The sequence below is a fragment of the Vibrio sp. S11_S32 genome (assembly GCF_014694465.1).
Lineage (GTDB): Bacteria > Pseudomonadota > Gammaproteobacteria > Enterobacterales > Vibrionaceae > Vibrio > Vibrio algicola.
This window is the reverse complement of record NZ_JAAUWS010000007.1, coordinates 1-57,671: the sequence shown is the minus strand read 5'-3', so window position 1 is coordinate 57,671 and position 57,671 is coordinate 1. Positions and strand designations below refer to the sequence as shown.

Annotated in this window: 59 protein-coding genes (1 of these 59 running past the window's edge); 38 read left to right on the top strand and 21 right to left on the bottom strand. The window is 43.2% G+C overall.

Annotated elements, in window-relative coordinates; all coding sequences use genetic code 11:
- The 11 genes from gspF to cysQ all read left to right on the top strand — a co-directional run.
- Positions 1–1,127, top strand: partial view of a type II secretion system inner membrane protein GspF gene (gene gspF, locus HC723_RS06025; RefSeq protein WP_190338518.1) — the 3' portion only. The gene continues 97 nt to the left of window position 1, outside the view; only the last 1,127 of its 1,224 coding nucleotides appear in the window; its start codon lies beyond the left edge, outside the window; its stop codon occupies positions 1,125–1,127.
- Between the two features lie 52 nt (positions 1,128–1,179).
- Positions 1,180–1,647: a type II secretion system major pseudopilin GspG gene (gene gspG / locus HC723_RS06020; protein WP_153447977.1), complete on the top strand. Its 468-nt coding sequence runs from the start codon at positions 1,180–1,182 to the stop codon at positions 1,645–1,647.
- Positions 1,648–1,873: 226 nt separating this feature from the next.
- Positions 1,874–2,488, top strand: coding sequence for a type II secretion system minor pseudopilin GspH (gene gspH / locus HC723_RS06015; protein WP_153447976.1), 615 nt, complete (start codon positions 1,874–1,876; stop codon positions 2,486–2,488).
- Positions 2,481–2,861 carry a type II secretion system minor pseudopilin GspI gene (gspI, locus tag HC723_RS06010; RefSeq protein WP_190338517.1) on the top strand — a complete coding sequence of 127 codons (381 nt, stop codon included), beginning with the start codon at positions 2,481–2,483 and terminating at the stop codon, positions 2,859–2,861. Before gspH ends, gspI begins: the two co-directional genes overlap by 8 nt.
- Complete coding sequence (gene gspJ, locus HC723_RS06005; protein ID WP_190338516.1) at positions 2,848–3,528, top strand: type II secretion system minor pseudopilin GspJ; 681 nt, start codon at positions 2,848–2,850, stop codon at positions 3,526–3,528. The genes gspI and gspJ overlap by 14 nt, the downstream gene beginning before the upstream one ends.
- Positions 3,512–4,618: a type II secretion system minor pseudopilin GspK gene (gene gspK, locus HC723_RS06000; protein WP_190338515.1), complete on the top strand. Its 1,107-nt coding sequence runs from the start codon at positions 3,512–3,514 to the stop codon at positions 4,616–4,618. Before gspJ ends, gspK begins: the two co-directional genes overlap by 17 nt.
- On the top strand, positions 4,584–6,008 hold the full coding sequence (gene gspL, locus HC723_RS05995; RefSeq protein WP_190338514.1) for a type II secretion system protein GspL: 1,425 nt from the start codon (positions 4,584–4,586) through the stop codon (positions 6,006–6,008). The genes gspK and gspL overlap by 35 nt, the downstream gene beginning before the upstream one ends.
- Positions 6,009–6,020: 12 nt before the next feature.
- Positions 6,021–6,533, top strand: coding sequence for a type II secretion system protein M (locus HC723_RS05990; RefSeq protein WP_194704498.1), 513 nt, complete (start codon positions 6,021–6,023; stop codon positions 6,531–6,533).
- Between the two features lie 2 nt (positions 6,534–6,535).
- The gene (locus HC723_RS05985; protein WP_190338513.1) at positions 6,536–7,309 is read left to right on the top strand and encodes a type II secretion system protein N; all 774 of its coding nucleotides are present in this window, start codon (positions 6,536–6,538) and stop codon (positions 7,307–7,309) included.
- A 119-nt stretch (positions 7,310–7,428) separates the two neighbouring features.
- Positions 7,429–7,983 (top strand): ADP compounds hydrolase NudE, encoded by a 555-nt coding sequence (gene nudE / locus HC723_RS05980; RefSeq protein ID WP_190338512.1) that lies wholly within the window; start codon positions 7,429–7,431, stop codon positions 7,981–7,983.
- 1 nt (position 7,984) lies between these two features.
- Complete coding sequence (gene cysQ, locus HC723_RS05975) at positions 7,985–8,812, top strand: 3'(2'),5'-bisphosphate nucleotidase CysQ (protein WP_190338511.1); 828 nt, start codon at positions 7,985–7,987, stop codon at positions 8,810–8,812.
- Between the two features lie 149 nt (positions 8,813–8,961).
- Here cysQ and cybB read toward each other — a convergent pair whose 3' ends face one another.
- The 3 genes from cybB to HC723_RS05960 all read right to left on the bottom strand — a co-directional run bounded on the left by cybB (position 8,962) and on the right by HC723_RS05960 (position 11,574).
- Complete coding sequence (gene cybB / locus HC723_RS05970; protein ID WP_190338510.1) at positions 8,962–9,486, bottom strand: cytochrome b561; 525 nt, start codon at positions 9,484–9,486, stop codon at positions 8,962–8,964.
- Between the two features lie 522 nt (positions 9,487–10,008).
- Positions 10,009–10,602 carry a Fe-S biogenesis protein NfuA gene (gene nfuA, locus HC723_RS05965; protein WP_153447967.1) on the bottom strand — a complete coding sequence of 198 codons (594 nt, stop codon included), beginning with the start codon at positions 10,600–10,602 and terminating at the stop codon, positions 10,009–10,011.
- A 189-nt stretch (positions 10,603–10,791) separates the two neighbouring features.
- Positions 10,792–11,574 carry a ComF family protein gene (locus tag HC723_RS05960; protein ID WP_190338509.1) on the bottom strand — a complete coding sequence of 261 codons (783 nt, stop codon included), beginning with the start codon at positions 11,572–11,574 and terminating at the stop codon, positions 10,792–10,794.
- A gap of 86 nt (positions 11,575–11,660) precedes the next feature.
- Between HC723_RS05960 and bioH the strand changes: the two genes are divergently transcribed.
- Positions 11,661–12,425, top strand: a complete 765-nt coding sequence (bioH, locus tag HC723_RS05955) for a pimeloyl-ACP methyl ester esterase BioH (RefSeq protein WP_190338508.1) — start codon at positions 11,661–11,663, stop codon at positions 12,423–12,425.
- Between the two features lie 113 nt (positions 12,426–12,538).
- On the opposite strand, the gene HC723_RS05950 is transcribed toward bioH, so the two are convergent.
- On the bottom strand, positions 12,539–13,303 hold the full coding sequence (locus tag HC723_RS05950; protein ID WP_190338507.1) for a DeoR/GlpR family transcriptional regulator: 765 nt from the start codon (positions 13,301–13,303) through the stop codon (positions 12,539–12,541).
- 169 nt (positions 13,304–13,472) lie between these two features.
- Positions 13,473–15,077 carry a glycerol-3-phosphate dehydrogenase gene (glpD, locus tag HC723_RS05945; RefSeq protein WP_190338506.1) on the bottom strand — a complete coding sequence of 535 codons (1,605 nt, stop codon included), beginning with the start codon at positions 15,075–15,077 and terminating at the stop codon, positions 13,473–13,475.
- Between the two features lie 369 nt (positions 15,078–15,446).
- Here glpD and HC723_RS05940 point away from each other — a divergent pair, with 369 nt between their 5' ends.
- Together HC723_RS05940 and glpK are read left to right on the top strand one after the other, a co-directional pair.
- Positions 15,447–16,304 carry an MIP family channel protein gene (locus tag HC723_RS05940; protein ID WP_190338505.1) on the top strand — a complete coding sequence of 286 codons (858 nt, stop codon included), beginning with the start codon at positions 15,447–15,449 and terminating at the stop codon, positions 16,302–16,304.
- 39 nt (positions 16,305–16,343) lie between these two features.
- Complete coding sequence (glpK, locus tag HC723_RS05935) at positions 16,344–17,846, top strand: glycerol kinase GlpK (protein WP_190338545.1); 1,503 nt, start codon at positions 16,344–16,346, stop codon at positions 17,844–17,846.
- A gap of 313 nt (positions 17,847–18,159) precedes the next feature.
- Here the strand turns inward: glpK and glpC are convergent, their stop codons facing one another.
- From glpC to HC723_RS05910, 5 genes are all read right to left on the bottom strand, one after another.
- Entirely contained in the window at positions 18,160–19,416 is a 1,257-nt protein-coding gene (gene glpC / locus HC723_RS05930; protein WP_190338504.1) for an anaerobic glycerol-3-phosphate dehydrogenase subunit GlpC, read from the bottom strand.
- Positions 19,413–20,783, bottom strand: a complete 1,371-nt coding sequence (gene glpB / locus HC723_RS05925) for a glycerol-3-phosphate dehydrogenase subunit GlpB (protein WP_190338503.1) — start codon at positions 20,781–20,783, stop codon at positions 19,413–19,415. Before glpB ends, glpC begins: the two co-directional genes overlap by 4 nt.
- The gene (gene glpA / locus HC723_RS05920; RefSeq protein WP_190338502.1) at positions 20,780–22,480 is read right to left on the bottom strand and encodes an anaerobic glycerol-3-phosphate dehydrogenase subunit A; all 1,701 of its coding nucleotides are present in this window, start codon (positions 22,478–22,480) and stop codon (positions 20,780–20,782) included. The genes glpB and glpA overlap by 4 nt, the downstream gene beginning before the upstream one ends.
- Positions 22,481–22,703: 223 nt before the next feature.
- Positions 22,704–24,002 (bottom strand): MFS transporter, encoded by a 1,299-nt coding sequence (locus tag HC723_RS05915; protein WP_190338501.1) that lies wholly within the window; start codon positions 24,000–24,002, stop codon positions 22,704–22,706.
- A gap of 25 nt (positions 24,003–24,027) precedes the next feature.
- Positions 24,028–24,765 (bottom strand): glycerophosphodiester phosphodiesterase family protein, encoded by a 738-nt coding sequence (locus HC723_RS05910; protein WP_190338500.1) that lies wholly within the window; start codon positions 24,763–24,765, stop codon positions 24,028–24,030.
- 276 nt (positions 24,766–25,041) lie between these two features.
- Between HC723_RS05910 and rpe the strand changes: the two genes are divergently transcribed.
- The 6 genes from rpe to HC723_RS05880 all read left to right on the top strand — a co-directional run bounded on the left by rpe (position 25,042) and on the right by HC723_RS05880 (position 30,980).
- Positions 25,042–25,713: a ribulose-phosphate 3-epimerase gene (gene rpe, locus HC723_RS05905; protein ID WP_153447962.1), complete on the top strand. Its 672-nt coding sequence runs from the start codon at positions 25,042–25,044 to the stop codon at positions 25,711–25,713.
- Positions 25,714–25,967: 254 nt separating this feature from the next.
- Positions 25,968–26,654, top strand: a complete 687-nt coding sequence (locus tag HC723_RS05900; RefSeq protein WP_190338499.1) for a phosphoglycolate phosphatase — start codon at positions 25,968–25,970, stop codon at positions 26,652–26,654.
- A gap of 199 nt (positions 26,655–26,853) precedes the next feature.
- The gene (gene trpS, locus HC723_RS05895) at positions 26,854–27,876 is read left to right on the top strand and encodes a tryptophan--tRNA ligase (protein ID WP_190338498.1); all 1,023 of its coding nucleotides are present in this window, start codon (positions 26,854–26,856) and stop codon (positions 27,874–27,876) included.
- Between the two features lie 97 nt (positions 27,877–27,973).
- Positions 27,974–28,552, top strand: coding sequence for an aminodeoxychorismate/anthranilate synthase component II (locus HC723_RS05890; protein ID WP_190338497.1), 579 nt, complete (start codon positions 27,974–27,976; stop codon positions 28,550–28,552).
- Between the two features lie 200 nt (positions 28,553–28,752).
- Entirely contained in the window at positions 28,753–29,970 is a 1,218-nt protein-coding gene (locus HC723_RS05885) for an aspartate aminotransferase family protein (protein WP_190338496.1), read from the top strand.
- A gap of 188 nt (positions 29,971–30,158) precedes the next feature.
- On the top strand, positions 30,159–30,980 hold the full coding sequence (locus tag HC723_RS05880) for a DUF1338 domain-containing protein (RefSeq protein ID WP_190338495.1): 822 nt from the start codon (positions 30,159–30,161) through the stop codon (positions 30,978–30,980).
- Between the two features lie 183 nt (positions 30,981–31,163).
- On the opposite strand, the gene spoT is transcribed toward HC723_RS05880, so the two are convergent.
- The 3 genes from spoT to gmk all read right to left on the bottom strand — a co-directional run bounded on the left by spoT (position 31,164) and on the right by gmk (position 34,340).
- Positions 31,164–33,296 (bottom strand): bifunctional GTP diphosphokinase/guanosine-3',5'-bis pyrophosphate 3'-pyrophosphohydrolase, encoded by a 2,133-nt coding sequence (gene spoT, locus HC723_RS05875; RefSeq protein ID WP_190338494.1) that lies wholly within the window; start codon positions 33,294–33,296, stop codon positions 31,164–31,166.
- Between the two features lie 26 nt (positions 33,297–33,322).
- On the bottom strand, positions 33,323–33,595 hold the full coding sequence (gene rpoZ, locus HC723_RS05870; protein ID WP_190338493.1) for a DNA-directed RNA polymerase subunit omega: 273 nt from the start codon (positions 33,593–33,595) through the stop codon (positions 33,323–33,325).
- Positions 33,596–33,716: 121 nt separating this feature from the next.
- The gene (gmk, locus tag HC723_RS05865; protein WP_190338544.1) at positions 33,717–34,340 is read right to left on the bottom strand and encodes a guanylate kinase; all 624 of its coding nucleotides are present in this window, start codon (positions 34,338–34,340) and stop codon (positions 33,717–33,719) included.
- Positions 34,341–34,533: 193 nt separating this feature from the next.
- On the opposite strand from gmk, the gene HC723_RS05860 reads away from it, so the two are divergent.
- Positions 34,534–35,067 carry a methylated-DNA--[protein]-cysteine S-methyltransferase gene (locus HC723_RS05860; protein ID WP_238925418.1) on the top strand — a complete coding sequence of 178 codons (534 nt, stop codon included), beginning with the start codon at positions 34,534–34,536 and terminating at the stop codon, positions 35,065–35,067.
- A 231-nt stretch (positions 35,068–35,298) separates the two neighbouring features.
- Here the strand turns inward: HC723_RS05860 and HC723_RS05855 are convergent, their stop codons facing one another.
- Complete coding sequence (locus tag HC723_RS05855; protein ID WP_203218755.1) at positions 35,299–36,684, bottom strand: Na+/H+ antiporter NhaC family protein; 1,386 nt, start codon at positions 36,682–36,684, stop codon at positions 35,299–35,301.
- 261 nt (positions 36,685–36,945) lie between these two features.
- Between HC723_RS05855 and HC723_RS05850 the strand changes: the two genes are divergently transcribed.
- Positions 36,946–38,064, top strand: coding sequence for an NADH:flavin oxidoreductase (locus HC723_RS05850; RefSeq protein WP_190338492.1), 1,119 nt, complete (start codon positions 36,946–36,948; stop codon positions 38,062–38,064).
- 93 nt (positions 38,065–38,157) lie between these two features.
- On the opposite strand, the gene HC723_RS05845 is transcribed toward HC723_RS05850, so the two are convergent.
- Complete coding sequence (locus HC723_RS05845; protein WP_190338491.1) at positions 38,158–39,024, bottom strand: YicC/YloC family endoribonuclease; 867 nt, start codon at positions 39,022–39,024, stop codon at positions 38,158–38,160.
- 159 nt (positions 39,025–39,183) lie between these two features.
- Between HC723_RS05845 and rph the strand changes: the two genes are divergently transcribed.
- The 3 genes from rph to HC723_RS05830 all read left to right on the top strand — a co-directional run bounded on the left by rph (position 39,184) and on the right by HC723_RS05830 (position 42,195).
- Positions 39,184–39,912: a ribonuclease PH gene (gene rph, locus HC723_RS05840; RefSeq protein WP_153447945.1), complete on the top strand. Its 729-nt coding sequence runs from the start codon at positions 39,184–39,186 to the stop codon at positions 39,910–39,912.
- 93 nt (positions 39,913–40,005) lie between these two features.
- Positions 40,006–40,647 (top strand): orotate phosphoribosyltransferase, encoded by a 642-nt coding sequence (gene pyrE / locus HC723_RS05835; protein WP_153447944.1) that lies wholly within the window; start codon positions 40,006–40,008, stop codon positions 40,645–40,647.
- A 342-nt stretch (positions 40,648–40,989) separates the two neighbouring features.
- On the top strand, positions 40,990–42,195 hold the full coding sequence (locus HC723_RS05830; protein WP_153447943.1) for an aromatic amino acid transport family protein: 1,206 nt from the start codon (positions 40,990–40,992) through the stop codon (positions 42,193–42,195).
- 95 nt (positions 42,196–42,290) lie between these two features.
- Here the strand turns inward: HC723_RS05830 and crp are convergent, their stop codons facing one another.
- The 5 genes from crp to HC723_RS05805 all read right to left on the bottom strand — a co-directional run bounded on the left by crp (position 42,291) and on the right by HC723_RS05805 (position 46,815).
- Positions 42,291–42,923 carry a cAMP-activated global transcriptional regulator CRP gene (crp, locus tag HC723_RS05825; protein WP_153447942.1) on the bottom strand — a complete coding sequence of 211 codons (633 nt, stop codon included), beginning with the start codon at positions 42,921–42,923 and terminating at the stop codon, positions 42,291–42,293.
- Positions 42,924–43,166: 243 nt separating this feature from the next.
- The gene (locus tag HC723_RS05820; RefSeq protein WP_190338490.1) at positions 43,167–44,036 is read right to left on the bottom strand and encodes a phosphoribulokinase; all 870 of its coding nucleotides are present in this window, start codon (positions 44,034–44,036) and stop codon (positions 43,167–43,169) included.
- Positions 44,037–44,172: 136 nt separating this feature from the next.
- Entirely contained in the window at positions 44,173–44,388 is a 216-nt protein-coding gene (locus tag HC723_RS05815) for a YheU family protein (RefSeq protein WP_153447940.1), read from the bottom strand.
- Positions 44,389–44,431: 43 nt separating this feature from the next.
- Positions 44,432–44,905 carry a TIGR02444 family protein gene (locus HC723_RS05810; protein WP_190338489.1) on the bottom strand — a complete coding sequence of 158 codons (474 nt, stop codon included), beginning with the start codon at positions 44,903–44,905 and terminating at the stop codon, positions 44,432–44,434.
- A complete protein-coding gene (locus HC723_RS05805) occupies positions 44,905–46,815 on the bottom strand; it encodes an ABC transporter ATP-binding protein (protein WP_190338488.1) in 1,911 nt (636 codons plus the stop codon). Before HC723_RS05805 ends, HC723_RS05810 begins: the two co-directional genes overlap by 1 nt.
- 179 nt (positions 46,816–46,994) lie before the next feature.
- Here HC723_RS05805 and kefG point away from each other — a divergent pair, with 179 nt between their 5' ends.
- From kefG to slyD, 4 genes are all read left to right on the top strand, one after another.
- Complete coding sequence (gene kefG / locus HC723_RS05800) at positions 46,995–47,600, top strand: glutathione-regulated potassium-efflux system ancillary protein KefG (protein ID WP_190338487.1); 606 nt, start codon at positions 46,995–46,997, stop codon at positions 47,598–47,600.
- A 28-nt stretch (positions 47,601–47,628) separates the two neighbouring features.
- Positions 47,629–49,422 (top strand): glutathione-regulated potassium-efflux system protein KefB, encoded by a 1,794-nt coding sequence (gene kefB / locus HC723_RS05795; RefSeq protein WP_153447936.1) that lies wholly within the window; start codon positions 47,629–47,631, stop codon positions 49,420–49,422.
- Between the two features lie 10 nt (positions 49,423–49,432).
- Positions 49,433–49,696 (top strand): YheV family putative zinc ribbon protein, encoded by a 264-nt coding sequence (locus tag HC723_RS05790; protein WP_190338486.1) that lies wholly within the window; start codon positions 49,433–49,435, stop codon positions 49,694–49,696.
- A 90-nt stretch (positions 49,697–49,786) separates the two neighbouring features.
- Complete coding sequence (gene slyD, locus HC723_RS05785; protein ID WP_153447934.1) at positions 49,787–50,353, top strand: peptidylprolyl isomerase; 567 nt, start codon at positions 49,787–49,789, stop codon at positions 50,351–50,353.
- A 93-nt stretch (positions 50,354–50,446) separates the two neighbouring features.
- On the opposite strand, the gene HC723_RS05780 is transcribed toward slyD, so the two are convergent.
- Entirely contained in the window at positions 50,447–50,677 is a 231-nt protein-coding gene (locus HC723_RS05780; protein ID WP_190338485.1) for a SlyX family protein, read from the bottom strand.
- A gap of 376 nt (positions 50,678–51,053) precedes the next feature.
- Here HC723_RS05780 and fkpA point away from each other — a divergent pair, with 376 nt between their 5' ends.
- From fkpA to HC723_RS05735, 9 genes are all read left to right on the top strand, one after another.
- Entirely contained in the window at positions 51,054–51,860 is an 807-nt protein-coding gene (fkpA, locus tag HC723_RS05775; protein ID WP_190338484.1) for an FKBP-type peptidyl-prolyl cis-trans isomerase, read from the top strand.
- Positions 51,861–52,095: 235 nt separating this feature from the next.
- Complete coding sequence (locus HC723_RS05770; protein ID WP_153447931.1) at positions 52,096–52,818, top strand: helix-turn-helix transcriptional regulator; 723 nt, start codon at positions 52,096–52,098, stop codon at positions 52,816–52,818.
- Positions 52,815–53,216 carry a sulfurtransferase complex subunit TusD gene (tusD, locus tag HC723_RS05765; RefSeq protein WP_153447930.1) on the top strand — a complete coding sequence of 134 codons (402 nt, stop codon included), beginning with the start codon at positions 52,815–52,817 and terminating at the stop codon, positions 53,214–53,216. Before HC723_RS05770 ends, tusD begins: the two co-directional genes overlap by 4 nt.
- Positions 53,216–53,569, top strand: coding sequence for a sulfurtransferase complex subunit TusC (gene tusC / locus HC723_RS05760; protein WP_153447929.1), 354 nt, complete (start codon positions 53,216–53,218; stop codon positions 53,567–53,569). Before tusD ends, tusC begins: the two co-directional genes overlap by 1 nt.
- A 31-nt stretch (positions 53,570–53,600) precedes the next feature.
- The gene (gene tusB, locus HC723_RS05755) at positions 53,601–53,882 is read left to right on the top strand and encodes a sulfurtransferase complex subunit TusB (protein ID WP_190338483.1); all 282 of its coding nucleotides are present in this window, start codon (positions 53,601–53,603) and stop codon (positions 53,880–53,882) included.
- Between the two features lie 186 nt (positions 53,883–54,068).
- Complete coding sequence (rpsL, locus tag HC723_RS05750) at positions 54,069–54,443, top strand: 30S ribosomal protein S12 (protein WP_153447927.1); 375 nt, start codon at positions 54,069–54,071, stop codon at positions 54,441–54,443.
- 114 nt (positions 54,444–54,557) lie between these two features.
- Positions 54,558–55,028 carry a 30S ribosomal protein S7 gene (rpsG, locus tag HC723_RS05745; protein WP_153447926.1) on the top strand — a complete coding sequence of 157 codons (471 nt, stop codon included), beginning with the start codon at positions 54,558–54,560 and terminating at the stop codon, positions 55,026–55,028.
- A 223-nt stretch (positions 55,029–55,251) separates the two neighbouring features.
- Positions 55,252–57,348, top strand: a complete 2,097-nt coding sequence (gene fusA / locus HC723_RS05740; protein WP_190338482.1) for an elongation factor G — start codon at positions 55,252–55,254, stop codon at positions 57,346–57,348.
- A gap of 184 nt (positions 57,349–57,532) precedes the next feature.
- Positions 57,533–57,671 (top strand): GTP-binding protein (locus HC723_RS05735; RefSeq protein ID WP_238925529.1); only part of this gene is annotated, 139 nt, incomplete at its 3' end.

Below are 57,671 nucleotides of genomic sequence, written 5' to 3'. Positions count from 1 at the left end.
AAGAAAAAGGCTTAATGCCAACCGAAGTGATTGAAACCCGAGCTAAAAACCAGCGAGCTAACGCTAAAGGTTTGAGCTTTCAGCGTGGCATTAGTACCAATGAATTAGCATTAGTGACTCGTCAACTTTCAACTTTAGTGCAATCGGGTATGCCATTAGAAGAGTGTATTCGTGCGGTTGCAGATCAGGCCGAAAAGCCACATATTCGTAATATTCTCGTCAGTATTCGATCGCGAGTGGTCGAGGGTTATACTCTTTCTGACAGCATGGCAGAGTTCCCTGCGGTGTTTGATGATCTATTTTGCGCCATGGTGGCTGCCGGTGAAAAATCGGGACATTTAGACGCTATCTTAGATCGCTTAGCCGATTACGCTGAAAATCGTCAAAAAATGCGTGCCAAGCTGCAACAGGCGATGATTTATCCGGTGATGCTAACCTTAATTGCGATCAGTGTGGTGGCATTTTTATTGGCTGCGGTAGTACCAAAAATTGTCGATCAGTTCGTTCAGATGGGGCAAGGATTGCCAACCTCAACTCAAGTATTATTGGATGCCAGTAATTTTGTGCAAAACTGGGGATTAGAATTATTAGTTCTGATCATATTCGGCATTATTGGTTTAAAAATGGCGCTTAATAAGCCCAAGTTTCGTATGGCATGGGATAAAAAAATGCTCAAGTTGCCTGTGATTGGTAAAGTGGCAAAAGGGTTAAATACCTCGCGTTTTGCCCGCACCTTGGCGATTTGTTCTTCCAGTGCGATCCCGTTATTGGATGGTATGAAAGTCGCGGCGGATGTCATGAGTAATCAATACTTTAAAGCGCAAGTGATGGAAGCCTCCGAGCGAGTGCGTGAAGGGACCAGTTTGCGGAAGTCACTGGAACAAACTCGTTTATTTCCCCCTATGATGCTACACATGATCGCCAGTGGTGAGCAAAGTGGCGAGTTAGAACCGATGCTAATCCGTTCTGCCGATAACCAAGACCGCGATTTTGAAGCTTTGGTCAATATGGCACTAGGGGTGTTTGAGCCGTTATTGATCGTCTTTATGGCGGGCATTGTGTTGTTTATCGTGACCGCCACTTTAATGCCGATATTAGAACTGAATAATCTTGTGACTCAAAAGTAGATTGATAATCAAAAAACGAATACCAAACAGAATTTTTACAGGAGAAATATTAATGACATTCAAATCAACAAACAGCCCCGTTACGGCGAAGCAAAAAGGTTTTACCTTGCTTGAAGTTATGGTGGTGGTGGTAATTTTGGGGATCTTAGCCAGTTTCGTGGTGCCTAACCTTTTAGGTAACAAAGAAAAAGCCGATCAACAAAAAGCGGTGACCGATATTGTGGCGCTAGAGAACGCCTTGGATATGTACAAACTTGATAACAGTGTGTACCCAACCACTGATCAAGGTTTAGAGGCGTTAGTGAGTAAACCAACCGGTACACCAGAGCCACGTAACTACCGCAATGACGGTTATATCAAACGTTTACCAAAAGACCCTTGGGGTGGTGACTACCAATACCTAAGCCCTGGTGATAAAGGCAATATTGATATCTTTACTTTAGGTTCCGACGGCCAAGAAGGCGGCGATGACGGTTCTAAGAAAGACATTGGTAACTGGAATATTCAAGACTTCCAATAATAGTTAGGAGCCTAGGTTCGGGCTCGCTGCGCTCAAGAAGTACGCCAATTTTAGATAAGTATGCTTCTATCCATATTGTTGATGGAAAAAAGTGTCAAAGAACAAGGATGTTCTTTTTCAAGTGCCCACGGACGGTTTAAACGTCTTTTTGTAATGAGCCATATTGGTTAGAAGCCTAATCGAATAGGTATGATTTGTGGCTGAGTCGGTGGTGTTAAGGAAAAATATGAAGCGTCAGCGCGGGTTCACATTGCTTGAGATTTTATTGGTGGTGGTGTTGATGTCGTTATCGGCATTAGCGGTAATCCAAACCATGCCAGAGAGAAAAGATGATCAACTCAAAGACAACGCGTTACGTTTTTTTCAGAGACTGCAACTGCTCAGTGATGATGCCATTTTAAATGGTCAAGATTATGGCATTCGGATTGATGATAAAAAGTTTAGTTTCACCTATATGACTTTAACCGATGATGGTTGGAAAGTGGTAAAAGGCGATAAACATTTTACCGCCACACATCTACCAGATGAGCTTGGTTTCCATTTTCAATTAGGCTCAGATGCTTGGGGGAATGACGATCGTTTGTTCAAGCAAGAAGACTTCTATGAAGATAAATTTGAGCAGCAAGATAAAGATAAAAAAGAAAAACCACCACAAATATTTGTTCTGTCGAGCGGTGAAAATACACCGTTTGAGCTGAGTTTTATCGCTACCGACGATGGTGGAAGGCAAAATAAAAACGATAAAGAAAATCAACAATATTGGCGAGTGAAAGTACTTGAAACCGGCGTAGTAAAATTATTTTCACCTGGTGAGAGCGATACTGGTAAAAGCCATGATTAAGCAGACAAAACAGATAAGGCAGCCATCGCGCGGAATGACTTTGCTTGAGGTTTTGATCGCGTTAGCTATTTTTGCTACCGCTGCTATCAGTGTTATTCGAGCGGTGACACAACATATTAATACCCTAACTTATTTAGAAGAGAAAACCTTTGCCAGCATGGTAGTGGACAATCAATTGGCGCTACTGCATTTAGGTAAACCGTTAAGCTCGACTAAAAAAGGTAAAGAAGAGTTTGCAGGGAAGACGTGGTATTGGACCGCTAAACCAGTCAAAACCGGAATGGATTTAATTAAAGCGGTGGATGTGAGTGTCTCGACTGACAGCCAACGAAAGAACAGTATTTTAACGGTGCGCACTTATGTTAAACCGTAATCGTATCAACAAGTTTAGACATAACTTAAGCGGTGGTTTTACCTTAATAGAAGTGATGGTCGCCATCATGGTCTTTGCCAGTTTAAGTTTGGGTGCCTATCAGGTGGTCAATCAAGTTCAACGTAGCAACCAAGTGTCACTGGATAAAACCCAGCGACTGCAAGAGTTACAACGGGCGATGATTGTAATGGACAGTGATTTTCGTCAGATGGCACTGCGTAAATTTAGCTTTGGCGACAAAAGCGGTACAGAAAAAACTAAGCCACTTTATACCGGCCAGTATGTACTGGATTCCGATAGTGACGGCATCGTATTTACTCGTTTAGGTTGGCTTAACCCACAACAGGCTTTCCCGCGTGGTGAGATTGTTAAAGTGGGCTATCGAATTATACAAGGTAAACTTGAACGAGTTTGGTGGCGCTATCCAGACACCCCAACCGGGCAAGAACCACTGCACAAAGTGGTGTTATCGCAAGTTGAGAAACTGGATTTCGGCTTTTATGATGGCTCAAATTGGCAAAAAGAATGGACCAAAGACAGTGCGCTGCCGCAAGCGATTGAAGTGAAATTACAGCTTAAAGATTATGGCGATATTCGTCGGGTATATTTGATTGCTCAAAGCAACGTAAACAGTAGTGATGGAGGAGATAATGACAGTTCGTTATAAGCCTCATCAAACATATTTTAAGAATCATAAGCATATCGCTAAGCAACAATACGTCACTAAGAAGCAATATGCCAGCCAGCATAAACAACAAGGTGTGGCGCTGATTTTTGTATTATTGATTGTGGCGGTACTGGTGGCATTGGCGGCCACCATGACGGAACGAATGTCGACTCAGTTTTATCGTGCCAGTAATTTACTCAATCACCAACAAGCTTACTGGTATAGCATGGGGGTCGAAGCACTGGCTCAAGTGGCGATAGAGGAAACCTATAAAGAGAATAGTAAGGTTATTAACCTCAATCAAGCATGGGCGATGAAAGATGCCCGTTACCCGCTCGATAATGGTGATGCGATTGGAAGTATTCGAGATATGCAAGCTTGTTTTAATCTCAATGCCTTAAATGGATTACCGGTTGCAACCAACCCAAGTGTACGACCATATTTATTAAAAGTACTGGCTTATATGTTAGAAGATGCTGGTATTGAGAGTTACCAAGCCGAAGTGATTGCTGATTCCGCCAAAGAATTTGTTGATAGTGATGATACGGTGAACACGCAATCTGGGGTTGAAAATAACACCTATGAAGGCTTTAAACCGGCCTATAGTGCGCCAAACGGAATGATCGCAGATGGCACAGAGTTGCGGGCGGTTAATCAGGTGAGTGCGCAAGCGATGCGATCATTAAGAGGGGTGGTGTGCGCGATTCCAGCGTCAAAATTAATGGTGAACGTCAACACCATTCAGCCGCATCAAGCCTTGCTATTATCAGGATTATTCCAACCAGGATTAAGCTTAAGTGATGCGCAAAAAGTAATTGAAGACCGACCTTATGATGGTTGGTCAAGTGTACAAGATTTTTTAGCAGAACCGGAAATTAGTCGGGTAGCGAGTAATATTCAATCACAAGCGACCCCATTTTTAGGCGTGACTAGCCAATATTTTGAATTAGATGCCCAAATAACTGTGGATGAATCGAGAGTGAGGTTAAGAAGCCTGCTGTATAGTTCAGATAATAAAACCACACAAATTATTCGTCGTCGTTTCGGAGGGATCAGTGAACGAGTTTCTGACAATAAGACTGAGCAGTAACCCTAGCGATCCTATCGCTTGGTTAGTGTGGTCAACTCAATTAAAGGATGTGATTGCATCGGGCGAAATAGCCGACCGCCAACATCTTGCTCAATTGTTTGAATACAGCCAGCAACGCACCACAATTGCCTTGTTGCCAAGTAGTCATGTACTGCTTACCCAAATTACCGTGCCTTCTGGTGCGGCGCGTCAGCTCAATAGTATGCTGCCATTTTTGATGGAAGACACGCTAACTCAAGACATCGAATCGATGCACTTTAGTGTCTTACACAAGCATAATGATCAAGCCACCGTTGCCACGGTTGAGCGTGATTTATTGGCGCGATGGGTCGATGATTTTAAAGCGGTAGGGATTGAACTCAAACGTATTTTACCCGATTGTTTAGCGCTGCCAAAAAATGAAAGTGGCATTAGTGCGCTGAATTTAGATGGGCAATGGTTGTTTCATCAAGGTGATGCGAAAGGCGCAGCGGTCGATGAGGCTTGGCTAGAAATGTTCTTACATTCAGGTTGGCTTGATCCGGATGCAGACGCATTGCACTTTGAAGATCTGCTGCAAGAGAATGAAGATACATTACAAGACAAAGAAGAAAGCGCTACTGATGACACAGAAAGCACTACGGTAGACGGTACTGATGCGGTTGATGAAGCAACCCAGCAAGCGGCCGATATCGCCAGTGAAGCCTTAATTAGTAATCAAGGTGACAGCGACAACTTGCCGTTAAAACCGGAAGAAAATACCACTATTTATAGCTATAGCCCATTACCGCAAGGGAGCGAAAACTTACCTGGCCAATGGCAAACTTTGCCAGATGACTTGATCATGTCGGTTCTAGCTCAAGGGGCCATTGCCAATAAATTTAACTTACTCACCGGCGAGTTTAAATCGCAATCGTCATGGTTAAAGCAATGGCGAGTATGGCAAAAAGTGGCGATCGTTGCGTGTGTGCTAATCGTGGTGTTGTTGGTGAATAAAACGCTGCAAGTGCAACAACTTGAAGCGCAAACTCGAGCTTATCATACTGAGAGTGAGCGTATTTTCCGTACCATTTTCCCTAATAAAAAGCGTATTCCAACCGTGAGCTATTTAAAACGTTCGATGCAAGATGAAGAGCGCGTCTTATCGGGTGGGAGCAGCGGTGGTGCTTCTGCGTTAGGTTGGTTGGCCAAATTGCCCAAAGCGTTGCAACAAGCCAAATCCATTTCGGTCCAAAGTGTGCAATTTGATGGCGCACGACAAGAAATTCGCCTGCAAGCTCAAAGTAATGATTTCCAACCATTTGAGCGTCTGCGTACTGAACTGGCAAAAGAATTTGCGGTTGAGCAAGGGCAATTAAATAAAAATGGCTCTGTGGTGCAGGGCAGTTTTGTTATTAAAGCCAAATCATAAGGAGCAATGAGCATGAATGAAAAAATAACCGCTTATATTGCGCCGCTTTCCGCTTGGTGGAATGGTATTTCTTTGCGTGAACGCCGTTTGGTGTTGGCGTGCAGTGGGTTGTTAATATTAGGCTTTTTGTATTGGGGAATATTCCAGCCGTTATCGCAACGAGCAGAAGAAGCTCAATTGCGTTTAAATGGCGAGAAGCAACTACTGTCTTGGGTGACCAAATCAGCCAATAGTATCGTCGAATTACGGGCCACCAAAGGCGGTGGTCAAAGCAGCCAACGCAGCTTACCGATCAATCAAGTGATCGCCACCACCGCACCGCGCTTTAATATCGAGTTGATCAGAATGCAGCCGCGTGATGAGATGTTGCAAGTGTGGATCCAACCTTTAGCGTTTAATCAATTGATTAACTGGGTTGCCGAGCTGCGAGATAATTATGGTTTGCAAGTTCAGTTTTTAGACGTTAATCGTGGCGATAAGTCTGGCATGGTAGAAGTGAATCGACTGCAATTTACCCGGGGATAAGCATGAAACATAAGAAGTGGTATTTCATCGTTTTCTTGGTGGTCTTTATTTGGAGTGTGATTGCTCATATTCCGGCTAGTTGGGTGTATAACCAACTAGCTATTCCCGCCAACGTTATTCCCAGGAACGTTAAGTTGCAAGGTGTCAGTGGTACCATTTGGGAAGGCTCGGTGCAACAACTGGAAGTGGAACGCCAGCAATTTGGTTCGCTCTATTGGGATTTCGAGCCAAGCCACCTGTTGATGGCAAAAGTACAATTCAAAGTTCGATTTGGTCAAAACAGTGAATTAAAACTGGCCGGTAAAGGCGATGTTGGCGTCGGTTTTTCTGGCGCTTATGCCAATAATTTTGTCGCCTCAGTACCCATTGATAAGCTGGTGCAACAGTTAAAGCTGCAAGTGCCGGTTGATCTGTCTGGCCGCTTGGAATTATCGCTGCGTCACTTTAACTATGCACAGCCTTGGTGTGAGTCTGGCGATGGTAATTTAGTATGGACGCAAGGGCAAATTGACTCACCCATTGGCTCAATTACTCCAGGCCCAGTCATTGCCAATTTAAGTTGCAAACAACAAGTGGTTGATGCCAAGGGCAAACAAAATAGTGAACAAGTCAGCAGTCAGTTTAGTATCAATCTCAATAAAAAATCGCAATATAAACTGACCGCTTGGTTTAAACCGGGCGCAAAATTCCCTGAATCAATGGGCAAGCAGTTACGCTGGTTAGGTAAGCCAAACGGCGAAGGGCAGTACCCGTTCACCTTTTCGGGCAAATTATAGTAATTATATGAACAGTACTCAAAGTAATTGAAGCCGATGATTTTAGCTTACCTAAATGATTGGGGACGTAGCCAACCAAGCTGCAATTTCAAGTATGAAGAGTAAAGGAGAATACTGAGATGGCAAAACATAAAGCCCCTGAAATTTTAGCCACATCTGTGGTGGCTCAGTCTCGGCTATTTACCATTGAAGCGATGGATTTGCGCTTTTCTAATGGTGAAGAACGTACCTATGAGCGTATGAAACCGAGCAATCGTGGTGGCGTAATGGTGGTGCCGGTGACCGCTCAAGGCGACTTATTGTTGATCCGCGAATACTGCGCAGGCACTGAGCGATATGAGTTAGGTTTTCCTAAAGGCTTAATTGATCCAGGTGAAAATCCCCAGCAAGCAGGCGATCGTGAATTAAAAGAAGAGATCGGCATGGGCGCACATGCTTGGACGCCATTGAAGAAAATCGTTTTAGCACCATCGTATTTCTCTAGCACTATGACGTTATTTCTAGCGCAAGACCTTTACCCAGAGCGCTTAGTCGGGGATGAACCTGAAGAGCTAGAAGTGGTTCGTTGGCCATTGCAACAAGCAGAAGAGTTACTGACCCATTTGGATTTTTGTGAAGCCAGAAGTATCACCGCTTTAATGCTGGCGCTGCGAGTGTTGGCCAAGGAGGCATAATATGACCGCATCTTCACCTCAAGATTTATCACACTTATTGCCAGAGGTGATGAGCATTGCCCGTGAGGCAGGGCAGCGTATTTTAGATATTTATCACAGCAAAGATTACCAAGAATTCACCAAACAAGACGATACCCCTGTAACTACGGCCGATCTTGCGGCGCATGACATTATTACTCAAAAACTGCCTCTGCTCACGCCCGATATACCAGTGCTATCAGAAGAAGCGGCGGATATTCCTTTAGCCGAACGCGCCCAATGGGATCGGTATTGGCTGGTGGACCCACTGGATGGCACCCAAGAATTTATTGCTCGCAGTGGCGACTTTGCTACTGTTATTGCATTAATCGAAAATAATCGTCCGATCATGGGAGTGGTGTACGCGCCGGTTTCTGGCGTCACTTATTTTGCTTATCATGGGCAAGGGGCATGGAAGATCTCCGCTGCGGATGAGCAGATTGCACTTACAACGCATAAACATCAAAGTGCGGAACAGTCGATTTCGATTGCGATTAGTCGCCGTCAAAATATCAAAAACCTGACCAACCAACTATCACCAGCGCGTAACTATGACTTGGTCCCGTTAGGGTCTGCGGCGTTAAAAGCGTGTTTAGTCGCAGAAGGTAGCGTGGATTGTTATGTTCGTCTAGGGCCAACTGGCGAGTGGGATACTGCCGCCACACAATGCATTGTTGAAGAGGCCGGTGGGCGTATTTTATCGACCAAACTTGGACCGTTATCTTATAACTTGCGAGCAACCCTCGAGAATCCAAACTTTATCGTGTTAGGCGATCAAAGCATCGATTGGCACACCATATTGAAAATGTAACTGCTATCATCTTTATTGTTGTGAAAGTTGTTGTGAAATAAAAAAGCCCACGTTATTTGATGTGGGCTTTCACTTTTCTCAAGCGACCAAGGACGGGTCAGCGTTTTTTCGGCGTATTCACATTGATCAAATATTAAATGGAATTGGTATTATTTGTTCGGCATCATCCGCACTAAGGTGTCATCTTTTACCACATAATGATGATACAAAGCCGCAATAGCATGAATACCAATCACGAAGTAACCTGCATTGGCAATCCACTCATGAAAATCTTTAATCGTGCCTGCGGTTGCTTTATCGGCAATGGAGGCGGCTGGCATCGAGATCCCCAATAACGGCCAAGATTTTCCTGCTACAAACAGCAAACTGATGCCTAAAATTGGCAAGGCAATAAACCCAAGATACAGCAAACTATGTGCCAGATGTGATAGACCCGTCTGCCACGCTGGTGGTTTTGGTGAAATGGCCGGAGAGGTGTATTTCTTTTTTAGATACACCCGCAGCAACATCAATACCAACACCAATATGCCAGCATTAAAGTGAATGATTTTGATGTAATTATGCCAAGGATTTGGTTTTGGAATAAAGCCTTTGAGTTCAATCGCCGCATAAGTTACAGCGATCAATAACAATATAAGCCAGTGCAGTGCGATTTGAGGTTTAGAATAACGCATTAAGTAATCTCCCTATTTTTGTGAGGGGAATTATGAACGATTTTATGTGAAGAATGTGTGATTTTTACGCAAGTTTACGTTTGTTATTTGTAGTAGACGTTTTGTTTATGGGCGACCCGTGCCTGAGGGGAAATATAATTTGAATGATCTTCAGTGTATTTGGGACCGGAATCTGCCTAAATTTTGCTTGGTCTCAGAAGGCTGTGTGATGAACTCGCGATTAAATCCAGATTCAAATAAATCCCGCAGCCAAAAGAGACTTATTGCTTTAGTTATACCAATTCCATAAATTTAATGATGGTTCAAAATTGAGTACAAAGAAAAGTGTCAAAGGCCATGGATGGCCTTTTCTCAAGCGACCAAGGATGGATCAGCGTCTTTTCGGCGTATTCAAATTGATCAAATATTAAATGGAATTAGTATTATATAAGGTGAAGAGCATAAAAAACCGAGCGGTTAGGCTCGGCTTCATTTGATGACAATCTGCTTTTCTCGTTATTCGAGGTTAGCATCTCTCCATGCTTACATGTAAGAGTGATCACCAGCTTCGTGTTCAGTTGAATCTCGTACCGCAGTAAGCTCACCAGGGAACTGTTCGATAAGTTGTTTTTCAACACCATCTTTTAGCGTGACATCGACCATAGAGCAACCATTACAACCGCCGCCAAATTGCACTAAAGCCACACCTGAATCAGAGATGCTGATCAAGCTAATATGGCCGCCGTGGCTGGCAAGTTGTGGGTTTACTTGGGTTTGAATCGCATAGTCAACGCGCGCCATTAACGGTGCGTCGTCGTCCAATTTACGCATTTTAGCGTTTGGCGCTTTTAGCGTTAATTGAGAACCCATTTTATCGGTAACGAAATCAATCTCTGCATCTTCTAGGAAAGGCAGGCTGATCTCATCAATATAAGCATTAAAACCACTGAAATTCAGTACTAAATCAGACGCTTCAACGGCTTCTGGTGGGCAATAAGACACGCCACATTCTGCATTCGGTGTTCCTGGGTTGACCACGAAGACACGAATATGCGTTTCATTTGGTTGCTGCTCAAGTAATTTACCAAAGTGTGCTTCGGCATTCTCTGTAATTGTAATAGTATTTGTATCTGACACGGCTAATACCTGACTATTTTAGTGGGATTTTGCGGTTATTTTACTCTTCTGATTATTATGATCCAGCCTCTTTTACCACTATTTAATAGAAATTTGATTTCAATTCTCTTTTCATGCCAATTTGATAAAGCAAATGATTACGATAAATGGCTATTTTTGATTGATTTTCAATGTGATTTAATTGGTAACTTACTTAGGTTCCGGTGTGCGACATAAGCAATAGATATCAATTCTTTCCACTCCCGCCTTGCGCAATGCTTGGCATAAAGGCGTCAGAGTACTGCCGGTGGTGACCACATCATCAATAATGGCAACATGCTTATACTTAGGAATTTGACGCAATACAAAAGCGCCGCGTAAATTTTTACGCCGTTGTTTCTTATTCAGCCCTTTTTGTTGAATGGTGGCATAGCGACGGCGAAAAACCTGATTATTAAGGCTGACATTTTCCCCTTGCTGCTGCCATTGACTCACTAATTGAAACGCCAATGATCGGCTTTGATTGAAACCTCGTGATAATAATCGTCGCCAATGTAAAGGCACCGCAATGCATTCTGGCGCGGGCTGGGGGATTTGCGCTTTTAACAGAGTCGCTAAATCGTAAGCCAACCAAAACTGACCGTGATATTTAAAATCTTGTACACTTTTGCTGAGTGGGAATTGATAGTTATTGACACAATATAAGCGATCCCAGGCGGGAGGATCCACTAGGCATTGACCGCACAGTTTAGTCGGTTTCAGTGTCTCTAACCCACAGCGTTGACAACGAGGCTCATGACTAAAAAATTGCTCACAACAAGTGGCGCACCATAACGGTAAATCAGTATTTGGCCTACTATGATCCTTTTGCTTATTAAGATCTACATCATCCGATTTTAAATCACTGTTATCATCAATGGTGAGGCGGCATAACTGACACTGCCTTGGCAGGCATCGGGTGATAAAGCGAGAAAGTGAGCGGTTAAGATCCATAAGATAGAGTATTTTGATTGTTCGGATAAAGGTATAATGGTGCCATAATTGTCACGCATCAATGTATGAATTTAGTAGGAGCAAGGATGAGTAAATTACACTGGCAAAGCCAAGGTGAGGGATTGGATATTGTCTTGATCCACGGCTGGGGCATGAATGGCGCAGTCTGGCAGCCGACCATTGATGCGCTATCGGTCAAGTTTCGCGTGCACAGTGTTGATTTGCCTGGCTATGGTTTAAGTCACGCTCAATCGGCGCAAGACCTTGATGATATGTGCCAGCAAGTGTTAGCTCAAGCGCCACAAAAAGCGGTGTATTTAGGCTGGTCTTTGGGCGGTTTAGTGGCGACGAATATTGCGCTTAACCACCCCGATCGGGTTAGCAAGCTCATTACGGTGGCAAGTTCGCCTAAGTTTGCTGCCGAAAAAGGCTGGCGTGGTATTTTACCTAAAGTGCTAACCGATTTTACCTCGCAATTAACCAGTAATTTTAAGCTGACGATTGAAGGTTTTATGCTGCTGCAAGCCCTTGGCAGTCCTTCGGCGCGGCATGATGTTAAAGCGATTAAGAAACAAGTGTTCTCTCGTCCAATGCCCGATCCCGAGGCATTACGAATCGGATTAGATATTTTATCTGAGGTAGACCTTCGCCCAGGATTGTCCGATATCAGTATGCCTTTTTTGCGTTTATATGGTCGTTTGGATGGCTTAGTACCGAATAAAGTGGCGACATTGGTATCCGAACTGGCACCTAGCAGTGAGTGCTGTATTTTTCAATCGTCATCTCACGCGCCCTTTATGAGCGAGCCTGAATTGTTTTGCGAAACGGTGGAAGGGTTTTTGGTGCAATAAAAAAGACGCCTAGCTTGATAATTACCGCTTCAGGTTGCAGAGCTTAAAATCTTTGCAGCTAAAATCTAGGAGCCTTAAGTTGATCGGTGCATAAGTTCATCGATGATGGGGGGTTACGCTTGTATTTGTAGGGTAATGCCAAGCTCTTTAATTAAACTTCCAATTTCTTCCGGTGGGGTTTGGTTAGTCACGATTAAATCAACATCTTTTATCGTGCCTAAATTGACCATCGCATTACGACCAAATTTTGAATAGTCGATAGGCAAAAATACCGCGCGGCTATTTTCGATGATCGCGCGTTTTACACGGACTTCATGGTAATCGAAATCCAATAATGAGCCATCAAAATCAACACCACTAATGCCCAAAATACCAAAATCTAAACGAAATTGAGAAATGAAATCGAGGGTAGCTTCACCGGTTACGCCACCATCTTTATTGCGAACTTCTCCACCTGCTAAAATCACTTTGAAATCAGGTTTGGTCATTAAAATAATCGCGGCATTGATATTGTTGGTAACGATGCGTAACTGATTATGGTTTTGCAATAACGCTTTGGCGACCGCTTCTGGTGTGGTGCCAATATCGATAAATAGAGTAGAACCATCGGGAATATGTTTTACCAGAGCTTGTGCAATACGATCTTTTTCATTTTGATGCATCACTTTTCGCACGCTATAAGATGAATTTTCAGAACTATTGGTCAAGGTTGCACCGCCATGATTACGGCGAATTTTATTGGCATCAGCCAGTTCATTAAGATCTCGGCGAATGGTTTGAGGGCTCACATCAAACATGGTGACTAAGTCATCCGTACTGACATAACCTTGAGATTTTACCAGTTCAATAATTTGTTGATGCCTTTCGCTCGCTTTCACTCTGCTTTCCTCTTGGTCACTTTGGTGTTTTTGGGGCGTGATCTTGTTAACACCAAAGTTATATCAATAATGTTTATCGAAAAGCAGTGTACGTGATAAGCGCAATAAAAGGAAATTCATCCAATGTGAATACACTCAAAACTGACACAGAAAATGATCTCGGCCCCAATTATTGAGCGAGTTCGAGCGTGCTATTCTCGTTTGTTGGGATATTTTGAGCTTTACCTTCAATATAAAGGTTCACTTGAGCTTGAGATGCTGCGGATAAAACAATCCCCAACTTGGTTCTGCGCCATAGAATATCTTGCGCAGTAAAAGCAAATTCATGTTGCAAGAGATAATCGATTTCATGCTGATACACTCCCTGCCCAAAGTGCTGCCCCATTTGCGATTCTTGGCTTATATCCACGAGCATCTGCTGTGCTTGAGAGCCATATTGACGACAATAGCGACGAATGGTTTTATTGTCTAACCAAGGGTATTGCTGACGCAGTTGCATACTTAATAGATTTTCATCGTATTGCTCGCCACCAGGTAAGATCGAATCTGCGGTCCAACTGTTGCCCATTTGTGGAAAGAATGGTGCCAGCTGATCCATTGCCGATTCGGCTAACTTCCGATAAGTCGTTAATTTACCACCAAAAATAGACAGTAATGGTGCTTGCTCGCCTTCTTGCTCTAACGACAAAGTGTAATCACGAGTAATCGCTTGTGGTGAATCAGATTCATCGTCACACAAAGGTCGTACACCGCTGTAAGTAGAGACAATGTCATCCGCTTTAATTTGATGAATGAAATGTTTATTGACCACATCAATTAAATAATCCACTTCTTGCTGATCAATCGTGACCTTGCGAGGGTCGCCTTGATACTCAACATCAGTGGTGCCAATCAAAGAATAATCATCTAAATAAGGGGTAACGAATACAATCCGCTGATCATCATTTTGTAAGATGTAGGCTTGTTCTTCGTTATGGATCTTAGGCACGATAATGTGTGAACCTTTGATCAAGCGAATACCATAAGGTGATTGAGCATTGGTTTGATCTTCCATAAAGACATTGTCGGTTATGAAGTTTCGTACCCAAGGACCAGCAGCATTGACCAAAGCATGAGTGCGACGTTCAAAACGGGTATTGGTGCGTTTATCGAATAAGGTGACTTGCCAGATATCACCCAGACGCTCTGCTTTTTCAACGTGGCAATAGTTTTTAATTTCAGCGCCCTGTTGCTCGGCCTGTAAAATATTGAGCAACACCAAACGCGCATCATCCACCCAGCAATCGGAGTATTCAAAGCCTTTGACCATTTCCTTTTTTAATACATTAGTATGGCGGAAATCGACACTATGACTGCCCTTTAGTAACCGATTTTGTTTAGTGTGTGTGGTTTTTGATTTAGAAGAAAACGAGCGTTTACCTAAATTATCGTAAAGAAATAAACCGGCACGGATCATCCAAGCGGGGCGTAAAAAAGGGCGATGAGGCAAACGAAAACGCATCGGCTTAGCAATATGAGGGGCTTTTTTGAGTAATACTTCTCGCTCGGCAAGGGATTCAGACACTAAACGAAATTCATAATGCTCAAGATAGCGTAAACCACCATGGATCAGTTTAGAACTGGCAGAAGAGGTGGCAGAGGCAAAATCGCTCGATTCGTATAAACCGACTTTAAGATTTCGTCCAGAGGCATCTGCCGCAATACCCGCGCCATTTATGCCACCACCCACAATGATGATATCTAAGACTTCATTGGCATTGTCTAAATTATTCATTCCCACCCCTTTTTCTATTAATAAATGTTCGTTCGAGCAATGTGGTTAATTTACCGAAAATTTAAAAACTGTCCAGCGAAATTATCACAAATGTTCACTTATTGTTGCCTAGATGTTTATTAATTCACTGTTTTTATCTGGTTTTTATCTGGTTTTGTAACATTGGTGTAAATAAATTTTGTCTAAGCTTATGTATTACATGGATCTTCGTTTTTTATCGTACAAATGAAGTTTCTCTATATTATATGTTCGAATAAATAAAACAATGAGCATACGCACATTTGTGGTGTTTGTTTATTTACAATTTTTAACATTGTTGTAGTTTTGCTCTATAAATTCTTCCAATAACTAAAAAGAATGGGTTTAACTATGGCATCTCTACCAACAAATAAAAAAAATCAATTGCTCGGAGAGTGTATTGCGGAGTTTATCGGTACTGGCTTACTGATATTTTTCGGCGTCGGGTGTGTGGCCGCTCTAGTGTTAACTGGGGCCAGTTTTGGTCAATGGGAAATCAGTATTATCTGGGGTATTGGGGTAGCGATTGCCATTTATTGTACCGGAGGTGTGTCTGGGGCGCATTTAAACCCAGCGGTGACCATTGCTCTCACGTTATTTCACGGTTTTGAAAAACGCAAAGTGTTGCCATTTATTGGCGCACAAGTGCTAGGGGCGTTTTTTTCTGCTGCGTTAGTGTACGGCTTATACAGTAATTTATTCACCAATTATGAACTTACACACCACATGGTTCGCGGTTCACAAGAGAGTTTGGCATTAGCGGGAATTTTTTCGACATACCCTAATCCACTGCTCAGTTTTGGTGGGGCATTTGCCGTAGAGTTCGTGATCACATGCGTGTTGATGTTTGGCATTTTAGCATTAGGTGATGATCGTAACGGGGCTCCGAATAAAGCATTGGCACCACTATTGATAGGCTTACTTATTGCGGTGATTGGTGGCGCTCTTGGGCCTCTAACCGGTTTTGCGATGAATCCAGCTCGTGACTTTGGACCAAAATTATTTGCTTACTTTGCTGGTTGGGGTGATATGGCACTAACCGGAGGTAAGGACATCCCTTATTTCATCGTACCAATTTTAGCGCCAATTATGGGTGCCTCATTTGGTGGTTGGTTATATCCAAAATTCATCTCACCATATTTAGCGGCTCAGCATGAACAGGTTAGTGAGCCAACCGAATCTGAATTAAAAGTTTCCAATAAAGCATAAACATCACAATAAAAACAAAAAATTAAGAAATAAGGATCCATCATGGAAAAGAAATATATTGTTGCTTTAGACCAAGGCACCACCAGTTCTCGCGCCGTCGTCCTCGATCGTGATGCCAATATTGTGTGTAGCGCCCAGCGTGAATTTACTCAAATTTATCCTCAAGCAGGATGGGTTGAGCATGATCCACTAGAAATTTGGGCGACTCAAAGCTCAACGCTAGTAGAAGCGCTGGCAAAAGGTGGTTTGCACTCTGATGAAATCGCTGGCATTGGGATCACCAACCAACGTGAAACCACAATTGTATGGAACCGCAAAACCGGTAAACCTATTTATAATGCGATTGTGTGGCAATGCCGCCGTACTGCAAGCATTTGTGAAGAGTTAAAAGAAGCTGGATTAGAAGAGTATATTCTTGAAAATACAGGTCTTGTGGTTGACCCTTACTTCTCCGGAACCAAAGTAAAATGGATTTTAGATAACGTAGAAGGCGCACACGAGCAAGCCCAAAACGGTGAGCTTGCGTTTGGTACGGTTGATTCATGGTTGATTTGGAACATGACTCAAGGTCGCACTCATGTAACCGATCCAACCAATGCTAGTCGTACCATGTTATTTAATATTAATACACTCGAGTGGGATGAAAAACTACTCGACGCATTAGGCATTCCAAAGTCGATGATGCCGGAAGTGAAATCTTCATCCGAAGTGTATGCACAAACTAACATTGGTGGTAAAGGCGGAACTCGTATCCCGATTGCTGGTATTGCCGGTGACCAACAAGCGGCGTTATTTGGCCAAATGTGTGTTGGTGCGGGCCAAGCGAAAAATACCTACGGCACCGGTTGCTTCTTATTAATGAATACTGGCGATAAGAAAGTGACATCTAAAAATGGGCTACTTACGACTCTTGCTTGCGGCCCTAAAGGGGAAGTCAGTTACGCATTAGAAGGGGCAGTGTTTATGGGCGGCGCTTCTATTCAGTGGTTGCGTGATGAAATGCAATTGATCAGTGATGCGACAGATACCGAATACTTTGCCACTAAAGTGGATACATCAAATGGCGCGTATGTTGTACCTGCCTTTACGGGATTAGGGGCTCCGCACTGGGACCCTTATGCTCGTGGCGCTATTGTGGGCTTAACTCGTGGGGTTAATCGTAATCATATTATTCGCGCCACACTAGAAAGTATTGCTTATCAATCATTAGATGTGATTTCAGCGATGCAAGCTGACTCTGGCATCAAGCTGGATTTTTTGAAGGTTGATGGCGGCGCAGTAGCAAATAATTTCTTAATGCAGTTCCAATCGGATGTGTTAAATACCGAAGTTCAACGCCCAGTGGTAGCAGAAGTGACCGCTTTAGGTGCTGCTTATTTAGCTGGTCTGGCGGTAGGATTCTGGGGCAGTATTGATGAGTTAAAACATAAATCCGTACTCGATCGCTCATTCAAACCATCCACTGATGATGGCAAGCGTGAACGTCGTCATAATGGCTGGAAGCGTGCAGTTGAATGTGCGAAAGGCTGGGCTGTCGAATAATATGTAGTCACTACTAAGCAAAAAATAAATGAACAAACCCCTAATGTTTCATGACATTAGGGGTTGTTTTTTATCTTGAGGTGCTTGAGGTTAGGCTGTTGAGATTAGATTTTTGGCTTGGCTTGGGTCAGTTGGATGAGTTGATTATACTCATGCAGGGTAATTCGATCGGCAGGCTGTTACTACGGTTGGGGCTACAGTGATCAATATGATCGCTTTAATGGCAGAAGATGATGCTGAGGGAAAAATATTCAGGCAGTGACGCCTGAATATTGATTAGCTGTAGGGGCAATGGTGATGCGGTAAAGTCGTTTTATATCAGTGCTTCACATAATAGTGAGATTGGGTGAATGGTGGTGACATTGGTGTTCTCTTCTATCTGCCACTTGCAGGTTTCACAATCGGTAATGGCATAGTCCGGTTTTGCCGCTTTTATTTGGTCGAACACATTCTTACCAATCGCAATGGATGTATCGTAATTTTCCGTTTTAAAGCCATAAGTACCGCCAAGACCGCAGCATTCGCTATCGAGCACTTGCACTTCTAAACCAGGAATTGCGCGTAACAGTTCGATGGTGTAAATATTGCCGCCACTGCGCTCTAAATGACAAGGCGTATGGTAGACAATCTTCTTATTGAGTGGTTTCATTTTAGGGCCGCGACCATTCATGATCTCTTTTAATAAAAATCGAGTAACATACTCAATTTTCTGCGCAACCTTACTATTATCGACATCTAAAACATGAGGGTATTCTTGTTGCAATGTGAATGAACAAGTGGATGAAGTTGACAAAATTGGCACATCTTGACGCTCAATTGCAGCCTCTAAATTAGCAACATTAAATTCGGCATTCTTCTGCGCTTTTTTGTGAAACCCATTGGCAATTAATGGTACTCCACAGCATTTTTCTTTATCGAGCAATTGAACACCAATATTCATGTTATTCATTACTTTAATAAAGTCTTTGCCTAATTGCGGGTGATTGTAATTAACAAAACAACCATGAAAGTAATGCACTTGTTGTTGATGAATAGACTGATCATTGACTTCTTTTTTATACCAACGACGGAAAGTGCCATGAGAATATTTAGGCAATGATTTATGATCATGAACCCCAATGGTTCTGTGCATCACTTTTTTAATAATAGACACATCGGTTATCGCGTTTACCACTGGGGCAACAGGGGTGGCAACCGTACCAAATAAGTCTGTGTGGCTTAAGACGAAATCACGTAACCCTTTCATGTTATAAGCTGGTTTGCCGTATTTACCACGCGCAACCGCAATCATGTCGCCAATTTTAACCCCAGATGGGCAGGCGGTTTCGCAGCGCTTGCAATTGGTACACAACTTTAGCAGTTCATCATAATATTCTGGGCTTTTAAAGCGCAGGCGCTCACCATCTGGTCCACACTGCTTTGGCCCTGGAAAGTCGGGATTCTCTTTCGCAACCGGACAATACACAGTACATACGGTGCATTTTAAGCATTGATCAAAACTGGTGTCGGCAGGGGCTCTGTAAATGAGATCCGCGCTTAATAAGTTAGATTTAAATAGTGGACTGCTCATAGTGCGACTTCTTCTTGTGCTACGTCATTATTAAGTGATAAAAATTCAGGCTTTAATTGCTTGATGATCGATTGTGCTGCATGAAATCCAGAGCTTATTGCTACCCCACTACCGCTGCCCTCGAAGACCGGATTGTAGTGAGAAAGGATCGCACCAGCGCAGTACAAATTATCGACAATGTGATTGGACTTTATTGCTTGTAATTGAGGCGTTGTTTTGACGCCCATACTTAAAAATGGGTGTGATTGAGGGCTAAAAAATTCAGGGTTATACCAATCGGTACGCGAAGTGGTTTGATCGATATCTAAATCAAAAATAGGTTCCATCATCGAGTTGGCACCGGCCTTTAATCCTTGGCTAAAAAAGCTGCCAGTCGCCAGGACAAATTGCTTCGCTTGTAATGGAAAATCACCATGATTTTTAGTGAATAGACGCTCTAATTTATAATGTGAGTGTTCAGGGTCGCATTGGTTAATACCACTAAACTCACCTTGAATAACATGATCGCCATTTAATAGGCTGCCACCTTGTTGAATAAAAGCGCGCTTCATGGATTCTTCTAAGCGGATACCAAGTAGAGATGGTGGCATAGTGGGCACTTCACACAAGCTTAATTGAGTGCGTGTTTCGATTTCTTTTAAAAATTTGAGCCCTTTATCATTGCCAAAAATGGCAGGGATCACGACTAAATCACCAGGGTTTGCGTGTTGTTGCAATGCGTGGGCAAACTCTTGTCTGTTTTCTTCTTTTGCCAGTATGCGAGACAGGTCGATAGAGCGCAGTTCGCAATGGTTGCGTTTTATATCATTAAACGCCGATAAGGAAATGGTGGCGGTGGTGATGTTGGTATTGGATAACGGGTCGATCAGTTTGAGATTATCTTGCGCTAATTTGGGTTGAAAATCTCGAAATCCATCAATGGTCATCATGACGATTTTTTTGACATGGTTATCGGCGAGGTTGATCGGAAATTGATGCACAAAAGGTTGTGATAGCCAAGTTGACTTCATCGTACCTAGTGGTGTTAAGCGATAATGGTTGAAGCCGTTAGATTGTGAGGTGAGCGGAACGCCAATGGTCGATAGTTTTTGTTGGTACCACTTGATTGAATGGCTGACATTTTCTTTTCCTAATCGCGCATAAGGGTGCTCAGGATACAGGCGAGAAAATTCACCAATAGCAGCCATAGGATCGGTAATATGAGTACCATCAGGCGCTTTTGCGAGTACATCAACCGAACCGGATGAAAAATGCAGTGCACTTTGGCCGGAGGCAATAACCGCCGTTTTTAATCCGGCTTCTTGGCAACGTAAAGCGCAGCTTAAACCGGCCATGCCACCACCAATGATAATAGTATCGAAATTCATAGTGATGCCTCTAATTCTTGTTGAGATGGTGCTGTTTTTGAGTCGGTTATGTTCGTTGGCAGTTTCTGTTTTTTAGTATTGCTTGTCGGAATATCACTGGCACCAAATAAACCTTCATAAATCCAATAACTGAACTCGGCTTCGCGTAAGGCGTCTCCCCAAAATACCGGTTTAATGCCTTTCCAGCGCTCTTCTAAAAAATGGGTTAATAACTGGCTGGATTGATTGCCACTCACTTGGCCACATTCTTCGAATAATCCCGCTGCTCGGTAAGTACATAACTCGCCCTGACAAGGCCCCATCCCTAAACGAGTACGGCGACGCAGATCAACTAGATTATGAACATCTAATTGGTTAATGGCGTAATTGATCTCACCTTGAGTCACCATTTCACATTCACAGATAACAGCTTGATCTTTTGCTTGATCGGTTAAGAATCGGTCTGCTCGGTCACCATGACGGTAAAGGGCGCTTTGATACACTGGCTTGGCTAAACTGGCGGTTTTTTTTGTGGTAATAGACGCGCCATTGGAACCTGGAAGTGGTTTTAGATGTGTGCTGCATGGAGTGTTGTTATTGAGTTTCTTGGCCATAAGATCTGTGGTCATCTCAGCCATCAGGCGTGAGGTCATTAACTTGCCGCCCGCGATGGTGGTAAAGCCATTAAGACCGTCTTTTTGTGCATGATCGAGCAATACAATACCACGGCTGATATTACGTCCCGTTCGATCATCATCGACCGCCACTAATGGACGCACACCAGCATAAGCACGAAGTACACGAGTATTGGCCATAATAGGGGCGAGTTTAGCGCCTTCATTCAAAAGAACATCGACTTCTTTGGCTGTGACGTGTAAGTCATCAATTTTATCGTAATCAATATGTTCGGATGTGGTTCCGATAAGAGAGATGGTATCGCCAGGTACTAGAATATCGGCATCAGACGGTTTGCGACAACGGTTAATCACTAAGTTATTGATGCGATAATCTAAGATAAGCAGCGCTCCTTTGGCAGGGAACATTTTGACGCTTAGATCGGCGTACTCACAAATACTTTGCCCCCAAATGCCAGCAGCGTTTATCACTTCTGAAGCGAAGATTTCAAGTTTTTGATTGGTTCGTGTATCAATACAATTCACGCCTAGTACCGTATCTTGGTGGCGAATAAGCGAGGTCACATGAGTGTGAGTGAGCAAGCGCGCCCCATTTTCTTTTGCATCTAGTACATTTGCGGCACATAAGCGAAAAGGGTCGAGGGTGCCATCAGGAACTTGAACCGCACCAATAAGGTTAGGGTTAACATTCGGCTCCAGTAATAATGCTTCTTTAGGTGTTAACTGTTTGGTTTCAATTCCGGCGGTTTGGCAAGACTCAATAAACTGAGATTGAAAATCTAAATCGTCATCAGGGAGAGAAATAAATAAGCCTTGAGTATCTTCGACACAATGCCTGGCAACAGATTTTAATATCTTGTTTTCATGGATACATTCTTGAGCTGATTCATTATCGGTCACGGCATAGCGAGCACCAGAATGAAGTAAACCATGATTTCGCCCCGTCGTGCCGGAGGCTAAATCATCCTTCTCTATTAAAATACAATCGATGCCACGCAAGGCGCAATCTCGCATGATGCCAGTACCCGTTGCACCACCACCAATAATAATAACGGAAGTTTCTAATCGAGAAGCTTTGCCCATAACCTGGTCTCTTTTTGCCAATGATGATATATGGACTAATAATGTTCTTTATATGAGGTTTTTTCTTTGACTTAGCTCAAAAATGCTCGTTCGCGCTTTCGTTTTGTGTTTGTATTGCTGTTTTTGTCACATTAATTCAATCAAACGAAGGATAAAAAATTCCCCAGTATAAATATTTTATGCTGGGGGATTGTTCACGTTATAAATGAAAGGCGATCATTGATTAAATATTGGATTCGATTAAGTCCTCTTCATTATTGGTTTGACTTCTTTTCTTGTTCAATGAAATAAGAATTAATGAGCAGGCCATACCTAATACTGCAACCGCAAGGCCAATAGCAAATATCATTTGGTATGCTTGAGCTGCGGGGTATGTATCGATAATCCAACCATTGAGAGCATAAGCCCAAAATACAGATGCATAAGCAGCAAATGATCCAACGCTCATCGCTGAACCGTTATAAGCAATAGGAACACCAGCTTCTGCGACAGGTGCTAGAATAATCCCTTTTGCTAAAAAAATACTAAATGAGAAACACATCAATAAAACCATGTTTATCATTAACATACCCTCAGCTTTAGGTAGTGCAATCGTGACACCTAAACTTATTGCTGTTAATCCGAGAGCAAAGAACATCATTTTAATTGATGATTTAAAAATGAAATCAGCGATAGAGCCAGCGACCAAACCAGCGATGACACCCATTGCGCCAGTATTAATGATACCGAAAATTGCAGCCTGTGAAGTTGATAATCCAAATACAGCTTGTAGGTAGGGAACCGTATAGATCAACGTAATGTAAATCCAATATACGGTTAGTGATGTAATGGCTGCCAACCATACAGTTGGCATTTTTAATACATGAATTAAACCTTTTAAAGCCTCTTTGTTCTTGTTATCACTTTGCTTGATTTCCATACTATTATCAGGAACAAATCGCCATACACAGAAAATCATCGGTAGGATTAGTAAGGTATAAAAAACGATTGCTCCCTGAAAAACAAGTATCGAACCTCCAACCAGCGCCATTATTCCAACAATAATTGCGTTCATACCCATTTCGGCTGCACGACGGCTAGATTCTAGTAAGCCAAATGCCATCCCTTTATTCTTATCGCCAGACATTAACGTCACACCATTTACAACGGCAGGCCAAAATACAGCATCAACTACCCCCCAAATACCCGCGATAACAATTAGGATATAAAAACTGGGTGATAAGAAAATGATGACCATCATGCTTAAAAAACGAATGGCTAAGCTTATGATTAATATGGATTTTACAGAAAACCGATTGTTAACCCATCCAGCTGGGATATAGAAAAACATCGCGGAACCAATCAGGGTAAATAAAATCCCCATTTGAGTATTGTCAATGTTTAGAACTTCCAATAGTAAATTATAGAAGGTACCTTTAAATGCTTCAAAGGCCGAGTAAATAATTTGTCCTGACATTACGACAGAGAAGAAGCCAAACAATTGGTTTCGGCTAGTAAAGCCGATTTTTTCAAATAAATTCATTTCGTTAACCCTTTTTAGTTGTTAATTAGCCTTTGTATTTTGAAGGGAACTTATGGGCTATATCAGTACAAATTCCGTCTACACCCCAGTTGAAAAGTTCGTTTGCACGAGATAAGTCATTGACAGTCCACACATTAATCTTAACTCCTGAGGCTTTGAACTTATTTATCATTTCACGCGTTAACCCCTTTTCTTCTGGGTGGATGTAATCAGCTTGGCACCATTCAATAATTGAGTTCCAATCATCCCATAAAGTATGGCTCTCAAATAAACAAGCAACTTTAGTTTCTGGGCTTTTACGTTTAAATTCCGATAGAACCAGATGATTAAAGCTTGAAACAATCAACCCGCGCTCAGGGGATAACTCTTTAAGTGCGACAATCAAATTATCAATTAGTAAATGGCTTAACTCTGCACTTGCTGAGCAGGATTTCAATTCGATATTTAGGTTTAATTGTTTTTCGTTCACTAGTTTTATTAATTGCTGAATTGTTGGTAATCGCTCATCGATGTAATCATCACTAAACCAGCTTCCGGCATCAATCGATGATAAATCCTCATTGCTGATATCATATAACCGACCGCTTTTATTGGTACAGCGATCTAGTGTGTCATCATGAGAAATGATAACTGTACCATCCTGCAAAATGTCGACATCACATTCAAACCATTGAATATTATGTTCTTTACATAATGAAAACGCTGAGATTGTGTTCTCTGGAGCCAGGGATGACATGCCACGATGAGCTATTAATGTTTTCATACTAAACCTGTTTTACATATAAAAAGACGAAATGGATGTTACAACTAACAATAATGTATAAATGTGACAGAAATACAATTAATGAGCACTCGAATATTTTGTTTTGATTTATTTTCGTTTCTATTCATTCGTGGCGATAAAAGCATCAAGTGATTTTCGAACGGTTTTTATTCTTGATGCTTGATTTTTAGCGAAGTTATTTGAGTATAAACGTTTGCTTGGGTAGAATTGCGGCGCAATGTTCGCCCTCAACTAGAATCTAAAACGGAACTGACCATGAAAGACTTTTTGATTGCACCATCCATTTTATCTGCTGACTTCGCTCGTTTAGGTGAAGATGTTGAAAGAGTACTTGCTGCGGGTGCCGATGTAGTGCATTTCGATGTGATGGATAACCATTATGTTCCGAACTTAACCTTTGGTGCGCCGATTTGTAAAGCATTGCGTGACTACGGTATTACCGCGCCAATCGATGTGCACCTAATGGTGAAACCGGTTGATGCGATTGTGCCAGAGTTTGCCAAAGCGGGTGCAACCATGATCACTTTCCATGTTGAAGCAACGGAACATCTTGATCGCACGCTACAACTTATTAAAGAAAACGGCTGCCAAGCGGGCGTGGTATTTAACCCTGCGACACCACTTCATCACCTAGACTACATCATGGATAAAATTGATATGATTTTATTGATGTCGGTTAACCCAGGCTTTGGTGGTCAATCTTTCATTCCTGCGACATTAGATAAACTGCGTGAAGTGCGCCAACGTATTGATGCCAGCGGTTTTGATATTCGCCTTGAAATTGATGGCGGCGTAAAAGTCGATAATATTCGCGAAATCGCTGAAGCGGGCGCAGATATGTTTGTTGCCGGTTCGGCTATTTTCAATCAACCAGACTATAAAGAAGTGGTTGATCAAATGCGCGCTGAACTAGCTAAAGCTAACTAATACCCGTTAAGTAATATCAATTCGGGATAGTGCATAATCTATCAATATTGAGCATAGAGAAAAGTGTAAAAGACCATGGATGGTCTTTTCTCAAGCGCCCAGGGATGGGTTCAGCGTCTTTTCGGCATGTTCAAATTGATAGATGCTCATTGTATTGACTTAATTACAGGCTTTAAAGAGTCGATATAGAAAGAGGCTTGGGGTAGACTCAAGCCTCTTTTTTTACATTTATGCAGTCGATAATAGGCAGGGATATGGCATTACAAGGTATTCAATTAATCGCATTCGATTTAGATGGCACACTGTTAGATAGCGTACCGGATTTGGCCGTGGCTGCCGATCAAGCGGTGCAAAGTTTAGGGTTTGATCCTGTGACAGAAGAAGAGGTGCGAGATTGGGTTGGTAATGGCGCTGATTTATTGATTGGCCGCGCATTAAGCCGCAGCATGACGGTTGACGAATCACTTGATGCCGACCTATGGAAAGAAGCTCGTATTCGCTTTGATGATTTTTATCAACAAGGGGGTCATAAGCTGAGTCATCTTTATAGCAATGTGGTCGATACCTTGCAATCGCTTGAGCAAGCCGGCTTTAAAATGGCGATCGTCACCAATAAACCGTCTAAGTTTGTGCCGGAGATCTTAACTCAACATGACATTGCCGATTTTTTTGTTGATGTGATTGGCGGCGATAGCTTTCCATTAAGAAAACCCGATCCGATGGCATTAAATTTCTTGCTCGAAAAACATCATATTAATGCCAGCCAAATGTTGATGGTAGGTGATTCTAAAAACGATATTCTGGCCGCCAAAAATACCGGATGTCATTCATTTGGCTTAACTTATGGTTACAATCATGGCGAGCCAATTTCAGATTCTCAACCCGATTTTGTGGCAGATAACATCGCTGAATTACTTGCCGTGGTCGGAATGGCGAAATAAATTCGATTTCGATGCCAAATCCAAGGATAAAGCGCTAGCCAAATTCGCTTGGATCAGTAAACTGAAATGCTCAAATATAAAAATATTTGGGCATTTTTGTTAGATATACCGCAAGTAAGGTATACCCTCATTTTTAATCCTATAGTCCCTTTTTAGCGTTATCGCCAAAGCGGGATATAACACGTAAGGAAAAAGCAGCATGAGCAAACCCATCGTATTAAGTGGTGTTCAACCATCAGGTGAACTGAGTATTGGTAACTACTTGGGTGCTCTACGTCAGTGGCAACAAATGCAAGATGATTACGACTGCCAATATTGTGTGGTTGACCTGCATGCGATCACGGTTCGTCAAGATCCGAAAGCGCTGCATGAAGCAACGTTAGACGCGTTAGCAATCTGTCTTGCGGTTGGTGTTGATCCTAAGAAGAGCACGTTATTTGTCCAGTCACACGTACCGGAACATGCTCAACTTGGTTGGCTGCTAAACTGTTATACCCAAATGGGTGAATTGAATCGTATGACGCAATTTAAAGATAAATCTCAGCGTTATGCCAACGATGTTAATGCCGGTTTGTTTGCCTACCCAGTATTAATGGCGGCCGATATTCTTATTTATGGCGCACACCAAGTGCCAGTCGGTAACGATCAAAAACAACATCTTGAATTAGCGCGTGATATTGCCAATCGCTTTAACAATGTTTATAGCCCAGAAGCGCCAATCTTCCAAATCCCAGAGCCGTACATTCCAACCGAGAATGCGCGCGTAATGAGCCTGCAAGATGCGACTAAGAAAATGTCTAAGTCGGATGATAACCGTAAAAACGTCATCACTTTGTTGGAAGATCCAAAATCCATTTTGAAGAAAATCAACAAAGCGCAAACCGATGCTGAAATGCCACCTCGCATTGCCCATGATGTGGCCAACAAAGCGGGTATCTCAAACTTGATGGGCTTGTACTCAGCGGCAACCGGTAAAACCTACGCACAAATTGAAGCGCAATATGCCGGTGTTGAAATGTATGGTCCATTTAAGAAAGATGTCGGTGAAGCATTAGTGGCGATGCTTGAGCCTATTCAAGCAGAATATCATCGTATCCGCGCCGATCGTGCTTATCTAGATGACGTGATGAAAGTTGGAGCAGAGAAAGCATCAGAGCGAGCTTCGGTTATGCTGAAGAAAGCGTATCAAGCAGTTGGGTTTGTGAATCGCGCATCTTGGTAATATCCGCTTAAATCGACTATCTATTTGGACCGCCAGACGTTAAAATCTGGCGGTTTTCTTTTGTCTCAATTTTGAATACTGACCTGCCGAGATTTGCATGCTACTGATCATCGATAATTACGATTCATTTACCTATAACCTTTACCAATACTTTTGTGAGTTAGGTTGTGAGGTCAAAGTGGTGCGTAATGATGAGATTGATATTGCGGGCATTGAGACACTAAAGCCCTCTCACTTAGTGATTTCCCCCGGCCCATGCACCCCGAATGAAGCGGGCATTTCATTAGCCGCAATCGAGCACTTTGCTGGCAAGTTACCGATTTTAGGTGTCTGCCTTGGTCACCAAGCGATTGCACAAGCGTTTGGCGGTAAAGTGATACGCGCCAGACAAGTCATGCATGGCAAAACCTCTCCGATCATGCACACAGAAACCAGTGTATTTAAAGGGCTGAATAATCCTTTAACCGTGACTCGTTATCATTCGCTGGTGGTACAAACCGACAGCTTGCCAGCGTGTTTTGAGCTGACCGCTTGGACCACACTCGACAATGGTGAGATGGATGAAATCATGGGTTATCAGCATAAAACCTTGCCGATAGATGCGGTGCAATTTCACCCAGAATCGATCAAAACCGAACAAGGTCATCAAATTTTAGCGAACTTTCTCAAACGTTAAGTTTCGCATCCGCAAACATTAAGACTCACTTCCTCGCGCGTTCAGACTTACCTGCCTGATTGTTTTTAAAATCTCCTGAATAATTACTCAATAAATTAATATAAATAAGCATTGATTGCCTAGCGTGATTTGGTTAACTTAGAGAGCATAAAGAGGATAATTTACGCTTATCCGATGAATGATGGATTAAGGGGATGGATATGTCTGACAGTGAACAAGTACAAAGAGATTGGTTTGAACAAGTCATGGTGCCTTGCTATAGCCCGATGGAAATGATCCCTGTGCGTGGCGAAGGCTCGAAATTATGGGACCAAAATGACAATCAATACATCGACTTTGCTGGCGGTATTGCGGTCAGTTGTTTGGGTCATTGCCACCCAGTCATGGTAAAAGCCTTAACCGAGCAAGCCAATAAGTTGTGGCATTTAAGTAATGTGATGACCAATGAACCGGCACTGCGTTTAGCCAAAAAACTCACTGAAATCAGCTTTGCTGAAAAAGTGTTTTTTGCTAACTCTGGCGCTGAGGCCAATGAAGCGGCGCTTAAATTAGCACGTCGCTGGGCGGTTGAAACCCACGGTGAGCATAAAAGTGAGATCATATCCTTTGTTCAAGGCTTCCACGGACGTACTTTCTTTACCGTCACGGTTGGTGGTCAAACATCTTACTCTGATGGCTTTGGCCCTAAACCAGCCGATATTACCCATATTCCTTATAACGATCTTGCAGCATTAAAAGCGGCGATCTCGGAGAAAACCTGCGCGATCATGATGGAACCATTGCAAGGTGAAGGTGGTGTGATCTCGCCGGATCCTGAGTTTGTACAAGCGGTGCGTGATCTTTGTGATCAACACCATGCGTTGTTGATCTTCGATGAAGTGCAAACGGGTAATGGTCGTACCGGTGATTTCTATGCTTATCAAGGGCTCGGCGTAACACCTGATATTCTAGCAACCGCAAAATCGTTAGGCGGAGGCTTCCCTATTGGCGCAATGCTGACCACCACAAAATTAGCCCAACACATGAAAGTGGGTGTGCATGGCTCTACTTATGGTGGCAATCCATTAGCCTGCGCCGTGGCTGAAGCGGTGGTCAATTTTACTCAACAAGCTGACGTACTTGCTGGCGTAAAACAAAGAGAGCAATGGCTTAAGCAAGGTCTTGCCAAGCTGAATGAGAAATATGATCTGTTTGCGGATATTCGTGGTAAAGGGTTATTAATTGGCGCTGAGTTGAATCAACATTGGCAAGGCCGAGCGCGTGATATTCTGATCGCGGCCGGTGAGCATGGTTTATTGTTATTAGTTGCCGGCGCTAATGTGGTGCGTTTTACCCCATCTTTGGTGATCTCTAAGCAAGAAATAGAACAAGGCTTGCAGCAGTTAGATAATGCTATTGCATCGTTAGTTAAGCCTTAATAACGTCTCTTTAGTTATTATAATAAGCCATTAATAACAATCATTAAGCCGTTTTCCTTGATATGTCGAGGCAACGGCTTTATTTTCTGCTTTATCGATCTAGAACTCAAAGCAAACCACAACAGTAGACTACACTTAATTATTACCTTTTATCACCACTCGTTCTTGTCGGAGCGGTAGGAGTTTGTATGTCTGCGGTAGAAACGTTATTTGAGCACTTTTGGTTAGATTACAGTGAGCGTTTATGTCCTTCTGCACTCAAAGTAAAAAGTTTGTTGAGAGCGAAAAAGTTACTCACCAAAGAAAAACCGCTGATTAATGACCATATTGCTCTGCGTACGTTTTCTGGGGCTAAATTGGGTTTAGATAAACTGGCACAACACTTTATTGCGCTCGGTTATCAGCAACAAGGTGAGTATCATTTCACCGACAAAAAGCTGTATGCCCATCATTATCAGCATCCCGATCCTAGCCTGCCTAAAGTATTTATTAGTGAGTTACTGCTTGAGCAATGTTCCGAGAGAGTCAATCAGATCGTGTCTGAGCTCATTCATGATTTGCCGAGCCAATATTGTGAAAACTCTGAGTTCTTATATCAAGGCCGACCTTGGCGAGTGAGTATCGAGCAATATCAGCAGTTAGCCAAAGAAAGTGAATACGCCGCTTGGGTGGCTGCACATGGTTTTGGTGCCAATCATTTCACTGTCAGTGTGAATGATTTAGCGGGATTTTCCGATCTTAAACCGATGAATGATTTTTTAGTGTGGCACAGCTTTGTGATGAACAGTGCTGGTGGGGTGATCAAAGGCTCACCCGAAGTTGGCTTAGAGCAGTCTTCGACCATGGCAGATTTAGTTGAGGTCGAATTTAGCGATGGTCGACTTACCATTCCGGCAGGATTTTATGAATTCTCTAAACGTTACCCAATTGGCGAAATGGAAGAGGGGGAATTGTATCAAGGGTTTGTGACTGCTTCGGCCGATAAGATTTTTGAAAGTACCAATATGTAAGTGTGTACAGGCTGTCAGTAGCTTGAAATCACCGCTAGTAGCACCGTCATTTCCGAAATGAAGGCTGAGCCATCAGGAATCTCAAACTTGACCTCGCAAGGTGGTTAAGAGCGAGATTCCGTATCATCTTCGCTTTGGCTCAGGTACGGAATGACAGTACCATTTTATTCATTATCAGCGTGACTAATTACGAGCGCGACGCACTTTCAGCGTGTGTGGCATTACGCGGATACGCTTCATAATACTGGCTAAATGCACGCGGTCTTTGGTGGTCAGCAATAAGGTTACGGTATACAAACGGCCATCTTTTTCTTCGGTGGCAATGCCGTGGATATTAGAACCAGTAGAAGAAATAACATTGGTAAGATCGGCTAATGCCCCCTGGCTATTTTGCATATCGACTTTGATTTCAGAGATAAATTCTTGCTCAAAATCTTTCGACCATTCCACGCTCATGTAGCGATCTGGTTCTTTTTGATATCCACGCACGTTTGGACAGGTTTCACGGTGTACCACTAAGCCGCGACCAGGAGAAACGTGGGCAATAATATCGTCGCCAGGAATTGGGTGACAACATTTGGCGTAAGTTAATAAAATGCCTTCTGCGCCACGGATCGCCAACTTATTATTAATGGTTGGATTACCGTCTTTATCGAAGGTTTTCACTTCGGTCAGTTGATCGGCATTGCCTAATAAGCGACGCGCGATCACGACGCTCATTAGTTCGCCTAGACCAATATCGGCCAAGAGATCGGTGACAGACTCTAAACGCAGATCAGATAGAACGTGATTGATATTTTCAGGGGTAATATCGGCCAGCGAGAATTCACCTAGTGCGTGATGAAGCAAGCGACGACCTAAGGCGATCGATTCTTCACGGCGCATGGTTTTCAGTACTTGACGGATCTTAGTACGAGCGCGAGATGTCACTACGTAGTTCAGCCACGCCGCATTGGGGCGAGCGCCAGGAGCACTAATGATCTCAATCGTTTGGCCGTTTTTAAGATCTTTACTGAGTGGGTAAGGGCTGCGATCAACGCGCGCACCGACACAAGTATGACCCACATCGGTATGCACTGCGTACGCAAAATCGACTGCGGTAGCACCAGCCGGTAATTCAACAATACGACCTTTCGGAGTAAATACGAAAATCTCATCAGGGAAGAGATCCGATTTTACGTTTTCAATAAATTCAAATGAGTTACCGGCACTTTGTTGCAGCTCAAGCAGGCTTTGCATCCAACGTTGGGCTTTAATTTGCGCCGTGGTACCCGATATTTCACCATTGGCTTTATAAGACCAGTGTGCTGCCACACCTTTGTCGGCCATTTGATCCATATCTTCGGTGCGAATTTGCACTTCAACTGGGACCCCGTGTGGGCCTACCATTGAGGTGTGCAAGGATTGATATCCATTCGCTTTCGGTACCGCAATATAATCTTTCATGCGGCTTGGGCGAGGCTTGTACAAGTTATGTACTTGGCCTAATACGCGATAACAGGTATCGGCCGAATCGACAATAACGCGGAAGGCATAAATATCCATAATAGTATGGAATCGTTGCTCTTTAGTGCGCATTTTATTGTAGATAGAATAGAGGTTTTTTTCTCGACCTAATACTCGAAACTCTAAGCCGAAATCGTCAAGACGGCCTTCAATTTCACTGTGAATACGCTGGATCATTTCTTTACGGTTGCCACGCGCTGCTTTCACCACTTCTTTGAGTACGCGATAACGATTAGGGTATAACGCTTCAAAACCTAACTCTTCTAGTTCGGTTTTAATATTGTGGATACCTAAACGGTGGGCAAGGGGAGAGAAAATTTCTAAGGTTTCACGCGCAATGCGGCGACGTTTATCTGGGCGAAGAGCCCCTAACGTGCGCATATTGTGAGTACGGTCAGCCAGCTTAATTAAAATCACCCGAATGTCTTGCACCATGGCTAAGACCATTTTTCGGAAGTTTTCGGCTTGGGCTTCTTTGCGGTCGCGGAATTTTAGTTTATCGAGTTTTGACACCCCATCAACTAACTCTGCAACGGTTTCACCAAACTGGGCGGCGAGATCTTGTTTCGAGACCTCAGTATCTTCGATTACATCATGCAGCAGGGCTGCCATTAAAGTTTCGTCATCAAGGCGCATTTCAGCCAAGATCCGAGCAACCGCAACGGGGTGAATGATATAAGGTTCACCACTCGAGCGGAATTGGCCTTCGTGAGCATTTTTAGCCACGATATAAGCATCACACAGAGTCTCAAGTTGAGGCTCTGACAAATACTCTTGGGCTACGGCTTTTAAACTTTCAAATAGATGCAATGTGATTCGCCCAGATGGTAGAAATATTAACGGTTGTGAACGATGCTGCTTACTGCGGCAAGTTCAGCAGCGTCTTGCTCTTGCTGCTCTTGGCGTTCACGGGCGTCTAATACGTCTTTAGTGATCAAACCTTCTTCGATTTCGCGTAATGCGATCACGGTTGTTTTATCATTTTCTTCAGGAACCAATGCATCTTTGTTGCCAGTTTGCATTTGACGTGCGCGGCGAGCCGCAATAAGAACTAGGTCGAAACGATTACCGACTTTTTCAACAGCGTCTTGAACAGTTACGCGTGCCATGATGACTCCAATTAGTAAAATTTATTTATAATGACGTGAAATTATACAGTCTTAGCGCGAGAGATCCTAGCAATAAGACGGGTTGTTATTTTTCTGGCTGAATATAGCTTAAAAACGCTTATTATTCAGACAGTAAAGCTTTTAACATGCCGTTGAACTTAACCGCTTGTTTATCTTGTTTTAGACGCTCTGCGCGAATTATGGCTTTAAAATCCATTAATGCGGCATCAAAGTCATCATTTATGATCAAATAATCATATTCATTGTAGTGGGAAATTTCGGATTTTGCTTTGCTCATGCGGCCTGCAATGATCTCTTCACTATCTTGCCCACGGGTATTCAAACGACGCTCTAATTCACCATTTGACGGCGGCAAAATGAAGATACCTTTGGCTTGTGGCATTTGCTGGCGAATTTGACGCGCCCCTTGCCAATCAATATCTAAAAAGACATCAATGCCTTTATTTAAGGTTTCTTCAATCCACACTTGAGAAGTGCCGTAATAGTTGCCAAATACTTCGGCATGCTCAAGGAATACGCCTTGATTCATTAACTCAACAAAATGGTCTTTTTCGACAAAGTGGTAATGCACACCATCTTCTTCACCAGGGCGTTGATCGCGGGTGGTATGAGATACAGACACTTTCATTGCGTAGTTAGGGTTACGCTCTAACATGGCTGAAATTAAGCTCGATTTACCAGCACCACTTGGGGCGGAAACGATATAAAGAGTACCTTTGCCGATCATGGTCGATTCACTTTTGTTGAGGTTGTTTTATTTCTTCCTCGCTCGCCAATATCAAAATTATCAATGATCGAGTCAGGGTAAGAATAAAAAGGGTGGCGAAGAATACCACAACCGAAATAAGATTTGAATGGCAGATGTTGGGAGTGATTATGCTATCTTTTGTGAATAGCCAACGAAATGAGAAATGATAATGCTCAAAATTCAAACGTCAGAGACTGAAAAGACCGTGTTTACCACCATGCCAAGCCCGTATGGTGGGTTAACCATTCAATCGAATTCGCAAGGTTTATTGGGGCTGTGGTTAGTCACTTATACCACTAAACCTGATCAGCTTGGTGAGTATGTTGCTAGAGAGCAATTACAAACAGCTCTTCCGCCTCAAGCTATCTTGGCGCAAACCGTGTTGCAGCTTGAACAATACTTTAGCGGTCAACGAGCCCAATTTGATTTGCCACTGGCGGCAACCGGAACCGCTTTTCAGCAACAAGTTTGGCAAGCTCTTACTGACATTCCTTATGGTGAAACTTGTAGCTACCAAGATATAGCAAATGCTATCGGCAACCCTAAAGCGGTACGTGCGGTTGGTTTGGCCAATGGTAAAAATCCGATTTCAATTATTGTGCCATGTCATCGAGTGATAGGTAAAAACGGCAAATTGACTGGTTACGCGGGTGGGGTAGAAGTAAAGCAAGGGTTGCTTGAAACGGAAGCGAGAAACAAATAAAGCGAATATGGCTATCCTAGGTTTATGACTATCTAGGCTTCTTACCATTACGTTGCTTAGTCTTGGGTTTATTGCCATTGGGTTTATTACCACTAAGCTTCTAACCATATTATTGATTGCTAATAGACGTTTAAACCGTCCGTGGGCACTGGGAAAAGAACATCCATGTCCTTTTTTCTCCATCAAAATATGGAAGAATGGAATTTTTTGCGGCTGCGGCTGCGATTAAGATTAAGATTGAGCTTGTTGCGACGTCGACTTTTTACGCCCTTGATGCTTTAAGAAAATAGATACCAAAGCGGTCAGCGCCAGTAACATGCAATAATAAGAATTAGCCACCACTTGCAGCGGCGATAAACCAAATACCGAACCGAGTAATAGCACTTGTGCGCCATAAGGTAGCAAGCCTTGCATTACACAAGAAAAAATATCCAACAAGCTAGCTGAACGTTTGGCCGAGACATTATTTTCTTCCGCTAATTGACGCGCCACACTGCCCGACACAATGATCGCCACGGTATTATTCGCGGTACAAATATTGGTTAATGATACTAAACCGGCAATACCCACTTCACTGGCTCGAGAATTCGCTTGCGCTGAATGATGACTGCCAAATTTATGAATAATTTTGCTCACCAATTGAGTTAAAAAGCTTAACCCACCTTGCTGACGCATTAACTCACTCAAACCGCCAATTAACATGGAGAGTAAAAAGATTTCCTGCATATTGCCAAAGCCGGCGTAAATATCTTTGCCAAGATGGGTTAGGGAGTAATCGGTGACGGAAAATAAGCTCACTCCGGCGGCTAAAATAATACCCAAAGTTAACACCGCAAATACATTTACGCCTGAGACAGCCAAAATTAAAATCGCTAAATAAGGAATAATCTTCAACCATTCAACCGCTTCGGTCGGTGGGGTTTGGGTGGCGGTGCTGCTAAACGCAAATATCACCAAAGCAATAAGAGCAGCAGGCAATGCGATACGGATGTTTTCACGAAATTTATCTTTCATTTCACAACCTTGCGAACGAGTAGCAGCAATGGTGGTGTCTGAGATGATGGATAAATTGTCGCCAAACATTGCGCCGCTTAACACCACTCCGGCAGTCAGTGGCAAACTCATTCCAGCCGATTGAGCAATGCCTAATGCCACAGGGCCTACTGCCGCAATCGTGCCCATAGAGGTGCCCATCGCGGTAGCAATAAAAGCCGAAATCAAAAATATGCCCGGCAAGATCATACTGGTTGGCAATAAAGATAAGCCCAGATTAACCGTTGCATCGACGCCACCAGAAGCTTTAGCAACCGCTGCAAATGCACCAGCCAATAAATAAATCATGCACATGGCTATAATGTCGGGGTGTCCAACGCCACGTAAAAATTGTTCAATCGCTTTATTGAGCTTTTCTTTACTTAAGATGATAGCGCCGATAATAGCAGGCAGAGTCGCGATCGGAGCAGGCAATTGATAGAAGGCAAAATCCACCCCTTGATAAGTCAGATAAGCACCAACCCCAATAAATAAGCTGAGAAATAACCCCAATGGCAATAAAGCCAATGGAGACGATGTTGGCGTGTCAGTAGACGCAGAGTGATCTGATGAAGCGTGAGACATGGTGCACCACATAAAAAATGACAAGGCGCGCAGAATAAAGCTTGCTAATAGATATGTCAACGTCTAGACGTCTAAATGGCTGTTGTGGGGTTCGGTTTCGGGGCTTGGTTTTGATGCATGTTTAAACAAGGTTGAATATGTGTGGTAGAAATGATCAAAATCAAACCGTAATGAAAAGAGTTGAGACTGAGCTTTACAGTTAATAGATTGCGCTCTATTCTCGCAGCCCTTTCTCTTTTCGTTAACCACCCAAGGTGTCACTTGAGCAATTTATTTGAATCTTATTCAATCGGATCGATGATCCTAAAAAACCGTTTTATCCGCAGTGCCACTTGGGAGAATCTAGCGACAGAAACCGGTTATATGACCGAACCCTTGTTAGAGGTCTATCGAAAACTGGCAGAAGGTGAGGTGGGGTTAATCATTACCGGTTACGCCAATATTCTAGCGGATGAGAAACCCAATGCTGGCATGATGGGCATGTATAACGATAGCTTTATCATTGATTACCAACCGCTGACAGAACTGATGCATCAACATGGCAGCAAGATCGTGATGCAGTTAGCCTACGGCGGCACTAAAACCACTCATAACGTTGGCGAGCGTATTATCTTTGCACCGAGTGATATTCCTGAACGTGGCACTAAAACCCAAGGTAAAGCTATGACTCAGGCGGACATCGATCATGTGATTGATGCTTTTACTCAAGCCAGTCGTCGCGCTCAAGCTGCAGGATTTGATGGGGTCGAAATTCATGGTGCTCACTCATATTTAATCAATCAATTTTTAAGCCCGTATTACAATCAACGCAGCGACCAATATGGTGGCAGTCTTGAAAACAGAATGCGTTTTTTAATTGAAACTTATCATGCTATTCGTGCCCAAGTTGGCGATGACTTTCCTGTTTTAATCAAACTGACCGCCAGTGACTTTTTCGATGGCGGGTTAACCTTTGATGACACTCAAATTATTTGTCAAAAACTGGCCGATATTGGCGTCGATGGTTTGGAGATTTCCGGCAATATTCACGGTAGCGCGCAAAAGAGGGTGGGCGAAAAGGTCGATGGTTACCTTATTCCTGAAGAAGGCTATTTCTCTGAATTTGGTCGCGTGATCAGTAAGCAAGTCGAGGTACCAGTGATCACCGTTGGCGGGTTGAGTAACCTAGATACTATTGAGCACATCGCTCAAACCTCTAACATTGCCGCTTTTGCATTATCGCGCCCATTGTTATCGGAACCGCATTTAATCAAGCGTTGGCAGTCTGGCGATCGCACCCCAGTTCAATGTGAGCACTGCTCAAAATGCCGCACCCGCCGTGGCAATTTCTGCGTGGTATACAACAAACCCAAGCGAGCCAGTCGACGTCAGGTGAGTTAGGTTTAACAATGCTAGAAACATAAAAGCCCAGAGCCACTTCATGATTACTTTGAAATGACTCTGGGCTTTTTGTTGTGATTTGGAGTTTATGAATTACTCAATATTCTGGATCTGCTCACGCATTTGCTCAATCAATACTTTCAATTCAACGCCAGAAGCCGTCACATCGGTACTGATAGATTTTGATGCTAGCGTATTGGCTTCGCGGTTGAATTCTTGCATCATGAAGTCGAGTTTACGGCCACATGCGCCGCCTTTTTTCATAATGTTGTTGGCTTCTTTCACGTGCGAGTCTAGGCGATCAAGCTCTTCTGCTACATCTGATTTTTGCGCCAGTAAGATCAACTCTTGTTCGACCCGAGAGCTGTCTAATTCAATGCTGGCTTCTTCGAATTTCTTCAATAGACGGTCGCGTTGCCACTGCATAATTTCTGGCATGCGAGCGCGCACTTTCGCAGCTTCAACGGTAATGGCTTCTAAGCGTTGGTCGATCAGGGCTTTCATGTTGTCGCCTTCGCGGCCACGGGCGTCGATAAAATCTGTCATCGCCTGTTCAAATGCCGTGAGTAATTCTTTCTGGATGCTATCCATATCTTGCTCGGGTGCTTCCATTACGCCCGGCCAGTTCATGACTTGGAATGGATTGATGCGCGAGTCTTCGCCCGTCAGTGACATAACGTGAGTAGCCGCTTGGATCACTTGCTTGGCTAAATCATCGTTAATTTTTAGCTCGCTTTGCGCTTTTGAATTGGCTTCAAAGCGTAAATGACATTCCACTTTACCGCGCGCTAAACGCTTACGAAAACGCTCACGCAAGATTGGCTCTAAACCACGAAATTGCTCTGGTAGGCGAAAATAGGTTTCAAGGTAACGTTGATTTACGCTGCGGATTTCCCATACGGCGTTGCCCCAATCTGATTTGATTTCTTTACGGGCGTAAGCAGTCATGCTGTAGATCATTGGATAGTTCCTAATCTAAATAAGGTGATAATTTTCTGGTTGCTATGGTAGCACAAGTTAAACTCAAACGGCGTTAAGTAAGCAGGGGATAAGATCGCTTTTTGACGTTAAGATCTATATAATCTTGCCCCAATTACGTCCTCAACTAGGTATCAATCTATGACTTCTACAACTCGCCCAAATGATCGCGCCGCCGATCAAGTTCGCCCAATTAAAATGACACGTAACTACACAGCTTACGCTGAAGGTTCGGTGTTGGTTGAATTTGGTAACACCAAAGTATTGTGTAATGCCAGTGTAGAAGAAAAAGTACCGGGTTGGTTAAAAGGCCGCGGTAAAGGTTGGGTGACAGCGGAATACGGTATGTTGCCACGCGCGACTCATACTCGTAACCGTCGTGAAGCTTCAAGTGGTAAGCAAGGCGGTCGTACTATGGAGATCCAACGTCTTATTGCTCGTAGCTTGCGCGCGGTAGTGGATCTTGAAGTATTAGGTGAGATGATGATCACCGTCGATTGTGATGTTATTCAAGCCGATGGCGGAACCCGCACTGCGTCTATCTCTGGTGCTAGCGTGGCATTAGCGGATGCGATTCAATCATTGATGGCTTCAGGTAAATTGAAGAAAAATCCAATGAAAGGTCATGTAGCCGCGGTTTCAGTTGGCATCTTGGGCGATCGCGCTTTGTGTGATTTGGAATATGTTGAAGATTCAGCGGCCGATACGGATATGAACGTGGTGATGACCGAAGAAGGCAAAATGATTGAAGTACAAGGCACTGCAGAAGGCGAAGCGTTTTCTCGTGCTGAGCTCAATCAGTTATTAGATTTAGCCGAAAAAGGCATTAACGATATTATCGCAGTGCAAAAAGCAACGTTAGCCCAATAGTTTTTAATGGCTCCTCATTGAGGGGCTATTTTTTTGTGTGAATATTATGATTAGGTCATTCTGGTCATTAGTGAGAAAGAAAAGAGAGAAACCATGAAAGCATATCAACGTGAATTTATTGAGTTCGCCCTTGAGAAACAAGTTCTTAAGTTTGGCGAGTTTACTTTAAAATCGGGTCGTACTAGCCCTTACTTCTTCAATGCTGGCTTGTTTAATACTGGCCGTGATTTAGCCCGTTTAGGTCGTTTTTATGCCGCTGCATTAGCCGAATCTGGCATTCAGTTTGATGTGTTGTTTGGCCCAGCTTACAAAGGCATTCCAATTGCGACCACCACCGCAGTTGCTTTAGCCGATCACCACGATATTGATACGCCATACTGCTTTAACCGTAAAGAAGCTAAAGATCACGGTGAAGGTGGCAACTTGGTCGGCAATCCATTAGACGGTCGCATTATGTTGGTGGACGATGTGATCACCGCTGGTACGGCTATTCGTGAATCAATGGAAATCATTAAAGCCAATGGTGCTGATTTAGCTGGCGTTTTAGTGGCGATTGATCGTCAAGAAAAAGGCAAAGGCGAGTTGTCAGCGATTCAAGAAGTGGAACGTGATTTCGGTTGCGCGGTTATCTCTATCATCTGTTTAGGCGATCTAGTGACTTATCTTGAAGAGCAAGGCAACAGCGCAGAGCAGCTAGAGTCGGTCAAGGCTTACCGCGCTCAATATGGCATCTAATGTTTAGCCTTTAAAGCTACAGTTTTGTTGCTTCTTTTGGTGAGTTAACCAATATAGATCCAACGGTGCTTTCTGCAATTAACGGACAATATAGCTTAAGTTATATGGTTAAGATTGACGGTTATCCGTCACTTAACCTTTAAACCCCGTCATTTCATTTGAAGTGGCGGGGTTTCTTTTTTCTGCTCTAGCCTAAGAATCTGTACACTTTTATATACACAGTAATTTGTCTGGTTTTTTGTGTGATATTTGACCCATTATCGCTGCTTTTTGTTATTGACGGGTCGATTTATCTAGTTTTAATGGTAAATTGTTGTAAATAATTTTGAACGGTAAGTGTAAATGAGTAATTCAAAGGTTTTAGGCAGTACTTTGATTATTGCCGGTACCACGATTGGTGCCGGAATGTTGGCGTTGCCAATTGCGTCAGCAGGACTGGGCTTTATGACTTCGCTTGTGATCATGGTAGCGATGTGGGCATTAATGGCGTACACCGCATTATTGATGTTAGAGCTGCACCAACATGCTGATTATGATGCCACCTTGCATACCTTGGCTAAGCAATTTCTCGGTGATAAGGGAAAGTGGCTGGCGACCTTTGCGATGTTGTTTTTGTTTTACGCCCTTTGCGCGGCCTACATTGCGGGTGGTGGTGGGCAATTTAATGACAAGCTGCATAACTGGTTTGAGTTAGATGTGTCTAACGGCCTAGGAACACTTATCTTTACCATCTTGATTGCGGCGATTGTTACCTTTGGTACGTCATCGGTCGACAAGGTTAATCGGGTGCTGTTTACCTGTAAATTGGTCGCGATGGCAATCATGCTGTTTTTCTTAACTCCCAACATTCAAGCGGTTCATTTGGTGAATATGCCATTAGAAAAAGGCTTGATTGTGGCGGCATTACCGGTGATTTTCACCTCTTTTGGATTTCATGGCAGCATTCCTGCCGTGGTACGTTATTTAGATCTGGATATGAAAGCGCTGAAAAAAGTGATGGTGTTTGGGTCATTATTGCCGTTAGTGGTGTATATCCTGTGGCAATTAGCGACATTAGGTGTGGTCGATCAAGCCACGCTTGCACAAGCCGGCAATGTCACCGCACTGGTTGGAACCTTGGCGCAAGTGATCCATAGTTCTGCCATTTCTCAAGTGGTGTCAGTGTTTGCTGATCTGGCTTTAATTACTTCTTTTCTTGGGGTGAGCTTAGGCTTATTTGAATTTTTGGGCGATAGCTTGAATAAGAACCAAAGCAAAGGTGGCCGAGTGGGGATCGCGTTAGTGACCTTTGTTCCGCCATTGTGTTTTGCTCTATTTTACCCGCAAGGCTTTATTATGGCACTCGGTTATGCCGCGATTGCCTTAGCGATTTTAGCGTTACTACTGCCGGTTGCGATGGTGAAACGCTCGCGTCAACTCAACTTACAAACCCAAAACTTTACCGTTGCTGGTGGTAATGTGGCGTTGATGTTTGTTTTATTAAGTGGCTTGGTGATCATTGGGGTACAAGTGCTAATCAGCGTAGGAGTATTGCCCGCTATTGGGTAGAGAGTAACGAAAAAGTAAGATCGAAAAAGCCACTGGATTTGCATTCAGTGGCTTTATTTATTTTTGCGTGTACTTAAAATAATGGTGTGTGACGATTAACGAGTACCGTATACCACGATGGTTTTACCATGCGCAGAAATTAGATTTTGCTCTTCTAGCATTTTCAAGATACGACCAACGGTTTCACGAGAGCAGCCAACAATTTGACCAATCTCTTGACGAGTTATCTTAATTTGCATGCCGTCTGGGTGAGTCATTGCATCTGGTTGTTTGGCTAGATTAAGTAGCGTTTGTGCAATACGACCGGTAACGTCTAAGAAGGCTAAGTCACCCACTTTTTGGCTAGTGATTTGTAGGCGAGTTGCCATTTGAGCTGACAGACGCATCAAGATATCTGGATTCACTTGGATAAGCTGACGGAATTTCTTAAATGAAATTTCAGCAACTTCACAAGGTGATTTAGCTCGAACCCAAGCGGTACGCTCTTGATCTTCTTCAAATAGACCTAGCTCACCAATAAAATCGCCTTGGTTTAAGTAAGACAAGATCATCTCTTTGCCTTCTTCATCCTTGATTAATACAGCCACAGATCCTTTTACGATGTAGTACAAAGTTTCTGCTTTTTCGCCAGCATGAATCAAAGTACTTTTTGATGGGTACTTATGAATATGACAATGCGATAGAAACCACTCTAAAGTTGGGTCAGTTTGAGGTTTACCTAGAACCATAATTTGTTACTTCCTCTGAAGGGCTTGCTCAGTTTTGAGTCATTCATCCTGAGACCGGCTAAACTGGTCAAATAGAATAGGTGTTAATCATTTACGCTGCAAGCACTGTTACTGCGTTGGCTTTAAATACTACCCCTTTCGGTAGCGAATTTCTTGATTTTGATCGCCCTGAAGTGGGTATTTAAGCTGTGAAAGTGTGGCCTAAATCACAGACTCAGCAGTAAGGTGAAATTGATCACCTTTTTAGCCAATTTTACCGGTGTCGATCAGTTGTTGCAGTAGAGGTTGAATGATCAGTTCCATCGCAAAACTCATCTTACCGCCTGGTACCACTAAGGTGTTATGGCGCGACATAAAGGAACCATCAATCATGGCAAGTAGGTAAGGGAAGTCGACATTTTTAATTCCACGCAAACGGATCACTACAAAGCTTTCATCTAAGCTTGGGATGCCTTTGGCGTTTAATGGGTTAGAAGTATCAACGGTTGGCACTCGCTGAAAGTTTATATGAGTACGAGAAAACTGCGGCGTGATGTAATTTAAGTAATCATCCATCGAGCGTACAATCGAATCCATCACCGCTTCACGCGAATGGCCACGATCGCGGGTGTCGCGCACAAATTTTTGGATCCACTCCAAGTTAACAATCGGCACCATACCAATCAAAAAATCGACATGTTGCGAGGCGTTGACTTCCCCATCGACCACACCCCCATGCAAACCTTCGTAGAAAAGCACATCGGTATTATCGGGTAAATCTTGCCATGGGGTAAACGTGCCTGGCATTTGATTGTACGGTACTGCTTCATCAAAACTGTGTAAATAGCGACGAATTTTGCCACTGCCATCTTGACCATACTGATGAAAAAACTTGGCCAGAGCAGGGAAGTCATTGGCTTCAGGGCCAAAGTAACTAATGTGTTTACCTTGCTCGCGTGCTTTACGGATCGCCACATCCATTTCTGGTCGGGTATAGCGATGAAAGCTGTCCCCTTCCACCCATGAGGCTTTAATATCCCTCATATTGAACATTTTTCGGAAGGTTTCTGAGGTGGTGGTGGTTCCGGCGCCAGAGGACCCGGTGACTGCGATGATAGGATGCTTTGCCGACATGATAATCCTTTATTTTCGACCTTGAGAATAGACAGTGTAGAGTAGGGCCTGTAAATAATATACCCAAATGATATGGGTATATATCCGTCTTACTTGCCACCTCACTGCAACTTTAATTACTTTGAGTGTAGATTGATTAACTTAACGAGTTGACGTCCCTGATATCGACACTTTCATGCAATTCGGAAAATACGATCGCCACTTTACCTGATTTTAATTGACGTTGTACCTGTGTAATTTTTTGCTCAAGAGAATAGTCTTGTTCACCATAATCGGTTCCTTCACGCAGAATAAATTCTTTGATCAAGTTGTCGAGGGTGTCGGGATCGATTTGTTGCCAAGGGATAATCATAATATGTTTACTGCTTATTATCTGTGATGATTCACTAATGCTGTCAGATATTACTTATATTTTTGAAAAAGAATAGGCAAAGCCCTTCAGCATCAAGTTGTTGGCAATATTGGTGGCTTAGCGGTATGTGTTGTTGAGATCGAGCTTGAAGTGGCAGTGCATTTAAGGCTTCAACTAAATATTCTTGTTGCTGACGTTCAAGCTGTAATTCAAAGGTTAAACTTTCCCGATATAGCGAAGCGGGTAAGTGAGTTTTATATTGACGACGCAATGACCGAAACTGAGCGAGTAATGCTTGTGTCGGTTGGAGTGATTGTTTCAATCGCTCTTGTTCCTGTGGATCTAGTGTTAGTTTTTGTTGATCGAGCCATATATACAGCAGTAGTAAATTAACGTTGCCCTGATATTGGTTTTGTAGGGTTAAACACGCCGACTCCACGCCCGGTTGTTGATAGCGTTCTAGACAAAATTGCCAGAACGCTTCTGCTGTAAGAGGTGAACAAGGCGAGTTTGGCATTATTCTTCGCTTAATGCTTCAAGTTGCTCTTGCAGTTCCATCCACTCCATCTCAACATTTTCGAGTTGCGCTTTGCTGGTAGCTTGTAGGTTGAGCACTTGGGTCAGCTTGGCTTTATTTTCATCTTGATAAAGAGAGACGTCCCCCAGTTGTTCTTCCGCTTGTGCCAATGCTTGACTGTGTTTGTCCATTTGCGTTTCAAGTTGAGTGACTTTTTTACGCAGCGGCGCGGTTTGTTTACGGCGCTCCGCATCAAGACGTTTTTGTTCTTTACGATTGGCGGCGCTGTTGGTGTTGGGGCTGTTATCCACTTCACCTTGAGCATCTTTCTTATCTTGCTTTTGTTGGTCGGTGAGCCATTTATAATAGTCGGTAAGATCGCCATCAAACGGCATCACTTGTTGGGCATCGACTAGGTAAAGATCATCGGTGGTGGCGCGCAATAAATAACGATCGTGACTGACAATCACCATCGCACCCTCAAAGGTTTGCAACGCCATGGTCAGCGCTTGGCGCATATCCAAATCAAGGTGGTTGGTTGGTTCATCGAGCAGCAATAGATTGGGTTTTTGCCACACTAATAACGCTAATACCAAACGTGCTTTTTCGCCACCTGAGAATGGGGCGACCTTATCTAATGCTTTTTCGCCTTGGAAACCAAAACTACCAAGATAATCACGTAACTGTTGTTCGGTTTGATTGCTGGCAATTTGCATTAAGTGCTGCAGCGGGGTTTCTTCTGGGTGCAAGGTTTCGAGTTGATGCTGCGCAAAGTAACCAACCTTCACCCCTTGAGAATAGGTCAGATCGCCGCCTTGTGGATTAAGCTCGCCCGATAATAGTTTGATTAAGGTCGATTTACCTGCGCCATTACGCCCAAGTAAGCCGATGCGGCTACCTGGGACTAAATTTAAGCGAATTTTTTCTAAGATCAAGCGATCGCCATAACCTGCAGATACATCGTCCATCATCATGATCGGATTAGGCAATGCAGCGGGTTGACGGAATTCGAAATTAAATGGGTTATCAAATTGCGCTGGCAGAACCTTTTCCATTTTCTCTAACGCTTTAATCCGGCTTTGGGCTTGGCGAGCTTTAGAGGCTTTATAACGAAAACGGTCGATGTAACTTTGCATGTGCGACATTTGTTTTTGCTGCTTGCTGTACATTGCCTGTTGTTGCATTAACTTTTGTGCACGTTGGGTTTCAAAGGAAGAATAGTTACCTGTGTATTCATTCAGATCTTGATTTTCAACATGCACAATGCGGCCAACGATTGGATCTAAAAAGTCTCTATCATGCGAGATCAAAATCAGTGTGCCAGGGTAATTTTGTAGCCATTTTTCCAGCCACAATACCGCATCTAAATCTAAGTGGTTGGTGGGTTCATCCAGCAGCAATAAATCGGAGCGGCACAATAATGCTTGAGCAAGGTTTAAACGCATGCGCCAGCCGCCCGAGAACTGGGTCAGGCTCCATTGCATTTGTTCTTGGCTAAATCCGAGGCCATTGAGCAGTTCGGCTGCGCGCGAATTTATAGTATAGCCACCAACAATATCAATCTTGCTGTGTAACTCTGCTACCAAAGTGCCATTATCGGCTTGTTCTGCCTTTGCGAGTTGTTGCTCTAAACGTCGAAATTCACGGTCGCCATCAATCACATAATCAATTGCAGCTCGATCTAACGCGGGCGTTTCTTGCGCTACCCAAGCTAATTCCCAATGGGCTGGCATTTGAAAGTTACCGGCGTCGATAGCCAGTTCATCTTTTAATAAGGCAAATAGCGTTGATTTACCACAACCGTTTTTGCCGACTAAACCGACTTTATCACCCGGATGAATAGTGGCTGAAGCTTGTTCTAATAAAGGCTTTCCGCCACGCAGCAATTGAATGTCTGAAAATATAATCATAGGGTTGTGGTCTAATTTGGGCGCTAAGTAAATAAAGGCGTAAGCCAGATGAAATTGCAGAGAATAGTAGGCGTTTCGTCAATAAATGTCGATCATTATACGATTTAAGATAAGATACTTATTATACTTAAAGCACATTAAGTTAGCATGGAACAAAGGAAAGACATCAAGGAGCAGGTATGTCTGAAACAAGGAGCGGTTCAACATCCGCGCCGGTATCATTTAAAGGATCAGCACCGCAAGGATCATCAAACTCACCCAATCCACCCCGAGTGTTGGTTATTTTTGCACATCCCGATCCTATCGATTCTGTTGCCAATCAAATCTTACTCAAAGCGATTCAAGATCTTCCTCATGTGCGTGTGCATGACTTATATGCCCGTTATCCAGATTTCTTTATAGATGTGGCGATAGAGCATCACCTGTTACTTGAACACGATATCATTGTCTTTCAACACCCTCTATTTATGTATTCTTGCCCTGCGTTAATGAAAGAATGGATGGATACCGTATTAGGCAAAGGTTTTGCATTTGGTGAAGGGCGGGCGTTGGCCGGAAAAACGTGGCGTAGCGTAATAACGGTGGGCGGATCTAAGCAAGCCTTTAGCGACAAAGGCTATAACCAATATCCATTAGAGCAAATACTGCAACCTTTTGAACTGACGGCAAAATTATGCCAAATGAATTGGCTGGAGCCGTTAGTCTTATATTGGGCTCGCAATGTCAATCATGCAGAACGCTTACAACATGCCCAAGCCTACCGTCAATGGCTAATGAATCTGTAACATCGACTTGGCGACACAAGGAGTGTAAATGGCACCAACAACCTTTGAATTATTAGAAAGTGGCGTAGTCTTTTTATCGGCAGCGGTGATTGCGGTGCCGCTGGCGCAACGTTTTGGCTTAGGCTCAGTGCTTGGGTATTTGTTGGCCGGTATTGCGATTGGTCCTTGGGGATTAGGGCTGATCAGTGATGTCGACAGCGTCATGCACTTTGCGGAATTTGGTGTGGTGTTATTGCTGTTTTTGATCGGTTTAGAATTGAACCCTAAAAAACTATGGCAAATGCGTATTCCTATTTTAGGTTTAGGCGGCGCACAAGTGGTGGTGACCACATTAATTCTCTCAGCGATTGCCCATTGGTTTGGCATTAGCTGGCAAAACAGCTTAGTGATCGGGATGGGGTTGGCGTTGTCTTCTACTGCGATTGCTTTGCGAGTGATTGAAGAGCAAGGGCTGGGCGGCACCGAAACCGGACAGTCAGGTTTTGCGATTTTGTTATTCCAAGATATCGCTGTGATCCCCATGCTTGCTATGTTGCCATTATTGGCAGGCAATGTGGGCGGCGATTGGTTAGATGCGGTATGGATGATTGGTGGTGTGGTCGGGTTATTAGTCGGAGGCCATTATTTATTGCGACCTATTTTTCGCTTTGTGGTGATGAGCCGAGTACGAGAACTGTTTACTGTCGCTGCATTATTGTTGGTGATTGGTATTTCGGTGATCATGCAAAAACTCGGTTTATCCATGGCGTTAGGGACTTTTTTGGCCGGCGTTTTACTGGCAGAGAGTGAATACCGTCATGAATTAGAAAGCGCGATTGAACCATTTAAAGGTTTGCTGCTGGGGTTGTTCTTTATGTCGGTTGGCATGGCGGTCAATTTAGGCTTGTTGGGGTTATATCCAATCAAAATTCTATTGGCGGTGGTGGCCTTAGTCACCATCAAAGGATTATTGATTTACGGCTTGGCGCGCTTAATGGGCACTCGAGCCAAAGCACGCAGTCGAATGGCGGCTATATTGAGCCAAGGCGGTGAGTTTGCTTTTGTGTTGTTTACCGCCGCATCAGGGCAAGGGCTGCTTGGAACCGAGATGACGTCGTTCTTACTGGTGGTAGTGAGCTTATCCATGATGACCACCCCCCTGATCTTACTGGCGCAACAAAAATGGTTTAGCCGTACCATTAATGTGCAGGATGATATGCAATCGGATGTGGTTAATGAAGAGCCAAGAGTGATCGTGGCTGGCTTTGGGCGTTTTGGCCAAGTGGTGGGCCGCTTGCTTTATGCCAATAAAATTCGCATTACGGTATTGGAAAGCGATCCCAGTCAAATCCAAGTATTACGCAAGTTTGGCTATAAAGTGTATTACGGCGATGCCACTCAACTGGATTTACTCAGGGCGGCAGGGGCAGAGCAAGCCGAAGCGATTGCCATTTGTACCGATTCACCAGATGAAGTGTTAAAAATTGCCGAATTGTGTAAGCAGCATTTTCCCAATCTGAAAGTAATGGCACGAGCGCGCAGTCGGGTTGAAGCTTATCAATTACTCAATATTGGCGTGACTTTATTTTCACGCGAAACCTTTTTAGGAGCATTAGATTTAGGTCGCCAAGTGTTAACTGAGTTGGGCATGCATCCTTATCAGGCCAAGCGAGCAGAAGCACACTTTAAAAAACTCGACACCACCATGCTAAAAGAGTTATTACCTCAACATAGTGAAGATAAAGACACCGGCCTTAGAGCCAAAGAAGCACGGATTGAATTAGAAGAAATATTTGCGCGTGAAATGGAAAGCGATCGAAAAACCCAAAATCATTGGGATTAACGGAGACAATATGACAATTAAGAAACGATTTATTGCCGGAGCAAAATGCCCAAGCTGTGGAGAATCGGACAGTTTGCGGGTGTGGCATGACAACAACATCGAAATGGTTGAATGTGTCGAATGCGACTATCTAGAACGCCAGAACCCAGAAACAGAACAGCAAGCCTCTGAATTAGGGGATAAAAAATCAACTGCGGCACAGCCACAAGTGGTCACTGTCGAGCAGTCTGCTTACGCCTCTGAGCAAATGATTGGGATTTTTAAGCCTGAATGATTGAAATTTGCCGAACTTATCCCCATTATTTGTCTCATAACGATTAGGTGCTCATTCATCCTTTATGCCTAATCTGTGTCTGGAGCGAATATGAATATTGAAAAAAACGTTGTTGTTAGCCTAGCATACCAAGTAAAAACGGAAGACGGCGTCGTCGTAGATCAATCTACAGTGGAAGCACCACTGGATTATCTACATGGTCACAACAACTTGATCTCTGGTTTAGAGAACGAACTTAACGGCAAAGCACAAGGCGACAAGTTCAATGCTGTTATTGCTCCAGAAGACGCTTACGGTGAGCACAATGAAGGTCTTGTTCAACGTGTTCCTGCTAATGTTTTCCACGGTGTGGATGAAATCGAAGTAGGTATGCGTTTCTTAGCCGATACCGACCAAGGTCAAATCCCAGTAGAAATCACTGAAGTTGATGGCGATGAAGTTGTGGTTGACGGTAACCACATGCTTGCGGGTCAAACGCTAACATTTGATGTTGAAGTGGTTGCGGTACGCGCAGCAACTGAAGAAGAAATGGCGCACGGCCATGTACATCAAGCGGGTCACGACCATGATCACGAAGGTGGTTGCTGTGGTGGTCATGAAAAAGAAGAGAAAAAAGAAGGTTGTGATGGAAATGGCGGCTGCGGTTGCTCTCACTAATCTTTAATGAATAATAAAAAAGCGCTAACCAATTGGTTCAGCGCTTTTTTGTAGGATCAAAGTTTCATGATTAAGTCGGTTTATTTAATGTCATTAATAATGCGGTGGTGGGGTTTCTTCTGAAGAGTCCGCTAAATTAGACGCATCTAAATTTTTGACTTTACCAACCACAAATTTCATTTGGTCTTGCATGCGAGTAATAAGTAATTGTTGTTGGCTTAATGCATCATTTAACTCGCTGATGGTTTGCTCTTGAAAAGCTAATTGACACTCTAAATCGTCAATGCGTTGTTTAAGAAGATCGTCGCTTGCTGAGGTTGTCATTAGTGTTCCAATAAAAGTAAGCCAAACAGTGACAAGATTATACATAGTTTTATTGACTGAACGCGAGCTTATTTCCGTGAATTAACCACCGCTTGAAATATGACAACTTGGTTAATGATTAACTATGATTCCACGGCTGCAAGTTATGGCTTTGTTAGGTTTATGTAATAAGTATCATGCTTTATTGCAATAACTGAAAAAAGTAAGATAAATTACAATTAAATTATGAACTTTGATCAAAAAACACGGTCTGCTAACAAAGACTTTGAGTATAAGTAGGTAATATGCCTCGCGGTGTCATAACGGCGCAAAGCATATACTGCAATAAACTTTTTAATGAACACGATGATGGACTGCCATCACGCTGGAGAATTTAATGAAATCGATTTTTAAAGTATCGCTGCTAGCAGCAACTGTATTACTGGCTGTAGGTTGTCAAAAAGAAGACGCAAAAGAAGCTCCGGCTACTGCGCCAAAAACAGAGCAAGCGGTATCTTCTGCTTCTCCTGCGATGACTCAATACAAAACTGACGACGAAAAAGCCGCTTATGCAATCGGTACTTCTTTCGCGAACTACCTAAATACTAGTATTGAAAAACCAGCTGAGATCGGTATCAAGTTAGATAAAGAGATCGTATTGAAAGGTATCGAAGATTCGTTTGCTAAGAAATCTGGCATGACGGAAGAAGATACTAAAGCGGTGCTGCAAAACCTAGACAAACGCGTGCAAGAAAAAATGCAAGCCAAAGCAAAAGAAAAATCAGCCGCTTCTATCAAAGCGGGTGAAGAGTTCCGTGCTAAATTTGCTAAAGAAGACGGCGTAAAAACCACTAAATCTGGCATCATGTACAAAGTAGAAAAAGAAGGCACAGGTGTCACTCCAAAAGCAACAGACACTGTGGTTGTGAACTACGAAGGTAAACTTATCGATGGTAAGAAATTCGATAGCTCATACGATCGTAAAGAACCTGCAACTTTCCCACTTAACCGCGTGATCCCTGGTTGGACGGAAGCAGTTCAGTTAATGAAAGTCGGTTCTAAATACCAAGTTGTTATCCCACCAGAGCTAGCTTACGGCGCACAAGATACGCCAACTATTCCTGCAAACTCTACATTAGTATTCGAAATCGAATTAATGTCAGTTAAAGCAGACGCAGCGCCACAAGCACCTGCGCATAAATAAGGTGTTGTCACACTACTTAACATGAGTAGTGACAATATTATTCACTGGCAATAAATGCCGGTGAAAATAATCCAAAGGCCTATTTGATAGGCCTTTTTTATTGCTGTCCTTTGGGAGGTCTGACGAAGAAACTTGCTCTATATCATCATATAGTGGACTGGATAATGCCAAATTCAAACTTTCTGATAAACTTACATCAATTTTTTTAATTTATACAATTTTGGTTGAGGTAGATATGGAGAGCTCTGAAGCAGTTCATTCTGAAGCGTTGTTAGAAATTGAATCGGTCCATGCCAAGCCATTTTCGGAACACGATAAGATCATTCTGCATTCTTATGAGGCGGTTGTTGATGGTCTTGCTAGCTTAATTGGCAGCTATTGTGAGATTGTTTTACACTCACTAGAAGACTTAAATACTTCAGCGATTAAAATTGCTAATGGTGAGAATACCGGCCGTCAAGTGGGTTCGCCGATCACGGTATTGGCACTTAAAATGCTCAAAGACATCGAAGGCTCTGAGCGTAACTTCTCACGTTCATACTTTACTCGCGCTAAGGGCGGCGTATTGATGAAGTCGATCACCATTGCGATCCGTAATGGCGAACAGCGAGTGATTGGTCTGTTATGTATTAATATTAACTTAGATGCACCATTTTCTGATGTATTGCATGCCTTTATGCCAACCGCAGAAGCCGAAGAAGCGGCATCATCGGTTAACTTTGCCAGTGATGTTGAAGAGCTGGTGGATCAAACGGTTGAACGTACAATCGAAGAAATTAATGCCGACAAATCAGTTTCGAATAATACCAAGAATCGCCAGATCGTGATGGATCTTTATGATAAAGGGATCTTTGATATTAAAGACGCGATCAACCGAGTGGCCGATCGTTTGAATATCTCAAAGCATACGGTCTATTTGTACATTCGTCAGCGTAAAATTGAGGATGGCGAAAAGTGACCGAACAGCCTTTAACGTATACATTATTAGTGAATGGTTCGGTGTATGGCAGTCAATCGGCGCGCCATGCCTATCAGTTTGCCAATGCGTTAATTGCCAGAGGGCATCGCTTAGTCAGCGTGTTCTTTTATCAAGATGGGGTGCACAATGCCTCGAGTTTGATCCTGCCGGCCAATGATGAATTTGATCTTACCCAAGCATGGAAGGATCTTGCTCAGCAGCATGGAGTTCGATTGGAGTCCTGTGTGGCGGCATCACTGCGGCGTGGCATTGTTGATAGCAATGAAGCTAAAACACATAAGTTACTCGCGTCTAATACCGCTGAATCGTTTGAATTGGCAGGTTTGGGCGGTTTAGCCACGGCAATGCTAACCCAAGACAGAGTGGTGCAGTTCTAATGAAATTAGGCTTTGTTTTTCGTTCATTTCCCCACAGCACAAGCAAAGGTCGTGAAGGGCTTGATGCACTGCTGGCAACTTCGGCCTACAGTGAAGACATCGAAGTATTTTTTATTGGCGCTGGCGTAACACAGTTATTGGTGAATCAAGATCCAAAACAAGTGCTCTCCCGAGATTATGCCGCGGCATTTAAGTTATTAGATTTGTATGACATCGACAATATTTATGTCTGTCAAACCTCATTACAGCGTTATCAAATTGAACCATCAAGCTTGCTGATCCCCGTCACGATCTTAAGCCAAGCGGAACTCAACCAAAAAATTCATCACTGTCAGAAACTGCTCAGTTTTTGATCCTCAACCTTCATTCATTGGCAGGATTAAGATGCTCCATATCGTGAAAAACAGCCCAGCATTAGCGCAAGCATCAGCCTATTTGATGCCTGACGATGTGATTTTATTGATTGAAGATGCCGTTTATCACGCAATTGAAGCAAAAAACGACCAATCAAATAAAAAAGATCCAAAAGATCCTTATCTCTATTTAAAACAAGATTTAGAGGCGAGAGGTTTAGTATTAGATTGTGTTGATACTTGCCAAGTTGTTGATTACTATGATTTTGTTTTACTTTCCGAACAGCATCAACAATCGATGACGTGGGAATGATCTTTAAAATAGGTCATCTCAACACGGTGAAATAAAAAAAATACCGTGACTAAGATTGGTTATTTCTTGACACACACACCTTTGATGCATAAAATTTTGCGTCCCTATTTCTCATTATATGAAATATAGTCAGAAAACTGGGATAGATTTTTCACAAGCTTATTTTCGTATATCAGGAGCTATTTAATGGCAACTATTAACCAGTTGGTACGCAAGCCACGTGTAAAGCAAGTTGTTAAAAGCAACGTGCCTGCGCTAGAAGCGTGTCCACAAAAACGTGGTGTATGTACTCGCGTATATACTACTACTCCAAAAAAACCGAACTCAGCATTACGTAAAGTTTGTCGTGTTCGTCTAACTAACGGCTTCGAAGTAAGTTCTTACATCGGCGGCGAAGGTCACAACCTTCAAGAGCACAGTGTTGTTCTTATCCGTGGTGGTCGTGTTAAAGATTTACCAGGTGTGCGTTACCACACCGTTCGCGGCGCGCTTGACTGTGCTGGCGTAAACGACCGTAAACAAGGTCGTTCTAAGTATGGTGTTAAACGTCCTAAGTCTTAATGTCTCTTTTGTAAAAAAAGAAAACGTTAAGTAAGGCCAAACACTAAAATATATTGTATTTTGAAAAAACTGAAAAGTTTTGGATAACCTGAAGAAGACAACGGAGAAACATCCATGCCACGTCGTCGCGTAATAGGCCAGCGTAAGATCCTACCAGATCCTAAATTCAAATCAGAATTGCTGGCAAAATTTGTAAACATCCTTATGGTTGATGGTAAGAAATCAACTGCTGAAAAAATTGTTTACACTGCACTAGATACTATGGCTGAGAAATCTGGTAAAGATCACTTAGCTGTATTCGAAGAAGCTCTTGAAAATATTCGTCCATCGGTAGAAGTTAAATCTCGCCGTGTGGGTGGTTCAACTTACCAAGTGCCTGTAGAAGTTCGTCCGGTTCGCCGTAACGCTCTTGCTATGCGCTGGATGGTTGAAGCTGCGCGTAAGCGTGGTGAAAAATCTATGGCAATGCGCCTAGCTGCTGAAATGCTAGATGCGTCAGAAAACAAAGGTACTGCTGTTAAGAAACGTGAAGACGTTCACCGCATGGCAGACGCGAACAAAGCGTTCGCACACTACCGCTGGTAATAGACTCTTTGTTTACAAAGAGGCAGCGTTAGTTCTACCTTCTGTGCTGCGAGTTTTCTCGCAGCACTTTTTTGCTATTTCAAGCAACAAAAATCTCATCAAATAAAATTGAAATAGTGTAGCACGTCAGGTTAAGCCTGAGGTTTTGATTCCCATTTCACTAGATATTGCACAACGTTGGCAGTCATTTATTGAAATGGTATTAGTTAATAAGGATACAATTGTGGCTCGTAAAACCCCTATAGAGCGTTACCGCAACATTGGTATTTGTGCGCACGTAGATGCAGGTAAAACAACCACAACTGAACGTATTCTGTTCTATACCGGTCTTTCTCATAAGATCGGCGAAGTCCATGATGGCGCCGCTACCATGGATTGGATGGAGCAAGAGCAAGAGCGTGGGATTACTATCACCTCAGCTGCGACCACTACTTTTTGGCGTGGTATGGAAGCTCAATTTGACGACCACCGCATTAATATTATTGACACCCCGGGACACGTAGATTTCACCATTGAAGTTGAGCGTTCATTGCGTGTACTTGATGGCGCCGTCGTGGTTTTTTGTGGTTCATCAGGTGTTGAACCTCAATCTGAAACAGTTTGGCGTCAAGCGGATAAATATCATGTACCTCGTATCGTGTTCGTCAACAAAATGGACCGTACCGGTGCGGATTTTTTCCGTGTGATTGAACAAATTAAAAATCGTCTTGGTGCGACTCCGGTTCCTCTGCAAATCAATATTGGTTGCGAAGAGAATTTTAAAGGCGTAATTGACCTTATCAAGATGAAAGCGATTAACTGGAATGATGCCGATCAAGGTATGACCTTCACGTATGAAGATATTCCAGCAGATATGCAAGAATTAGCTGAAGAATGGCGCACCAACTTAATTGAAGCGGCAGCGGAAGCTTCAGAAGAGTTGATGGATAAGTACCTTGAAGGTGAAGAGTTAACCGAAGCTGAAATTAAACAAGCACTTCGTACTCGCACACTAAACAATGAGATTGTTTTGGCGACTTGCGGTTCAGCGTTTAAAAACAAAGGTGTTCAAGCGGCACTTGATGCGGTAATTGATTACTTGCCATCACCTATCGATGTCCCTGCGATAAAAGGCATTGATGACAATGAAAAAGATGTTGAGCGTCATGCAGATGATACCGAACCATTCTCTGCGTTAGCATTTAAAATTGCGACCGACCCATTTGTGGGCACATTGGCATTTATTCGCGTCTATTCGGGCGTGATTAATACTGGTGATACTGTTTATAACTCGGTTAAGCAAAAGCGTGAACGCTTGGGGCGCATTGTACAAATGCACTCGAATAAGCGTGAAGAAATAAAACAAGTTTTAGCCGGTGATATTGCTGCCGTTATTGGCCTTAAAGATGTCACGACTGGCGATACTCTGTGCGATCAAAATCATAAAGTTATCCTAGAGCGAATGGAATTTCCTGAACCGGTAATTCAAATTGTGGTTGAACCACGCTCGCAAGCCGATCAAGATAAAATGGCGATTGCTCTCGCTAAGTTAGCAGCGGAAGATCCATCATTCCGAGTTGAAACGGATAATGAAACCGGTCAGACCTTAATTTCTGGCATGGGTGAGCTACACTTAGATATTATAGTTGACCGCATGAAACGTGAATTCAGCGTTGACTGTAATGTTGGTAATCCTCAAGTGGCGTATCGTGAGACCATTCGAGGCAAAACAGAAATAGAAGGCAAATTCATTCGTGAAACAGTGGGTCGTGGTCAATATGGTCATGTATGGCTGAGACTCGAACCGTCTGAGAAAGATCAAGGATTTGTTTTTGTAGACGAAATCGTGGCTGGTGCTGTTCCTAGTGAATACATCAGCTCAATATCGCAAGGTATTGAAGAGCAAATGAATAATGGTGTGCTAGCTGGTTATCCTGTTATGGATATCAAAGCAACGCTATTTGATGGCTCATATCATGATGTCGACTCAAGTGAGATGGCGTTTAAAATTGCCGCCTCAATGGCTTTCAAGAATGGTGCCCTGCAAGCGCAACCTGTGCTTTTAGAACCTGTAATGAAAGTTGAAGTAACTACCCCTGAAGATTGGATGGGGGATGTGGTTGGTGATATTAACCGTCGCCGCGGCATTATCGAAGGAATGGACGAAGGCAATGCTGGTTTGAAAATTATTCGAGCCAAAGTTCCACTGTCTGTTATGTTTGGTTACGCTACCGACTTACGTTCAGCAACTCAAGGTCGTGCTTCATACTCAATGGAATTTTGTGAGTATGCGGAAGTGCCGAAGAATGTTGCACAAGCAATTATTGCCGAGCGTGGTTAATAAACGTTATTACACGGCTACTTGATGATACTAAGCGTTTTTTGAACAATTTGGTCATGAAAACAATTGGCGGATTAAGTAACGAATCTATTGCGTTGATGAAAGTTGACGCATAAAATAGCAAATTCTGACGCGTTTTGATCCTTTTGATCAAGACGAATCATAACTAGGAAGGAACACGATTGTGTCTAAAGAAAAATTTGAACGTACGAAACCGCACGTAAACGTTGGTACTATCGGCCACGTTGACCACGGTAAAACAACTCTTACTGCTGCTATCTGTACTACACTTGCAAAAGTGTACGGTGGTGTTGCTAAAGATT

Bases quoted from the DNA above. Each gene is read 5' to 3' on its own strand.
- kefG (WP_190338487.1), top strand. From the start codon at position 46,995: ATGTCTGAAACAAGGAGCGGTTCAACATCCGCGCCGGTATCATTTAAA.
- glpA (WP_190338502.1), bottom strand. From the start codon at position 22,480: ATGGGCAAAGCTTCTCGATTAGAAACTTCCGTTATTATTATTGGTGGT.
- HC723_RS05960 (WP_190338509.1), bottom strand. From the start codon at position 11,574: ATGGATCTTAACCGCTCACTTTCTCGCTTTATCACCCGATGCCTGCCA.
- rpsL (WP_153447927.1), top strand. From the start codon at position 54,069: ATGGCAACTATTAACCAGTTGGTACGCAAGCCACGTGTAAAGCAAGTT.
- HC723_RS05770 (WP_153447931.1), top strand. From the start codon at position 52,096: ATGGAGAGCTCTGAAGCAGTTCATTCTGAAGCGTTGTTAGAAATTGAA.
- HC723_RS05880 (WP_190338495.1), top strand. From the start codon at position 30,159: ATGTCTGCGGTAGAAACGTTATTTGAGCACTTTTGGTTAGATTACAGT.
- HC723_RS05990 (WP_194704498.1), top strand. From the start codon at position 6,021: ATGAATGAAAAAATAACCGCTTATATTGCGCCGCTTTCCGCTTGGTGG.
- HC723_RS05985 (WP_190338513.1), top strand. From the start codon at position 6,536: ATGAAACATAAGAAGTGGTATTTCATCGTTTTCTTGGTGGTCTTTATT.
- glpB (WP_190338503.1), bottom strand. From the start codon at position 20,783: ATGAATTTCGATACTATTATCATTGGTGGTGGCATGGCCGGTTTAAGC.
- HC723_RS05890 (WP_190338497.1), top strand. From the start codon at position 27,974: ATGCTACTGATCATCGATAATTACGATTCATTTACCTATAACCTTTAC.
- HC723_RS05915 (WP_190338501.1), bottom strand. From the start codon at position 24,002: ATGAATTTATTTGAAAAAATCGGCTTTACTAGCCGAAACCAATTGTTT.
- HC723_RS05815 (WP_153447940.1), bottom strand. From the start codon at position 44,388: ATGATTATCCCTTGGCAACAAATCGATCCCGACACCCTCGACAACTTG.
- HC723_RS05860 (WP_238925418.1), top strand. From the start codon at position 34,534: ATGCTCAAAATTCAAACGTCAGAGACTGAAAAGACCGTGTTTACCACC.
- gspH (WP_153447976.1), top strand. From the start codon at position 1,874: ATGAAGCGTCAGCGCGGGTTCACATTGCTTGAGATTTTATTGGTGGTG.
- gspI (WP_190338517.1), top strand. From the start codon at position 2,481: ATGATTAAGCAGACAAAACAGATAAGGCAGCCATCGCGCGGAATGACT.
- glpD (WP_190338506.1), bottom strand. From the start codon at position 15,077: ATGAATAATTTAGACAATGCCAATGAAGTCTTAGATATCATCATTGTG.
- pyrE (WP_153447944.1), top strand. From the start codon at position 40,006: ATGAAAGCATATCAACGTGAATTTATTGAGTTCGCCCTTGAGAAACAA.
- HC723_RS05780 (WP_190338485.1), bottom strand. From the start codon at position 50,677: ATGACAACCTCAGCAAGCGACGATCTTCTTAAACAACGCATTGACGAT.
- fkpA (WP_190338484.1), top strand. From the start codon at position 51,054: ATGAAATCGATTTTTAAAGTATCGCTGCTAGCAGCAACTGTATTACTG.
- HC723_RS05845 (WP_190338491.1), bottom strand. From the start codon at position 39,024: ATGATCTACAGCATGACTGCTTACGCCCGTAAAGAAATCAAATCAGAT.
- rpsG (WP_153447926.1), top strand. From the start codon at position 54,558: ATGCCACGTCGTCGCGTAATAGGCCAGCGTAAGATCCTACCAGATCCT.
- nudE (WP_190338512.1), top strand. From the start codon at position 7,429: ATGGCAAAACATAAAGCCCCTGAAATTTTAGCCACATCTGTGGTGGCT.
- glpC (WP_190338504.1), bottom strand. From the start codon at position 19,416: ATGAGCAGTCCACTATTTAAATCTAACTTATTAAGCGCGGATCTCATT.
- trpS (WP_190338498.1), top strand. From the start codon at position 26,854: ATGAGCAAACCCATCGTATTAAGTGGTGTTCAACCATCAGGTGAACTG.
- gspG (WP_153447977.1), top strand. From the start codon at position 1,180: ATGACATTCAAATCAACAAACAGCCCCGTTACGGCGAAGCAAAAAGGT.
- tusB (WP_190338483.1), top strand. From the start codon at position 53,601: ATGCTCCATATCGTGAAAAACAGCCCAGCATTAGCGCAAGCATCAGCC.
- gspJ (WP_190338516.1), top strand. From the start codon at position 2,848: ATGTTAAACCGTAATCGTATCAACAAGTTTAGACATAACTTAAGCGGT.
- rpe (WP_153447962.1), top strand. From the start codon at position 25,042: ATGAAAGACTTTTTGATTGCACCATCCATTTTATCTGCTGACTTCGCT.
- HC723_RS05885 (WP_190338496.1), top strand. From the start codon at position 28,753: ATGTCTGACAGTGAACAAGTACAAAGAGATTGGTTTGAACAAGTCATG.
- crp (WP_153447942.1), bottom strand. From the start codon at position 42,923: ATGGTTCTAGGTAAACCTCAAACTGACCCAACTTTAGAGTGGTTTCTA.
- rph (WP_153447945.1), top strand. From the start codon at position 39,184: ATGACTTCTACAACTCGCCCAAATGATCGCGCCGCCGATCAAGTTCGC.
- gspK (WP_190338515.1), top strand. From the start codon at position 3,512: ATGACAGTTCGTTATAAGCCTCATCAAACATATTTTAAGAATCATAAG.
- cysQ (WP_190338511.1), top strand. From the start codon at position 7,985: ATGACCGCATCTTCACCTCAAGATTTATCACACTTATTGCCAGAGGTG.
- HC723_RS05910 (WP_190338500.1), bottom strand. From the start codon at position 24,765: ATGAAAACATTAATAGCTCATCGTGGCATGTCATCCCTGGCTCCAGAG.
- HC723_RS05830 (WP_153447943.1), top strand. From the start codon at position 40,990: ATGAGTAATTCAAAGGTTTTAGGCAGTACTTTGATTATTGCCGGTACC.
- HC723_RS05805 (WP_190338488.1), bottom strand. From the start codon at position 46,815: ATGATTATATTTTCAGACATTCAATTGCTGCGTGGCGGAAAGCCTTTA.
- rpoZ (WP_190338493.1), bottom strand. From the start codon at position 33,595: ATGGCACGCGTAACTGTTCAAGACGCTGTTGAAAAAGTCGGTAATCGT.
- HC723_RS05810 (WP_190338489.1), bottom strand. From the start codon at position 44,905: ATGCCAAACTCGCCTTGTTCACCTCTTACAGCAGAAGCGTTCTGGCAA.
- cybB (WP_190338510.1), bottom strand. From the start codon at position 9,486: ATGCGTTATTCTAAACCTCAAATCGCACTGCACTGGCTTATATTGTTA.
- slyD (WP_153447934.1), top strand. From the start codon at position 49,787: ATGAATATTGAAAAAAACGTTGTTGTTAGCCTAGCATACCAAGTAAAA.
- tusC (WP_153447929.1), top strand. From the start codon at position 53,216: ATGAAATTAGGCTTTGTTTTTCGTTCATTTCCCCACAGCACAAGCAAA.
- HC723_RS05900 (WP_190338499.1), top strand. From the start codon at position 25,968: ATGGCATTACAAGGTATTCAATTAATCGCATTCGATTTAGATGGCACA.
- HC723_RS05940 (WP_190338505.1), top strand. From the start codon at position 15,447: ATGGCATCTCTACCAACAAATAAAAAAAATCAATTGCTCGGAGAGTGT.
- bioH (WP_190338508.1), top strand. From the start codon at position 11,661: ATGAGTAAATTACACTGGCAAAGCCAAGGTGAGGGATTGGATATTGTC.
- kefB (WP_153447936.1), top strand. From the start codon at position 47,629: ATGGCACCAACAACCTTTGAATTATTAGAAAGTGGCGTAGTCTTTTTA.
- HC723_RS05855 (WP_203218755.1), bottom strand. From the start codon at position 36,684: ATGTCTCACGCTTCATCAGATCACTCTGCGTCTACTGACACGCCAACA.
- HC723_RS05790 (WP_190338486.1), top strand. From the start codon at position 49,433: ATGACAATTAAGAAACGATTTATTGCCGGAGCAAAATGCCCAAGCTGT.
- HC723_RS05820 (WP_190338490.1), bottom strand. From the start codon at position 44,036: ATGTCGGCAAAGCATCCTATCATCGCAGTCACCGGGTCCTCTGGCGCC.